We start from the raw sequence: 56,299 nt of genomic DNA on the forward strand, positions 1-56,299 counted from the left end.
AGCGACGGGCGAGCACCGCCTGGGTGCGTCGCTCTTCCAACGGGGCGTCGTCGAGAAAGGCGTAGGGGCGCGCGCCGAGGATTTCCATGGCCAGTGGCGACGGCGCCGGCAGGTCACGTGTCAGCAGCTCGACTTCTCCGCTCTCCATGCGCCGCAGCAGCGCCAGCCAACCCTCGCTGTCCATGGCCTCGTGCAGGCAGTCGTCGAGGGTCTGGCGCACCAGCGGGTGGTCGGGAATCTCCCGTTCACCCACGATGTTCTCCAGGCAGGCCACCTGATCGGGGAACACCGTGGCCAGCAGGTCTTCGCTTTTCATCCGCTGCAGCTGCGGCGCCACCTTGCGCCCGCCGGCCATGCGCGGCAGGGCCAGCGCGGTAGTGGCGATCCAGCGCCAGCGCACGCCGAACAGCGGCGCGTCGAGCAGCGCCTGGATCAGCACCTGTTCGGCACTGGCCGAATGCAGGTAGCGCCAGACCTCATCCAGCGCGAAGCTGTGACTGGTCGACAGCGAGAGGATGATCGCGTCCTCGGTGGCTGCCGCCTGCAGCTCGAAGTTGAAGGTGCGGCAGAAGCGCTTGCGCAGCGCCAGGCCCCAGGCACGGTTGATGCGGCTGCCATAGGGCGAGTGGATCACCAGCTGGGTGCCGCCGGACTCATCGAAGAAGCGTTCCATGATCAGCCGCCGCTGGGTCGGCAACGCGCCCAGCGCCGAACGCGCTCGGGACAGGTATTCGACGATCTGCTGCGCGGCTTCGCGTGGGATGCCCGGGGTATCGGCGAGCCAATCGATCACCGGCTGCAGGCGTTCGGCCGCTTGCGACTCGGCGCTGGCCAGGCGCTGGTCGATTTCCCCGCGCAGGCGGGCGACCGCGAAGGACAGCTCGTCGCTGCGCCCTGGCGCTTCGCCGAGCCAGAACGGGATGCTTGGCGGCATGCCCTGGGCGTCCTCCACGCGCACCCGCCCCGCCTCGATCTTGAGAATGCGGTAGGAGGTGTTGCCGAGCTGGAACACGTCCCCGGCCAGGCTCTCCACGGCGAAATCCTCGTTCACCGTGCCGATGTTCAGCCCCTGCGGCTCCAGCAGCACGGCGTAGTCGGAGTTGTCGGCGATGGTGCCGCCGGAGGTCAGCGCGGTCAGCCGCCCGCCGCGGCGGCCGCGCAGGCTGCGGGTCGCCAGGTCGCGATGCAGATAGGCGCCGCGCGCGCCATGGCGAGTGGTATAGCCTTCGGCGAGCATCCTCAGCAGCGCCTGATAAGTGTCGTCATCCAGCACCGCATAGGGCATCGCCCGGCGCAGCAGCGCCAGCAGCGCGTCCTCCTGCCATTCACGGCTGGATACCTCGGCGACGATCTGCTGGGCCAGCACGTCCAGCGGCGCCGGGGGAATTCTCAGCGTGTCCAGTTCGCCGCGGCGCACGGCATCGAGCAGCGCGGCGCATTCGATCAGGTCATCACGCGAGCTGGGAAACAGGCGCCCCTTGGATACGCCCGCCACCTGGTGACCGGCGCGTCCTACTCGTTGAAGGAAGGCGGCGATCGAGCGCGGCGAGCCGAGCTGGCAGACCAGTTCCACGTCGCCGATATCGATGCCCAGCTCCAGCGAGGCGGTGGCCACCAGCACCCGCAGTTCGCCGCGTTTGAGCTTCTGCTCGGCCGTCAGCCGCTGCTCGCGCGCCAGGCTGCCGTGGTGCGCCGCCACCACCGCGCCGCCCAGCCGTTCGGCCAGATGGCGGGTGGTGCGCTCGGCCATGCGGCGCGTGTTGACGAACACCAGGGTGGTCCGATGCTCGCCGGCCAGCGTGGCCAGGCGGTCGTAGACCAGCGCCCAGGCATCGTTGCTCATTACCGCTTCCAGCGGCACCGGCGGGACTTCCAGCGCCAGGTCGCGGGCGCGGCCATGGCCGATATCGACGATCTCGCAAGAACGCTCGGTTCCGACCAGAAAGCGCGCAACCGCGTCTATGGGCTTCTGTGTGGCGGACAACCCGACGCGCACCAGCGGCCGTTCGCAGAGCGCCTCCAGCCGCTCCAGCGACAACGCCAGGTGGCTGCCGCGCTTGTTGCCGGCGATGGCGTGGATCTCGTCGACGATCACGCTGCGCACATCGCGCAGCATCTGCCGCCCGGACTCGGAGCCGAGCAGCACGTAGAGCGATTCCGGCGTGGTGACCAGGATGTGCGGCACCCGCTTGCGCATCGCGTTGCGCTCGGCCTGCGGCGTGTCGCCGGTGCGCACAGCGGTGCGAATGTCCACCGGCGGCAGGCCGAGCCGTTGCAGCTCGGCGCCGATGCCGGCCAGCGGTTGCTCGAGGTTGATATGGATATCGTTGGACAGCGCCTTGAGCGGCGACACGTAGAGCACCTGGGTGCCGTCGACCAGCCCGCCCTCGGTCAGGCCCTGCTGCACCAGCGCGTCGATGGCAGCGAGAAAGGCGGTCAGCGTCTTGCCCGAACCGGTCGGCGCGGCGACCAGGGTCGAGCGACCGGCGCGTACCAACGGCCAGGCTGCTGCCTGAGCCGGTGTCGGGGCGGGAAAGCTGCGGGAAAACCAGCCCGCCACGGCGGGATGGAAGCGGCACAGCGGATCGGGGGCAGGCATGCTCATGCGGATGAATATGGTGCCGCGCCGGCCATTGCACAAGCGACAGCCGGTCGGCTGTGGGGAAACGGCACCGGCATATGGCGGTCAACTCCAGACAACGGCAACGCAACGGAGACGATCATGACTACAACGCCCCTGAGCCTGGACAACGCGATGCAATTGGCCTCGGAAGCCTTTCTGCCCTGTGGCTGCGTGACCAGCGCCAACCCCGAAGACGACAGCTTTGGTTTCACCGTGATGAACGGCAGCGGCGAAGAACTCGCCCGGGTGGCGCAGGTGCGCGACTACGCCGACCCGCTGCGCATGGCCCAGGTCATCGAGCAGACCCGCCAGGAGCTGATCGACAAGGGCTGCACCCTGGAGCCCTGGACGATGCCCTTCATCACCGACGCCAGCGCCATTCCGGAAACCACTCCGAACTACTGAGGAGGCGGCATGAGCGATCCCGTTCTGTTGATCACCGGCGCCTCTTCCGGGATCGGTGCGGCCACCGCGCGCCAGGCCGCCAAGGCCGGCTATCGCCTGGCACTGGCCGCACGTTCGGTGGACAAGCTGCAGCGGCTGGTTGATGAAATCGGTCCGCAGCGCGCCATCGCCATCCGCTGCGACGTCACCGACTACGCCGAACAGCAGGCAATGGTGCAGCAGGTGCTGGAGCGCTTCGGCCAGCTCGATGCGGTCTACGCCAACGCCGGCATACCAGGCAGCGAAGGCGGCTTCAGCGCGGCCGACCCGGCGGTATGGAAGGAGATGCTGCTGACCAACGTCTACGGCGTCGGGCTGACGCTGCGCTGCACGCTAGCCGCGCTGAAGGCCAGCCGCGGCCATCTGCTGCTCACCGGCTCGGCGGCAGGGCGCTTCGTCATTCCCGGTTCGATGTACAGCGCCAGCAAATGGGCGGTGACCGGCATGGGCCTGAGCGTGCGCGAGGAGCTGCGCGGCAGCGGTGTACGGGTCACGCTGATCGAGCCGGGCATGGTCGATACGCCGCTGTTCGACGAGCCGCCGGCTTACGCCCTGCAACCGGAGGACATCGGCCGTGCGGTGGTCTATGCCCTGTCGCAACCGGCCCATGTGGACGTCAACGAAATCCTGATCCGCCCGACACCACCCCTGCAGGACGGTCCATAGGCACGGCGTTCATCGCGGGTCGCTGCGTTGCTGCTGTTGCTGCAGGCGGCCCGACTCGTGAATCTCCGCCGGTCCGGTCGTATCGCCATGCCGGTGTTCACCCGCGCCACGCACCCGCTGCAACTGGATGACCTCGCCCTGCTCCCAGGCATTGGCGGCAGGATGGACCGAGGGTTGTGGAATCGATTGGCGGTTGCGGCGGGTCTCCCGGGTATCCACGCCAATACGCCGATCGCGCGCCTTTTCCAGCGCCGGATCGAGCTGGCCGTCGGCGGTAAAGCCCATCATCAGCGCCGGAATACCGTAGGGCAGCTCCTTGTCGCGATCGGTGTGCCAGGTATGCCAGGTCTTGCCGTAGGTGCTGACCACCTGCTCCATCAGCTGCCGCTCCGCCACCTCAGGCAGGCCGGGCGCAACCAGGGTGCCGGACTTCACCTCGTAGTCGTGGCTGTGCCAGAGCTTCTTTTCCTCTTCCGGCAGCGTTTCGAACAGGCGCGCGCTGATGATGTATTCCACGCCCATCAGCTTGGCGTCGCGGCCGTTGCCGTCATAGATCAGCGCCTGCATCACCTCCTCGTTGAGGCGGGTGACATAGTGATGCGCCTCCATCTGTCCGTTCATGTCGCCGTTGTAGAAATGGAAGCCGTTGAGATAGGCGCTGACCGCGTTCAGCGGCGCCTGGCCCTGCAGCAAACGGGCGCCGGCCTCCAGCGCACGGGTCTCGGTACTTTTCGGCGCGCCCGCCGCCTCGGTGTAGGGTGCGGTGTCGTGCTGCCCGCAGGCCCCCAGAACGGCCGCGCTACAAAGGACCAGTGACTTTCGCATCGTTCGATCTCCTGCTTTGCTCATACGGGGAGTGACCACGTGCATTGCGCATTTCTTCACCACGGCCTACCCGTCCGGCAGAAACTTTTGCCCTTTGCCCCGTGTCGCTATGGGAGGCCGTTTCGGTCGCGCAAGAACCTAGGGGGACAGCCATGGGCAACCTGGCACAACAGCCGCATCCGGCATTGGCCGAACTCGATCAGTTGCTGCAGCGCTATCGACAGGTGCGCGCGACCAGCGAGGCGATCTGCGCGCCTCTGCAGATCGAGGATTACGTGATCCAGAGCACGCCGGAGGTCAGCCCGCCGAAATGGCACCTGGCGCATGTCACCTGGTTCTTCGAGACATTCGTACTGTTGCCCTACCTGCCGAGCTATCGATGCCAGAACAAGGCCTACGACTTTCTGTTCAATTCCTACTACCAGACCCACGGCGTGCCGTTCCCCAGGGCTCGACGCGGCATGCTTTCCCGCCCCGGGGTGAAGGAGGTCTATCGCTACCGCGAGCAGGTGGACCAGGCAATCGGCGAGCTGCTAGCCAACCCGCCTCGCGAGCAGGCCGCCGAGATCGTCCGGCGGGTCGGGCTGGGCTTGCAGCACGAGCAACAACATCAGGAACTGCTGCTGATGGACATCAAGCACATCCTGGCGCAGAACCCGCTGCATCCGGTCTATCGCGACGACCTGGCCAGCCCGTTGCCGAGCCGCCCGGCACGCCCCCGCTGGTATGACTATGCCGGTGGGGTGCAGCACATCGGCCATGCCGGCAGTGATTTCGCCTTCGATTGCGAAACGCCGCGGCATCGCCAGTTCGTCGAGGATTTCCAGCTTGCCGAGCGCCTGGTAACCAATGGCGAGTACCTGTCGTTCATCGCTGACGGCGGCTACGCCCGGCCGGAGCTGTGGCTTTCCGACGGCTGGGACCTGATCCAGCAGGCCGGCTGGAACGCACCGCTGTACTGGCTGCGAGAAGACGAAGCCTGGCATGAAATGACCTTGGGCGGGCTGCGCACGCTGGACCTGGAAGCACCGGTCTGCCACGTCAGCTACTACGAGGCTGATGCCTATGCACGCTGGGCCGGCGCACGCCTGCCGAGCGAGGCCGAGTGGGAGATGGCGGCGGCCGACCAGCCGCTACGTGGCAACTTTCTCGAGAGCGACTACCTGCAACCGGTCGCCGCGCCCACCGGCCACGACGGCCCGCTGCAGCTGTTCGGCGATGTCTGGGAATGGACAGCCAGCGCCTACCTGCCCTACCCCGGCTTCCGCCCGCTGGAAGGCAGCCTCGGTGAATACAACGGCAAATTCATGTCCGGCCAGATGGTGCTGCGCGGAGGCTGTTGCGCCACGCCGGAATCCCACGTGCGGGTCACCTACCGCAACTTCTTCCAGCCGGCGATGCGCTGGCAGTTCGCCGGGCTGCGCCTGGCACGAGGACTCTGAGCATGGCCCTGGCGATTCATTTTCACGATCAGCTGCAGCAGCCGCATGAGGCCTCGCTGCGCGACGAGACCCTGGCCGGATTCGCCGCCACACCGAAGTGGGCGTCACCGAAGTTCTTCTATGATCGGCGCGGGTCCGAGCTGTTCGAGCAGATATGCCGGCAGCCGGAGTACTACATCACCCGCACCGAGGAACAGATCCTTGCCGAGGCGGCCAACGACATCCTCGACATCGCCGGCCCTCACAGCGACCTGATCGAGCTGGGCAGCGGCGCCAGCCGCAAGGTCCGCCTGCTGCTGGAGGCGCTGCACCCGACCAGCTACCTGGGCATCGACATCTCCGAAGACTTCCTGCTCAGCAGCACCCAACGGCTGGCGGCGGACTATCCCTGGCTGGAAGTGCATGCCGCCTGTACCGACTTTTCCCATGAACTGAACCTGCCGGACGACTTCTCCAGCGAGCACCCGCTGGTGTTCTTCCCCGGCTCGAGCATCGGCAACTTCACCCCCGCCGAGGCCAGGGCCTTCCTGCAGCGTTTGCACGACGTGCTGCCGGCCGGCGGCGGGCTGCTGATCGGCGTCGACCTGGTCAAGGAGCGCGCCGTGCTCGAGGCCGCCTACAACGACCGCGCCCACGTAACCGCCGCCTTCAACCTCAACCTGCTGCAGCGCATCCGCAACGAGCTGGACAGCGACATCGACCCGTCGCGTTTCGTCCATCGAGCATTTTTCAACGAGAACGAATCGCGCATCGAGATGCATCTGATCAGCCCCGAGGCCCAGGACGTGACCATCGAAGGCCGGCGCTTTCATTTCGACGCCGGGGAAAGCCTGCACACGGAAAACTCCTACAAGTACACGCTGGAATCCTTCGTCGCGCTGGCGGACACAGCCGGTTTCGACTGCCGTGGCCAGTGGACCGATCGGCGCGAACTGTTCAGCGTGAACTACCTGCAACGACGCTGAACCATGACTGCATACCGCTCGAACGTCATCGCCCTGGGCCTACTGGGCGCCTTGCTGACACAAGCCGCTACAGCCGATCAGGACATGCGTATCACCCAGCTGCAGCGATGCGGTGACCTGTTCTCCAAGCAGACGTTGAGCTGGTGCCTTCGAACCCGCGGACTTCCGGAAAGCGAGGTGGAGCTTAAGCTCGACGGTCGCCCGCTGCGTGCCGAGCAGATCCGCCGCGACGGCGAGCGCATGCGCCTGACCCTCGCGCCTGACGAGCTACGCAGCGGCCCGCTGTGGCTGGAGCACGGCGGCCGGCGCAGCAATCCGGTCTGGCTGTCGGCCGGACGTAGCCAGGTGGTCGCCGCCAGGGCGGATGAGGTGACGCGCAACATGGACGGGCTGACCACCTATGTCGATCTGGTCAGCCTGATCATCGAGGAAGACCATGAAGGCCTGGCGAAGGCACAGCAGCTGGCCGAGAAGTATGGGGCGAAGCTGGTCGGCGCCATCCCCCCGCTCAATACCTATCAGCTGCGCCTGCCGGTGGACAACCTGATCGAGCGCGATGCCATGGTGTTGCGCCTGGGCAGCGAGGAAGGCGTGGATGCGGTGGTGATCGAGGAATCCGCTGCGGAAAACGAGGAGCAGGAACAGCCGAAGCAGCCGCGTCAACAGAACCGCGAATGGGCCGCCAACCGCTTCCTCGATGCGGTCGACTACTACCGCGAACGCATCCCGGACGGCCAGCGCGCCGCCGAGCGCAAGCCGGTGCGCATCGGCATCATCGAGCGTGCGGTGGACTTCGACGCGCCGCACTTCGCCGAATACCTGCAGCCCTGCGATCCGCAGCAGCAGCGCACCTGCCTCTATGCCCGCGACGCCGACAAGCCGGACAACCATGGCAGCAGCGTGACCGGCATTCTCGCCGCGCACGCCAGCGACGCCCGCGACCAAGGCTTTCTCGCCTCGCTGGACGGCACCGGACCGGGCTTCGAAGTGATCGTCGAGCGCAACTCGGATGCCGGCATCACCGCCAATGTCGCAGCCTCGGTGAATCTGGTCGAAGATGGCGCACGGATTCTCAACTGGAGCTGGGGTATCCATCGCATCGGCACGGTGGACGTGGAAGGCGAGCCGGTGGATTCGCTGCTGCGCTCGGGCATCGCCATGAGCGGCTACGAGGAGTTGCTGGAAGAGTTCTTCCTCTGGCTGCGCCGCGAGCATCCCGACGTGCTGGTGATCAATTCCGCCGGCAACGGCTCCGCTCACTCGAGCCGCGACGACTACCGCCTGCCCTCCTCCTTCATCACTGAGCAGCTGCTGGTGGTCGGTGGCCACGAGCGCAACGCCAAGAAGGAGGTTTCGGTGGAGCACCCGGACTACGTGCGCAAGCGCAAGTCGTCGAATGTCGACATGCGTGTGGACATCACCGCCGCCGCCTGCACCCGCGCCGCCAGCCTCGATCCCGAGCAGCGCGGCGACGTGCACTGCGGCACGTCCTACGCCACGCCACTGGTGGCCGGCGCGGTGGCGGCCATGCTGTCGGTCAATCCGGAACTCACCCCCGATCAGGTGCGTGAACTGCTGCGCCGCAGCGCCATGACCATCGGCCGCGATTCGGACTTCGAGCCGGCCGAGGCGGACGACCTGACCGCGCCGATCCTGCCGTCCGAGCGCGGTTATCGGCTGGATGACAACGACGTCGGCCGCTCGGCACGACTGGACATGCGCAAGGCGCTGGAACTGACGGTGAAGAGCCTGGAGAACCCGCGCTAGGTCGCCTCACTCCATGTCGCCGCACAGCTCGGCGGCGCGCAGCAAAGCGGCAGTCAGCGCATGGCGTTCCCACTGCGGCAGTGCGGCGAACCGCGCGCGGAATTCCGGCGGCAGCAAGGCTGGCGCGTCCTCCAGCAGTTCCCGGCCGCTGTCGCTGAGCAGCAGCCACTGGCGGCGGCGATCCTGATCGTCACGCTGACGCTGCAACAGCCCGCGTTCCTCGAGCCGATCCAGCTGACCGGACAGCGTCGCGGCGGTCAAGCTCACGCGCCGGCTCAGGGCGCTGGCGGTCATCTGTCCTTCGCCGGCCAGCACTTGCAGGATCATCAGCTGCACGGGGCTCAAGCCGCCGAAACGGGCGAGCCGCTTGGCATGCACCTCGGCGTCCTGCTGCAGTCGGCGCATGGCCTGGAACAGCGGCATCTCGAAGACCTGAAGCCCAGCAAGATTATTTTCATTTGAAACGGTTTCTTCAGCCATGAATACGCTTTCATGTGGCTTATTAACTTTGACATCAAAGCATTATTTTGCTTTGGTGTAAAAAGATGACTGACCCGATCGAGCCCGAACCAGCGCCGCTGCGCTGGTCCGAAAAGCTGAACTTCGAGGATGACGGGTCAGTCACACTCCCCAACGGCAAAACCGGTAAGGACTTTATGTGTGGCATAGCTGGAGAACTTCGTTTCGATAACCTCCCGGCCGACCTGGCCGCGGTTGAACGCATCACCCAACACCTGACTGCGCGCGGCCCCGACGCGTGCGGTTTTCACAGCCAAGGGCCGCTGGCGCTTGGCCATCGACGCCTGAAGATCATGGATCTGTGCGAGGCCTCCGGCCAGCCGATGATCGACTCGGCCCTCGGCCTGTCGATGGTCTTCAACGGCGCCATCTACAACTACCCCGAATTGCGTGCCGAGCTGGAAAATCTCGGCTATCGCTTCTTCTCCGAAGGCGACACCGAGGTATTGCTCAAAGGCTTCCATGCCTGGGGCGAGGCGTTGCTGCCGCGTCTGAACGGCATGTTCGCCTTCGCCATCTGGGAGCGCGACCGCCAGCAACTGTTCATTGCCCGCGACCGCCTCGGCGTCAAGCCGCTGTACCTGTCGCGCACCGACCAGCGCCTGCGCTTCGCCTCTTCGCTGCCGGCGCTGCTCAAGGGCGGCGATATCGCCGGCGTGCTGAATCCGGTGGCACTGAACCACTACATGAGCTTCCACGCGGTGGTGCCGGCGCCGGGCACGCTGATTGCCGGCATCGAGAAGTTGCCGCCGGCCAGCTGGATGCGTATCGACGCCGACGGCACGACCACTACCGAACGCTGGTGGAACCTGCGCTTCGGCGCCCATGAGGAAGAACGCGACTACAGCTTCGAGGATTGGAAAAGCCTGACCCTGGACACCATGCGCGAGGCGGTGGCGATCCGTCAGCGCGCTGCAGTGGACGTCGGCGTGCTGCTTTCCGGCGGCGTCGATTCCAGCCTGCTGGTGGGCCTGCTGCGAGAGGCCGGTGTCGACGACAACCTGCTGACCTTCTCCATCGGCTTCGAAGACGCCGGCGGCGAGCGCGGCGACGAGTTCAAGTACTCGGACCTCATCGCCAAGCACTACAACACCCGCCATCATCAGTTGCGCATCCAGGAAAAGGAAATCCTCGAGCAGCTGCCGGCCGCCTTCCAGGCGATGAGCGAGCCAATGGTCAGCCACGACTGCATCGCCTTCTACCTGCTCTCGCGGGAAGTGGCCAAGCACTGCAAGGTGGTGCAGAGCGGTCAGGGCGCCGACGAACTGTTCGCCGGCTACCACTGGTATCCGCAGGTGGATGGCGCCGAGGACCCGGTGGCGGCCTACCTCGCCGCGTTCCGCGACCGCAGCTACGCGGAATATGCCGAAACCATGCAGCAGCAGTGGGTCAAGGGCGATTTCTCCGGCGAGTTCGTCCGTCAGCATTTCGCCCAGCCGGGAGCCGAGGCTGCGGTGGACAAGGCGCTGCGCATCGACAGCACGGTGATGCTGGTCGACGACCCGGTCAAACGCGTCGACAACATGACCATGGCCTGGGGCCTGGAGGCGCGCACGCCGTTCCTCGACTATCGCGTGGCCGAGCTGTCGGCACGCATCCCGGCGAAATTCAAATTGCCGGAAGGCGGCAAGTACGTGCTCAAGGAAGCCGCACGCCAGGTGATCCCCGCCGCGGTGATCGACCGACCCAAGGGTTATTTCCCGGTGCCGGGCCTCAAGCACCTGCAGGGCGCCACGTTGAACTGGGTGCGCGAAATGCTGCTCGACCCCAGCCAGGAACGCGGGCTGTACAACCCGCAGATGCTGGAAAAGCTGCTCGCCGATCCGGATGGCCAGCTCACCCCGCTGCGCGGTTCAAAACTCTGGCAGCTGGCGGCGGTCAACCTATGGTTGAGCGAGCAAGGCCTTTAGGGGCCGCCGATGAGTTCGCCTTGTCGCGAAAGCCCCGATAACCCGCTCACGAACGGCTGCGGTTGGCTTGCATCAAGGGGCGGACACTTCGCCCCGCGACCCGCTGCTTCGTGACCTAGCATCAAGGAACGTACCATGCAGAAGTCCCAAGCCTACGGTCAGCGTCTGTTGCGCGGGCAGGCACCGACCTACCAGCGCTTGCAGGCACGCTTCGCGGAGGACGGGCACGAGGAGCCCTGCGGCCCGGTAACCCTGCACTGCGGCTGGGGCCGCATCCTGGTCGGCCACACTTATTCCGATCCGGCGCAGCTGGCGGCCGAACTGCTCAACGAGCAGGCCGGCGAGCGTGACATCGCGCTGTATGTCGCTGCGCCGCATCAGGTGCTGTCCTACGCACCACAACAGCTGTTCCTCGACCCCTCGGACACGCTGCGCATCTGGTTCAGCGACTATCGCCCCTCGCAGCAGCCCTTCCGGGGCTTCTGCGTACGCCGCGCGCAGAGCGACGCGGACTGGCACGCGATCAATGGCCTGTACCAGTCGCGCGGCATGATGCCGGTCGACCCGGAGCGCTGCACGCCTCGCGAAAAGGGCGGCCCGGTGTACTGGCTGGCCGAGGACGAAACCTCCGGACAGATCATCGGCAGCGTGATGGGCATCGATCACCACCGCGCCTTCAATGATCCGGAGAACGGCTCGAGCCTCTGGTGCCTGGCAGTCTCACCCAGTTGCCCGCGGCCCGGCGTCGGCGAGGCGCTGGTGCGCCATCTGATCGAGCACTACATGGGCCGTGGCCTGGCTTATCTGGATCTGTCCGTGCTGCACGACAATCAGCAGGCCAAGGCGCTCTACGCCAAGCTCGGCTTTCGTGATCTGCAGACATTCACCGTCAAGCGCAAGAACAGCTTCAACCAGCCGCTGTTCCTCGGTCCGGGGCCGGAGGCCAAGCTCAACCCGTACGCCAAGATCATCGTCGACGAAGCTCGCCGGCGTGGCATCGAGATCGAGATCAACGATGCCGAAGCCGGGCTGTTTACCCTGACCCAGGGCGGCCGGCGGGTGCGCTGCCGCGAGTCGCTTTCCGACCTGACCTCGGCGGTGAGCATGACCCTCTGCCAGGACAAGCGCCTGACTCACCGAACCCTCTCCCACGCAGGCATCCGCCTCCCGGCGCAGCAGCTGGCGGGCACACCGGCAGATAACGCGGCTTTTCTTGCCGAGCACGGCAGCGTGGTGGTCAAGCCGGTGGACGGCGAGCAGGGCATGGGCGTAGCGGTGGACCTGCGCGACGCCGTCGAGATGGAGGAAGCCATCCAGCGCGCGCGGCAGTTCGACAGCCGCGTACTGCTGGAAAGTTTCCACCCGGGACTGGACCTGCGCATCGTGGTCATCGGCTACGAGGTGGTCGCTGCGGCGATCCGCCGGCCAGCGGAAGTCATAGGAGACGGTCGCACCAGCATCGGCGCGCTGATCGAGAAGCAGAGCCGGCGACGCCAGGCCGCCACCGGCGGCGAGAGCCATATTCCGCTGGATGAGGAAACCCAGCGCTGCCTGCGTGACGCAGGTTTCGAATTCGACAGCGTGCTGCCCGCCGGCCAGCGCCTGTCCGTGCGCCGTACCGCCAACCTGCATACCGGCGGCACGCTGGAGGATGTCACCGCTCAGCTGCATCCGGAGCTGAGTGATGCCGCGGTGCGCGCCGCCCGTGCGCTGGACATCCCGGTGGTCGGCCTGGACCTGCTGGTGCCGGCGCCGGACCAGCCGGAGTACGTCTTCATCGAAGCCAACGAGCGCGTCGGCCTGGCCAATCACGAGCCACAGCCGACCGCCGAGCGCTTCATCGACCTGCTCTTTCCGCTCAGCGTCGCCGGCTGAGCGACCCCGCCCGGCCTCGCGCCGGGCAGGCAGTCGATCCAGGGCGCCCTGGTGCCCTTCGATTTTTCCCCATTCATCTCATTGGCTGGCTGCGAGCCGCCGCCCAACGGGAGGTTTCCATGACCGCAAAACTACCCGAACCCGACCTCAACTACCTGCAACGGGTACTGCTGGAAATGCTCGCCATTCCCAGCCCCACCGGTTTCACCGACACCATTGTGCGCTATGTCGCCGAGCGCCTGACCGAACTGGGCATCCCCTTCGAGCTGACCCGCCGCGGCACCATCCGCGCCACGCTCAAGGGTCGCCGCTACAGCCCGGACCGCGCAGTCGCCGCGCACCTCGACACCATCGGCGCGATCGTCCGCGAGGTTCACGACTCCGGCCGCCTCGGCCTGGCCCCCGTCGGCTGCTGGTCGAGCCGCTTCGCCGAAGGCAGCCGCGTCAGCGTTTTCACCGATACCGGGGTGATCCGCGGCAGCGTGTTGCCGCTGCTGGCCTCCGGGCATGCCTTCAACACTGCAGTGGACGAAGCGCCGGTCAGCTGGGACCACGTCGAACTGCGCCTGGATGCCTATACCTACAGCCACGCCGAAACCTGCGCGCTGGGGGTCAACGTCGGCGACTTCGTCGCCTTCGATCCGATGCCGGAATTCACCGAAAGCGGCTATATCAGCGCTCGCCACCTCGACGACAAGGCTGGTGTCGCCGCCCTGCTGGCGTCCCTCAAGGCCATCGTCGAAAGCGGTCGCGAGCCGCCGATCGACGTGCATCCGCTGTTCACCATCACCGAAGAGACCGGCTCAGGTGCGGCCGGCGCCCTGCCCTGGGACGTCAGCGAGTTTGTCGGCATCGATATTGCTCCGGCGGCCAAGGGCCAGGCCTCCAGCGAGCATGCGGTGACCGTGGCCATGCAGGATTCCGGCGGCCCTTACGATTTCCATTTGTCGCGCCATCTGCTCAAGCTGGCCGGTGAACACGAGATCCCGGTGCGCCGCGATCTGTTTCGCTATTACCACAGTGATGCCCAGTCGGCGATCGAAGCGGGTCACGACATTCGCACCGCGCTCCTGGCCTTCGGCTGCGACGCCACCCACGGCTATGAGCGCACCCATATCGACAGTCTTGCGGCAATGAGCCGACTGCTCTGCAGCTACATGCTGAGCCCGCCGGTGTTCGCCAGCGACGCCCATCACACCCAGGACTCCCTCGAACGCTTCAGCCACCAACTGGAGCACGAAGCGCAGATGGAGAATGACACCCGCGTGCCGCCAGTCGATACCCTTGTCGGCCGTCATGCCAACGAGCGCGACAGCTGAGCCAAAGGCTTACGTGACGAGGCGCTTTCTTCCGGCAGCCAAGGCTTGCCGCTCGACGTTTAACTCGGCAAAGTTAGCCGGACAAGGACGTGCGGCACTCTGAGGCGCCATGTAGAGCCCAAGGAATCGGTACCGTCACATCGCTCTACTAATATGTGCTGCCCGCTTCCGGGCAGCACCCTGCCGGATCAGATCATGTTGCCGCGTTCATGCCTGGCTCTGCTGCTGTTTTGCCTGTCGCTTCAGGCGTGGGCGTTCGCGCCCGTGGTTCTCGATTCGCTCGACACGCGCCAGCCGCTGGGTAACGGGACCCTCTACCTGGAAGACCCGAACGGCGAGCTGCACGTCGAGGAGGTCTTGGCCCTGCCCGACGACCGCTTCCGCGAGGTCAAGGGCGGGCACGTCAATGAAGGCAAGAACACATCGACCTGGTGGCTGCAGGCGACGCTGGACAATCGCCTGGATCAGCCGCTGAGCGGTTTCATCGAGATCAACTACCCTCTGCTGGACCATATCGAGCTGTATCTGCAGTACCCCGACGGCAGCCTCAGCCAACAGCTCACCGGTGATCGCTACCCCTTCGTCGACCGACCGGTGAAGGTGCGCAACTTCTGGTTTCCGGTGGAGTTGCCGCCCGGCGACACCCGGCTGCTGCTGCGCATCAAGACCACCAGCACCCTCTACGTCCCGCTGTACTTTGGCACCTACAACTCCAGTGCTGCACAGCATGAAGAGCTGAGCGGCCTGAGCGGCGCGTTCTACGGCGTGCTGTTCGCGATGTTCTGCTACAACCTGTTCCTGTTCGCTTCGCTGCGCGAGCCGGCCTATTTCTGGTACCTGATCTACACGGTCAATGTCGGGCTGTTCGCCCTGTCGTTCGACGGTTTTCTGGTCAAGTGGCTGGCCGATGACGGTGGGCTGGTCGCACAGGGCATCTACGTGCTGATGTTCAGCCACTGCCTGATTGCCATCCAGTTCAGCCGGCACTTCCTGCATACCCGCGAGTTGTTCCCCGGGCTCGACCTGGTACTGCGCTGCACCTTGCTGGTGGCGCTCGGCAGCATGCTTTCCGGGTTGCTGCTGGACGTGCAGACCTGGAGCATTCTGGCCAGCATCACCGTGATCGTCACCTCGACCGGCCTGCTGCTCACCGGCGCTTTCGTCTGGCGCCGCGGCGTGCGTTACGGGGTGTACTACACCCTGGCCTGGGGCGTGCTCCTCGCTTCCTTCATCCTGGTAACCGCTGGTTCCCTGGGCTTCGAGCTGCTCGGCCTGTACGGCTCGGCGGTGGTCAAGGCCAGCGTCGCCTTCGAACTGATCACCCTGTCCATCGGCCTCGCCGACCGCATCAACCTGCTCAAGGAAGAAGGCTACCGTTCGCGCGAGGCCGCCGAGCGGGCCGCCAGCGAGAACGAGGCGAAAAGCCGCTTCCTGGCCAAGATGAGCCACGAAATTCGCACCCCGCTGAACGGCGTGCTCGGCATGCTCGAACTGCTGCGCGAGACGCCGCTGGACCGCAGCCAGCAGTTCTACTTGGACACCATCTCCAGCTCCGGCAACTCGCTGATGGCGGTGATCAACGACATCCTCGATTACGCCCGCATCGGCTCGGGCAAGCTGAGCCTCGAGGACATCGACTTCGATCTGGAAATACTGATTTCCGAAACCATCCGGCTGTTCACCGCACAGGCACTGGAAAAGCAGCTGAGCCTGCACGTCGGCCTCGAGCCTGGCGTGCCGCGGCGCATTCGCGGCGACCCGACACGCCTCAAGCAAATCCTCATGAACCTGCTGAGCAATGCGCTGAAGTTCACCGAGCACGGTCACGTGGTGCTGGAGGTTTCCTGCCGCCGGACGCAAGACGGTGAGCCTCGCCTGGTGTTCTGCGTCAGCGACAGCGGCATCGGCATGCGCCAGGAAGTGCTCGCACAGCTGTTCGAATCCTTTGCCCAGGGCGACTCCAGCACGACGCGCCGCTACGGTGGCAGCGGCCTCGGGCTGGCGATCAGCAAGGAGCTGGTGGAAATGATGAACGGCCATATCGAGGTACAGAGTACGCCGGGCCGCGGCAGTCGTTTCTGTTTCGAGATACCGCTGCATGCCGCCACGGATGGAGAAGATTCGCTGGCGCAGCTGCTCGCCGGCCGCCCCGCCCTGCTCGCGTCTCAGGATGCACAGGGCCTGGAAGCGCTGAGCCACCTGCTGCGCCGCTGGGGCATGCGCACCGAGCGATGCCAGACGCCGGAACGGCTCCCCGACTATCTCTGCGATTTCACCGCACCGCCGCTGCTGGTGCTGCTCGCGCCCTGGCCCGGTAGCCCCACCGAGTGGCTGGCGCGCTTGCGCCCGCATCTGGAGCCCAATCAGCGCGTGCTGATGCTCTATTCACCGATCCATGAGCCGCCGCCGCCCTCGCCTGGGATACGTCTCATCAGCCTGGCGTTGCCGCTGCAGAGCACGCCGCTACGCGAAGCGCTGCAGACGCTGTATGCGCAAGAGCCTCCGCTGACCGGTGAGCCTGCCTCTGCAGCCGTCGCACCTCGGCATGACGAACCGTGCATCCTCGTCGCCGAGGACAACCCGGTGAACCAGATGGTGGTGCGCGGGCTGCTCAAGAAGCGGGGCTACGCCGTGCAGCTGGCCGACAATGGTCGCCAGGCGGTCGATCTCTACCGCCGTGATCCCGCAGCGGTGCAGCTGATCCTGATGGACTGCGAGATGCCGGAGCTCGACGGCTTCGAGGCCAGTCGGCAGATACGCAAGTTCGAGGCGGACCGCCAGTTACCCGCGGTGCCGATCATCGCGGTAACTGCCCATGTACTGGCCGAACATCGCCAGCGAGGCCTCGAGGCCGGAATGGACGAGTTCATTGGCAAACCGCTGGAAAGCCAACAGCTGTATGCTTGCCTGGACAACTACCTACAGGACGTCGCGTTCTAGGCCGCATCCCTCGTGGCCAGCCCGATGCCGACGAAGACGACCCATGCTCATACCCCACGACCAGCTCGAATCGGACACCCTGACCCGCCTGATCGAGGACTTCGTCACCCGTGACGGCACCGACAACGGCGACGAAACCCCGCTGGACACCCGGGTCGCGCGGGTCCGCCGCGCGCTGGACAGGGGCGAAGCCGTGATCGTCTTCGACGCTGACAGTCAGCAATGCCAGCTCGCGCTCAAGCGCGACGTGCCGAAGGATTGGCTGGACTGACGCCTCAGCGCATCAGCCGAGCAACCCGCTTTCCCGCTCCCAGGCGCACCGCATGCGCATATCGCTGTGCTGCGGGCTGTGACTGCCCGTTTCGGTTTCCCAGCGAAAGGTGTGGGTACCATTGAGTTCGGTCTCCAGATGCACCACGGCGCTGGTCCAGTAGAGCTGCTTGAGCAGCGCCTCGAAACGCTGCACCCACAGCGCCCACTCGTACTCCACTGCGCGATAGCTGGCGCCGAAATGGATCACCTGGGTCTGGTACAAGCCCAGGTCCTCGTCACGGCAGAAGGAAAACATCTCGCGGCCGATGAACGGCCAGGCCTCACCCTGCGGCAACGCCTGCACGGCGGCGAGATTGTGCGCCCGGCGCTGGCGGCACTGCTCGAGGTCGGCGGACGGCCAATCGCGGATACAGCCATAAACGATGGATTCAGACTCCAAGCAGAACTCCGGCGCGCTAGGTTGGGACAGGGACGGCGAGCTTTCTAGCACAGCATGGCGAGCCGGTCATCCGCGGCACGGCAAGCGGTGACGCAGGCCACAGCAGGACCACTCAGCGCTCGACATGGCGCGGCCGCAGGCGCATCGCGAGCAGCGACATGCACGCCGCCATGCCGGTCAGCACCAGGAACGGCATGCGGTAGTCCCCGGCCAGATCGCGGCCGAGTCCGGCCAGCACCGGGGTCAGGCAGGCCAGGCAGTAGCCGGTGCAAAGCATCATCGCGGTGAGCCGACTGACGGCCAGCGGCGTACCGGCTTCGTACATCGGCGAGATCAGCGCCAGGGAAAAGGTGCCATTGAGTGCAACACCCAGCAGCATGCAGACCAGCAACGGCTGCCAGCCGGGTCGCAGCGCGATCAGCGCCAGGCACAGCGTCGCCAGCACACCGCAGGTCGCCATGATGCGATGACGGTTGCCCAGGCGCTGCGCCAGCCAGGGCATGGCGAAGGCGCTCGGCAGGCCGATGAGCATGAAGCCACTGAAGAATGCATTGCTTTGCAGCAGGCTGTAGCCCACCTCGTGATAACGCGCCACCAGCCAGGTGGCCAGCGCGTAGAACAGCCCGGCCTGCAGCGCGAAATAGATGCTCAGCAGCCAGGCCCGCGGCTCCTTCCAGGGTAGGCCGGCAGCGCTTTCACTGGCGGCTTCCGGCTGATTGGGCAGACGCAGCCAGATCAGCAGCGCCATCACTGCCGGCAGCGCCCAGATCGCCAGGCCAACCGTCCACCGCTCGCCCAGCACCTGGGCCGCAGGCGCCGTCAGCACCACGCCAAGGGTGCCGCCCACCGCCATGCTCAGCGAGTACCAGGCGGCGACCTTGCCCATGCGTTCGAGGAAGTAGCGTTTGATGAAGCCGGACAGCAGCGGACCGGCAACGGCAATGCCGGCACCGACCAGACCGGCAGTGACGATCAGCAACACGGCATTGTGGCCGAACAGACGCAGCACCAGCGCCGCGGCGATCAGGCCAAGACACAGGGCAATGCTGCGCTCCAGCCCGAAGCGCACCGCCAGCCGCGGTGCCAGCGGCGCCAGCAGGCCCATCAGCAATACTGGCAAGGCAGTGGTCAGGCTGATCAGGCCACGGGACAGGGCCAGCTCTTCGGCGATGCGTTCGATCAGCGGGGCGAAGGAGGTGATGCCAGGGCGCAGGTTGATCGCTGCCAGCACCAGGGCCAGCATCAACAGTCCGCGGGACGGAAAATTCACAAGCGTTCCACAGGGTTACGGCACAAAACCGGACAGGCAACCCTACTCCCGACCCACCCTGGAGGCAACCACAGCGGCCGCTGAAGACAGCGGCCGGGCGGTTTCAGACAGCCTTGCTCTTGGCCCGCTTCTTTTCAGCGAGCAGCGCCATCTCGTCATAGATCGCCTGCGGATTCTGCTGCTTGACCTTCCAGGCCATGCGCCCCTCCTCGTGCGGCAGGATCATGAACTCGCCCTTGGCGACCTGCTGGTGGATGTAGTCGGCGATGTCCGCCGCGGTGATCGGCGAGGATTCCAGCAGCTTGCCGATCTGCGCCTTGACGTTCGGCGTCGGCCCGCGGAAGGAGTCGAGCAGGTTGGTCTGGAAGAACGAAGGGCAGACCACATGCACGCCGACCTCGGCCTGGCGCAGCTCGACCAGCAGGCTTTCCGAGAGGGCCACCACGCCGGCCTTGGCCACGTTGTAGTTGCTCATGCCCGGCGCCTGCATCAGCGCCGCCATGGAGGCGATGTTGATGATCTTGCCCTTGCTCTTCTGCACCAGCGGAAGGAACGCCTTGCAGCCCTTGACCACGCCCATCAGGTTGATCGCGATCTGCCAGTCCCAGTCCTCCAGCGACAGCTCGTCGAAGAAGCCGCCGGAGGCCACCCCGGCGTTGTTGACCACGATATCGATGCCCCCGAGCTTCTCCTCGCAGGCCTGGGCGAAGGCGATCAGCTGGCTGTAGTCACGCACGTCACAGCGCATGGTGAAGCCATCGCCACCCGCCTCACGAACCATTTTCAGGGTTTCCGCCAAGCCAGCCTCATTGACGTCGGAAAGCGCCAGCTGCCAGCCATCACGAGCCCAGCGCAGGGCGATTTCCCGCCCGAGTCCAGAACCGGCGCCTGTGATCATCATGCGATTGTGCATCGTTCTACTGCCTTTTGTTGTTCGGGGAGTGGCAGCGAGTCTAGCGAATGCACGAGGGCGCACCGGCATCCATCAGATTGATGAATGCCCCTGGCAAACCCTTGGCTCATGGGGCTGACCGCGCGGTTCCAGGCAGGCACTATGGGCGCAGGATGGGGCTGTTGCAGCCCTCGAGTCTTCACCGAGAACGAAAAAGGGCAGCCCGAGGGCTGCCCTTTTCCTATTGGCGTTCGCCTTAGTGAGCGACGGCGCCGGTTGCGCCCAGACCAGTCTGCGAGCGGACGAACTGGGCGAAGAAGCGCTCGCGCTCCTCCCCTGCCCGCTTGGACTTATCGGTGACCGAGAAGAACCAGATGCCGACGAAGGCGGCGACCATGGAGAACAGCGCCGGGTACTTGTAGGGGAAGATCGCCTCGGCATAACCGAACACGTCGACCCATACGGTCGGGCTGATGATGGTCAGCACCAGCGCAGTGATCAGACCCAGCGCACCGCCGAACAGCGCCCCGCGGGTGCTCAGCCCCTTCCAGTACATGGAAAGAAACAACACCGGGAAGTTGCAGCTGGCGGCGATGGAGAACGCCAGGCCGACCATGAAGGCGATGTTCTGCTTCTCGAAGATGATGCCGAGCAGGATCGCCACCACGCCCAGGGTCAGGGTGGTCAGCTTGGTCACACGCATCTCGTCCTCTTCCCGCGCCTTGCCCTGCTTGATCACGCAGGCATAGAGGTCATGGGAAACCGCCGAGGCACCAGCCAGAGTCAGGCCGGCCACTACCGCGAGGATGGTGGCGAAGGCGACCGCGGAGATGAAGCCGAGGAACAGGTTGCCGCCCACCGCGCTGGCCAGGTGGATGGCGACCATGTTGGTGCCGCCGACGATGGCACCGGTCACGTCCTTGAAGTCCGGGTTGGTGCTGACCAGCAGGATCGCGCCGAAGCCGATGATGAAGGTCAGGATGTAGAAGTAGCCGATGAAGCCGGTGGCGTAGAACACGCTCTTGCGCGCTTCCTTGGCGTCGGACACGGTGAAGAAGCGCATCAGGATGTGCGGCAGGCCGGCGGTACCGAACATCAGCGCCAGGCCCAGGGAGATCGCCGAGATCGGGTCGGAGACCAGGCCGCCCGGGCTCATGATCTGCGCGCCCTTGTCGTGAATCTTCACCGCCTCGGCGAACAGGCTGCCAAAATCGAAGCCGACCGTCTTCATCACCATGATGGCCATGAAGCTGGCGCCCGACAGCAGCAGCACCGCCTTGATGATCTGTACCCAGGTGGTCGCCAGCATACCGCCGAACAGCACGTACATGACCATCAGCACACCGACCAGCACCACAGCCACGTAGTAATCCAGGCCGAACAGCAGCTGGATCAGCTTGCCGGCACCGACCATCTGCGCGATCAGGTAGAAGGCCACCACGATCAGCGAACCGAATGCCGAGAGCAGACGGATCTGCGTCTGGCCGAGGCGATAGGAGGCCACGTCGGAGAAGGTGAACTTGCCCAGGTTGCGCAGGCGTTCAGCCATCAGGAACAGGATGATCGGCCAACCGACGAGGAAGCCGATGGAGTAGATCAGGCCGTCGTAGCCACTGGTGTAGACCAGCGCGGAAATGCCGAGGAAGGATGCCGCCGACATGAAGTCGCCGGCAATCGCCAGACCATTCTGGAAGCCGGTGATGCTGCCGCCAGCGGTGTAGTAATCAGCGGTCGAGGTGTTGCGCTTGGCCGCCCACTTGGTGATGCCCATGGTGAACACGATGAACACCACGAACATGATGATGGCGGTGTAGTTGGTGGCCTGTTTCTGGACTTCGCCGGTGATGGCATCGGCGAGCAGCGCAGGCGAGACTGCCAACAGCAGGGCAGTCATCAGGAAACGCAGGATCATTATTTCTGTGCCTCGTTGAGGATTTCCTGGTTGATGCGATCGAACTCACCGTTGGCACGCTGCACATAGACACCGGTCAGGATGAACGCCATGAAGATCACTCCGACGCCCACCGGAATGCCCCAGGTGGTCACGGTATTGGCGGACAGCGGAATGCCGAGGATCTTCGGCTCGAAGGCGATCAACAGGATGAACGCCAGGTAGGCGCTGAGCATGACGGCCGACAGCAGCCAGGCGAAACGCCCGCGCTTGGCCACCAGCTCCTGGAAACGCGGATTGGCATAGATCTGCCGGTAAACATTTTCATTGTGCATTGGAATCTGTCTCCACGGTCGCTACCCCCCGGTGGGAGCAGGGGCGGCTACTTTAGGCGTGGGTCGGGCGAACGCCACCCGACTTTGGTCTGAATGCGGCTTGCGAAAAGCCCGACATAGAGCCCTCGAACCGCGCGAATAGGCGCCTGGCAACAATTCCAAACACAAATAGTGTGGCGCTATGTCGCACATGCAAAACGGTGATTTCAGTCATTGGATGATTTCACCCAGACTTTCTACATCACGAGAACGATTCTCGACTGCACAAGGAGACAGGCCATGCTCAAGACCGTGACGTTCACCCTGATGCACTTCTGCATCGCCTTTTCGGTGACCTACGCGCTGACCGGCAGCATCGCCATCGGCGGACTGGTCGCCGCCATCGAGCCGTTGTGCAATTCGGTAGGTTTCTACTTCCACGAGAAGGTCTGGCAGCGATTCGAACGCAGTAGACGCAGCGCAGCGATTCCTAAGCATGCCTGGCTGCATCATCAGGCGTGATGACCGCGGCAGACGAGCCACTTAGCCCGGCGGTTCGCCAGCGACCGTCGGTCGTCGACATTTTCCATTCCCGCACAAGGGATCGAATTCCCCGCGCTGCTGCCATAGTGATGTTGGCTTGCTCTGCGCTGCCAATGCAGTTCTGATGGGACAGGCGGCACGATGCATCGGTTGCCGCCTCGCTACAGGCCGCGATGGCCTGGCTACGGAGATACACCATGCAGCTGTTGTTGTGCCTGACCACCCTGCTCGCTCTGATCGTTACGCCGCTGCATGCGGCCGATCTCAGCGTCGAAGAGTACGGCTACCCCCTGGGCAACCCTTTCGAGGCGACCATCGCCGGCACGCCGAGCGCATTGCGCGCAGAGGTTCCCAGTGACGACGCCATCGACCAGGCCGACTACAGTCTGCGCCTGCGGCCGGAACGGGAGTTCACCCTGCCGGACAACTTCTGGCCGGTCAAACAGCTGCGTTATCGCCTGGCGCGCCAGGGCGGGCCAGCGCCGCTGATCTTCATCATCTCCGGTACCGGTGCGCATTACACGGCAGGCAAGACCGAGGCCCTCAAGCGGCTGTTCTATGGCGCCGGCTACCACGTGGTGCAGCTGTCTTCACCGACCAGTTACGACTTCATGTCCGCGGCCTCGCGCTACGCCACACCGGGCATCAGTACCGACGATGCCAAGGACCTCTACCGGGTCATGCAGGCCATTCGCGCCAGGCACCACAAGCTGCCGGTCACCGAATTCCACCTCACCGGCTACAGCCTCGGCGCACTGAACGCGGCGTTCGTCAGCCAACTGGACGAAACCCGCCGCAGCTTCAACTTCAAGCGCGTACTGCTGCTCAACCCGCCGGTGAACCTCTACACCTCGGTCGGCAACCTGGACAAATTGGTGCAGACCCGCGTCGAAGGCATCGACGACCACACCACCTTCTATGAGGTGGTGCTGGAAAAGCTCACCCGCTACTACCGGCAGCGCGGCTACATCGACCTCGACGAGGCGATGCTCTACGACTTCCAGCAGTCGGCGCTGAAGCTCAGCGACGAGCAGATGGCCATGCTGATCGGCTCGGTGTTCCGTTTTTCCGCGGCCGACATCAATTTCACCTCGGACCTGATCAACCGTCGCGGGCTGATCGTGCCGCAGGACTATCCGATCAACGAGGGCACGCGTCTGGAGCCATTCTTCAAGCGCGCCCTGCTCTGCGATTTCGACTGCTACATCACCGAGCAGCTGATTCCCATGTGGCGGGCGCAGTACGACGGCGGCAGCCTGCCGCAGCTGATCCAGCAGGTCAGCCTTTACGCCCTTGAGGATTATCTGCGCCAGAGCCCGAAGATCGCGGTCATGCACAATGCAGACGACCTGATCCTCGGTGCCGGTGATATCGGCTTCCTGCGCCGCACCTTCGGCGACCGTCTGACGCTGTACCCGCGCGGCGGCCACTGCGGCAATCTCACCTACCGCGTCAACGCCCAACACATGCTGGAGTTCTTCCGTGGCTAAAGGAATGCTGTTGCCGCTGCTGCTGCTCAGTGGTCTGGCCTTCGCCGACACACCGGCGGTCGACGAGGATGGTTTCACCCATCCGTTACGCAACCTGGAGTTCAATCCGGGGCTGGACCAACGTGAGTTCGAGCGCGCTACCTTTCAGGCGCTGGACGTCTACGACCCGTTCGAATCGGTCAACCGGCGCATCTACCACTTCAACTACCGGCTCGATCAATGGGTGATGCTGCCGGTGGTGCGAGGCTATCGCTATGTCACGCCGCAACCGGTGCGCACCGGCGTGAGCAACTTCTTCGCCAACCTCGGGGAGATTCCGACGCTGTTCAACAGCGTCGCGCAGCTCAAGGGACAGCGTGCGGCGAATGCCACCGCCCGCTTTCTGTTCAACAGCATTCTGGGCGTCGGCGGACTCTGGGACCCGGCCACGCGCATGGGTCTGGTGCGCCAGAGCGAGGACTTCGGCCAGACACTCGGGTATTGGGGCGTTCCCCAGGGGCCCTACCTGATCATTCCGGCTCTCGGCCCCTCCAACCTGCGCGATGCCACCGGCCGCGTCACCGATTTCGCCGTCGAGCGACAGGTCGATTTCCTCCAGTACGCCGAGACCACCGGTGGCGAGTTGAGCCTGACCGCGTTGCGCGCCATCAACGCCCGCCACGTCACCAGCTTCCGTTACGGCCAGCTCAACTCGCCGTTCGAGTACGAGAAGGTGCGCTATGTGTATAGCCGTGCGCGGGATCTGATGGTGGAGGAATGATCCAACTAATTGATTGGTTATAGCGATAATGCGCAACCGTTAATCGAAGCCGTACGTTTACGCTGGAGACATTCCAGACCGAGAGGCATTCGATATGTCCCAGCGTGAAATCCTTTCCATCACCACCGGCCGCCCGACTTCCGATGGCGCCGGCGTCAGTCTCACGCGCGTATTTGGCGGCGCCGCGCCGGAACGCTTCGATCCGTTCCTGATGCTCGACGAGTTCGGCTCCAACGATCCCGACGAGTACATCGCCGGCTTTCCGCCACATCCGCACCGCGGCTTCGAAACCATCACCTATATGCTCGAGGGGCGCATGCGTCACGAGGATCACATGGGCAATGTCGGGCGGCTGGAAAGTGGCGGCGTGCAGTGGATGACCGCAGCGCGCGGTGTAATCCACAGCGAAATGCCGGAGCAGGAGCAAGGCCTCATGCGCGGCTTCCAGCTGTGGCTGAACCTGCCCGCCCACGCCAAGCTCGGCGAGCCGGGCTACCGTGATTTCGCACCGGCGGAAATTCCACAGCTGACGCTGCCAGGTGGCGTACAGGCGAAAGTCATCGCCGGCACGCTGAAGGGCGACGGCATCGAGCAGCCGGGCGTCGTGCAGCGTCCGGATACCGAGCCGCAGCTTTTTGATCTGCATCTGCCGGCCGGTAGCGGTCTCAGCCCGCAGGTGCCGGAAGGCCATCGGCTGCTGCTTTACGTCTACGAGGGTGCGCTGCGCGTTGGCGAACAAACGTTGGCCAAGGGTCAGCTGGCGCGCCTGTCCGAGCATGGCGAGCTGCGGTTGCACAGCGGGTCGGACACGCGAGTGCTGCTCTTGGCCGGACGCCCCCTGGGCGAACCCATCGTGCAGTACGGCCCTTTCGTGATGAACAGCCGCGAGGAGATCGAGCAGGCGCTGCGAGATTTCCGCGATGGAAGTTTGGCGTGACCGATATGGTGGGCCAAGGCCCGCCCCGCCGAGTCCCGCCATTGAAGCACCGCCGGTGAGGCGAAACGCCAACTACGCCGCCTTGCGCTTCTTTTTCTTGTACAGCCCCGGCTCGCCGTCCGGCCGGGTCTTGAAGCGCCGGTGCGCCCAGAGATACTGCTCAGGCAGGGCGCTGACGGCCTCCTCGACCCACTGATTGATGCGCAGACAATCGGCCTCCTCGCTCTCGCCAGGGAAATCCTCCAGCGGTGGATGGATCACCAGCCGATAACCCGAACCATCCGCCAGGCGCTCCTGCGTGAACGGTACGACCTTGGCCCTGCCCAGCCGAGCGAACTTGGTGGTGGCGGTCACCGTGGCGGCCTGGATACCGAACAGCGGTACGAACAGACTCTGCTTGCGGCCATAGTCCTGATCCGGCGCGTACCAGATGGCGCGGCCGGCACGCAGCACCTTGAGCATGGCCCGCACGTCTTCCCGCTCGATGGCGGTGGCGTCGCGGTTGTGCCGCTCGCGTCCGCGGCGCTGTACATAGTCGAACAGCGGATTCTTGTGCTCGCGGTACATGCCATCGATGGTGTGGCGCTGACCGAGCAATGCGGCACCGATCTCCAGCGTGGTGAAATGCAGCGCCATCAGGATCACCCCCTGCCCGGCCGCCTGGGCCTGCTGCAGATGCTCCAGTCCCTCGATCTTTGCCAGCCGCTGCAGGCGCGCCTGCGGCCACCACCAGCTCATCGCCATCTCGAAGAAAGCAATGCCGGTGGACGCGAAGTTCTCGCGCAACAGACGTTCACGCTGCGCCTGGCTGAGTTCGGGAAAGCACAGTTCCAGGTTGCGTCGCGCGATGTAGCGCCGGGAACCGGCGAATCGGAACATCAACGCGCCGAGCCCACGGCCCAGTTGCAGCAAGAGCGGATACGGCAACTGCACCAGCAGCCAGAGCAGTCCAAGCCCCAGCCACAGCGGCCAGAAGCGCGGATGCAGGAAGTACGCACGAAACTGAGGACGGTCCATGAATAGCTCGACAACCGATGAAGCGACGCATTCTAGCGGCAAACGCCGAGCTTGACCGAGCCTCGGCGCACCAGTGATCGCCCCGGACACACGCGGCGGGTTGCAGGCAGCGGCACACCTCGTTATAAGTCCTCGCCATTTACCGCAGCAGGCAGACCATGAGCCAAGCCGACCTCCCCGACCAGTCCCCAGCCTTCCAGCTCAAGGGCAGCATGCTCGCCATCACCGTGCTGGAGCTGGCCAGCAACGACATCGAACGTCTCGACGAACAGCTCGCGGCCAAGGTCGAGCAGGCCCCGGACTTCTTCAACAATACGCCGCTGGTCCTGGCGCTGGACAAATTGCCCGAGGCGGCGCGGGAAATCGACATCAAGGCATTGGTCGCACTCTGCCGCAAGCATCGGTTGCGCACCCTGGCCCTGCGCGCCAGCGAGCCGGCGCATATCGAAGCAGCGGCGGCACTGGATCTACCGGTGCTGCCGCCTTCGGGGGCTCGCGAGCGCCAGGTCGACCTGGCATCGAAGGCACCGGCCAAGCCAGCCGAACCGGTCTACCGCCCGACCCGCGTGGTCACCACGCCCATCCGCGGCGGCCAGCAGATCTACGCACAGGGCGGCGACCTCATTGTGCTGGCGCCGGTAAGCCCGGGTGCGGAACTTCTCGCCGATGGCAACATCCATGTCTACGGTCCGCTTCGCGGTCGCGCCCTGGCTGGCATCAAGGGCGATACTTCGGCGCGGATCTTCTGCCAGCAGCTCGCAGCGGAAATGGTCTCCATCGCCGGCCAATACAAGGTCGCCGAGGACCTGCGACGCGATCCTCTCTGGGCTGAAGCGGTACGCATCAGCCTCTCCGGCGACGTGTTGAACATCACCCGCCTTTAACGGATACTGCCGCGAATTTTCAAGGACCAAACGGGCAATCCTGACGCCAAAACCGGGCGGAAGGTCCCGATTTTTCAATTTTTAGGGTGAATCACCTTGGCCAAGATCATCGTAGTCACTTCCGGCAAAGGTGGCGTTGGTAAAACCACCACCAGCGCCGCCATCGGTACCGGCCTCGCTCTGCGCGGCCATAAGACTGTCATCGTCGATTTCGATGTCGGTCTGCGGAACCTCGACTTGATCATGGGCTGCGAACGCCGGGTGGTTTACGACTTCGTCAACGTCATCAATGGCGATGCCACCCTGACCCAGTCCCTGATCAAGGACAAGCGTCTGGAGAACCTCTACGTGCTGGCTGCCAGCCAGACGCGCGACAAGGACGCCCTGACCCAGGAAGGCGTCGGCAAGGTGATCGACGAGCTGGGCAAGAACTTCGAATACGTCATCTGCGACTCCCCGGCGGGCATCGAGAAAGGTGCGCATCTGGCCATGTACTTCGCCGACGAAGCCATCGTCGTGACCAACCCGGAAGTCTCCTCGGTACGCGACTCCGACCGCATGCTCGGCCTGTTGGCCAGCAAGTCGCGTCGCGCCGAAAACGGCGAAGAGCCGATCAAGGAACACCTGCTGCTGACCCGCTACAACCCTGAGCGCGTCACCAAGGGCGAAATGCTCGGCGTCGAAGACGTCGAGGAAATTCTCTCCATCCGCCTGCTGGGCGTGATCCCCGAGTCGCAGGCTGTGCTCAAGGCGTCCAACCAGGGCATCCCGGTGATCCTCGATGACCAGAGCGACGCCGGTCAGGCCTACAGCGACGCGGTGGACCGCCTGCTGGGCAAGGAAGTGGCGCACCGTTTCCTCGACGTCAAGAAGCCTGGCTTCCTGCAACGACTTTTCGGAGGCCGCGAATGAACCTCTTCGACTTCTTCCGTGAACGCAAGAAGAAGGAAACCCCGGCCGCCATCGCCAAGGAACGCCTGCAGATCATCGTCGCCCACGAACGTGGCCAGCGCACCGAGCCGGACTACCTGCCGGCGCTGCAGAAGGAGCTGGTCGAAGTGATCCGCAAGTACGTCAACATCGACAGCGATCAGGTTCAGGTCGCCCTCGAGGATCAGGGCAGCTGCTCGATTCTTGAACTCAATATCACCCTGCCGGACCGCTGAGAACCTTTACACGATCTGCTGCGCGTCGGCCCTGCTGCGTTAAAAACAGGCTCGGAATGCTCATTTACTTCAGTAAACTCCGCTTCCTCGCCTGTTTGATTCGCTGACGCTCACCATTCGGGCCAGCCTTTGGCTGTTACTCCCGTTGGTCGTTGCGCCTTGCAGGACTCTAGCTCGCTAGACCGTGAAACGGTTCTGAGCACGGCAGCAGAAGCGGCGGCCCACGGGTCGCCGTCTTCGTTTGTGGGAAGAACAATGCCTCTTAGCAACATCCAGATCATTTACCAGGACGCCGCCCTGCTGGTGATCAACAAGCCGACCCTGCTGCTCTCCGTGCCAGGGCGGGCCGAAGACAATCGTGACTGTCTGGTGACCCGCCTGCAGGAGAACGGCTACCCCGAAGCCCGCATCGTGCACCGCCTGGACTGGGAGACCTCCGGGCTCATCGTGCTCGCCCGCGACGCCGATACGCACCGCGAGCTGTCCCGTCAGTTTCATGACCGCGAAACGGAAAAGGCCTATACCGCGCTGTGCTGGGGCCAGCCGGAGCAGGACAGTGGCAGCATCGACCTGCCGCTGCGTTACGACCCGCCAACCAAGCCACGACATGTGGTCGATCACGAACTGGGCAAGCATGCGCTGACCTTCTGGCGCGTACTCGAACGCTGCGGCGACTACAGCCGCGTCGAACTGACCCCCATCACCGGGCGCTCTCACCAGCTGCGGGTGCACATGCTGTCGATCGGTCACCCATTGCTCGGCGACCGGCTTTACGCGCATGAACAGGCGCTGCATGCGCATGAGCGGCTGTGCCTGCACGCCAGTATGCTTACCCTGACTCATCCGCAGACCGGCGAGCGCCTGCGCTTCGAGTGCCCGGCGCCGTTCTAGAAGCGATCCACTACACCTGCGAGCCAGACACTGCGCTTATTACCGGCAGGTGAATGCGATAGACTTCGTGACCTTGCAGTCCGGAGTCCGAAATGCGCAAAGCTCTCAACCAAGGCCTGATCGAGTACCTGCAGGCATCGCCCACCCCGTTCCATGCCACCCAGAATCTCGCCCAGGCACTGCAGGCGGCCGGCTACCGTGCGCTGGATGAGCGCGAGGTCTGGCACACCGAACCTGGTGGGCGCTACTACGTCACCCGTAACGATTCGGCCATCGTGGCGTTTCAGCTGGGCAGCAAATCGCTGGTCGAGCACGGCCTGCGTCTGGTCGGAGCCCACACCGACAGCCCCTGTCTGCGTGTGAAGCCACAGCCGGAACTGCAGCGCCAGGGTTTCTGGCAAGTAGGAGTCGAAGTCTACGGCGGCGCCCTGCTGGCCCCCTGGTTCGACCGCGATCTGTCCCTGGCCGGCCGTGTCACCTATAGCCGTGATGGCCGCATCGAGAGCCAGCTGATCGATTTCAAGCTACCGATCGCGACGATTCCGAACCTGGCGATTCACCTCAATCGGGAAGCCAATCAGGGCTGGGCCATCAACGCGCAAAACGAACTACCGCCGATTCTGGCCCAGATCGCCAGCCAGGAAAGCCCCGACTTCCGCGCACTGCTCGCCGATCAGCTCGGCCGTGAGCACGGCCTGGTCGCCGACGTGGTGCTGGACTTCGAACTGAGCTTCTACGACACCCAGAGCGCCGCGGTCATCGGCCTGCATGGGGATTTCATCGCGGGGGCACGGCTGGACAACCTGCTGTCGTGCTTTGCCGGCTTGCAGGCCCTGCTTGCGGCCGAGCGCGAACATACCTGCGTGCTGGTCTGCACCGACCACGAGGAAGTCGGCTCCACTTCCATGTGCGGCGCGGACGGTCCGTTCCTGGGGCAGGTACTGCGTCGCCTGCTACCGGACGAGGACGGTTTCCAGCGTGCGGTCAGCCATTCGCTGCTGATCTCCGCGGACAATGCCCACGCGGTTCACCCGAACTATGCGGACAAGCACGACGGCAATCACGGGCCGAAGCTCAACGCTGGTCCGGTGATCAAGGTGAACAACAACCAGCGCTACGCCACCAGCAGCGAAACTGCCGGCTTCTTCCGGCATCTCTGTCTGGAAAACGAAGTGCCGGTGCAGAGTTTCGTCACCCGCAGCGACATGGGTTGTGGCTCCACGATCGGCCCGATCACGGCCAGCCAGCTGGGTGTGCGTACCGTCGACATTGGCCTGCCGACCTTCGCCATGCACTCGATCCGCGAGCTCGCGGGAAGCCAGGACCTGGCGCATCTGGTCAAGGTGCTCACCGCCTTCTACGCCAGCAACCAGCTGCCTTGAGCCGCACCGGGCAGGTCTGCAGCATCTGCAACCTGCCCGGCCGATCTACGCAAAGCAAATACCGGCTCGTCCATATCAGGATGATGCGGATCAGGAAAGCGAGCTATCGATCACCAGAGCGACCTTGCCGGATACGGTATTGCTGGCCAGCGTTTCGAATGCAGCGTCGACATCACCAATGGCAAAGGTCCGCTCCAGACGCGGCGAAAGCTTGCCCTGGGTGAACAGCGGCCAGACCTTCTCTTCCATTTCCGCCAGCAGCCCGGCCTTATAGTCGGCGTCGCGGCTGCGCAGGGTCGAGCCGATCAACTGGATGCGCTTGGCCAGCAAGCCAGCCAGGTCCATCTCGGCCTTGCGCCCGCCCATCAAGCCGATCATCACCCAGCGCCCATCCATCGCCAGCAGCTGCATGTTCAATGCGGCGTACTTGGCACCGACCGGATCGAGGATCATGTCGAACGGACCGAAATCGCGCAGCGCTTCGAGCGAGTCACCTCGTAGCACACCGCCCTGCGCACCGAGCGATTCGCAGTAGGCCAGCCGCTCGGCCGAACCGACACTGACCCAGCAGGGATTGCCAAACGCCTTGCACAGCTGGATCGCCGCCGAGCCGACACCACTTGCGCCAGCGTGAAGCAGTACCTTGTCGCCGGCCAGCAATGCGCCAAGGCGATAGAGATTGAGCCAGGCCGTGGCATATACCTCCGGGATCGCGGCCGCCTCATGCAGCGACATGCCCTCGGGGGCCGGCAGCGCATGGCGGGAATCGACCACCACCTCCTCGGCCATGCCGCCGCCAGCCAGTAGGGTGCACACGCGATCCCCCACCTTCCAGCGGCTGCGCCCATTGACCTCGGCGACAACCCCTGCGCATTCCAGCCCCAGGATGTCGGTGACACCTGCCGGCGGCGGATAGTGGCCAGCGCGTTGCAACAGGTCCGCGCGGTTCAGCCCGGCGGCGGCCACACGGATACGGATTTCGCCATCGCCACACGCCGGAGCCGGTCGCTCGGCCCACTCCAGATGCCCCTCGATACCTTGCAATGCCTTCATGCTGCCTCCATAGTGGTTCCCATCTATGCCCACCCAACTGATCGCTCGCTGGCCTTCTTTGACCACCTCAACCATCGGGCTTGTGCTTTCCACCGCCGGACGGAAAACCGAACCGGCGCCTACTTTAGATGGCCTAATATGCGTTATTCCCTAGCCTTACGTCGCCCCCAAGCCATGAAACGTACGCTGACCTGCACCGTTCTCGCCGTTCTGTTCGGCCTTCACGCTTCCCTGGCGATGGCCAAAGCCGTCACCACGCCAGAGAACTGGGACTACCTGCAACCAGATCGTGACCAGGTCATCGCCAGCCTGAACGTCGTCGAACTGCTCAAGCGTCATCACTACAACAAGCCGCCGCTGAACGACGCGCGTTCGGCAAAGATCTTCGACAGCTACATCCAGATGCTCGATCCCTCGCGCAGCTATTTCCTGGCATCCGACCTCGAAGAGTTCGGCAAGTGGCGCAACCAGTTCGATGACTTCCTCAAGGGCGGCAATCTCGAGCCCGGTTTCATCATCTACACCCGTCATCTCGAGCGCTTGCAGAACCGCTTGAACTACGCCCTGAGCCTGCTCGACAAGGGCGTTGACAGCTTCGACTTCAGCATCGACGAGGAGCTGCTGGTCGACCGTGAGAAGGCTGCATGGGCCAAGGACACCGCAGAGCTGGATGACCTGTGGCGCAAGCGGGTAAAGGATGAGGTATTACGTCTGAAGATCGCCGGCAAGGAGCCGAAAGCCATCGAGGAACTGCTGACCAAGCGCTACAAGAATCAGCTATCGCGCCTGAACCAGACCCGAGGCGAGGACGTTTTCCAGACCTACATCAACGCCTTCGCGCAGACCTACGATCCGCACACCCAATACCTGTCGCCGGACAGCGCGGAGAATTTCGACATCAACATGAGCCTGTCGCTCGAAGGCATCGGCGCGGTGCTGCAGAGTGACAACGAGCACGTGAAGATCGTACGCCTGGTGCCGGCTGGCCCGGCGGAGAAGAGCAAGCAGCTGGCGCCCGCGGACAAGATCGTCGGCGTCGGCCAGGCCAACGATGAGATGGTCGACGTGATCGGCTGGCGCCTGGACGAGGTGGTCAAGCTCATCCGCGGCCCGAAGGGTTCCGTCGTGCGCCTGGAAGTCATCCCGGCGAGCAACGCGCCGAATGACCAGAGCAGCAAGGTCGTCGCCATCACCCGCGAAGCGGTGAAGCTCGAGGAGCAGGCAGCGAAGAAGTCAGTGCTGAACTTGGAACACCAGGGGCAGAACTTCAAGCTCGGCGTAATCGAAATCCCGGCGTTCTACCTCGACTTCAAGGCACTGCGCGCCGGGGACCAGAACTACAAGAGCACCACGCGTGACGTCAAAAAGCTGCTCTCCGAGCTGGAAGCAGAGAAAGTCGACGGCGTGGTCATCGACCTGCGCAACAACGGCGGCGGCTCACTGCAAGAGGCTACCGAGCTCACCGGCCTGTTCATCGACCAGGGTCCGACGGTGTTGGTGCGCAACAGCGACGGGCGTGTCGACGTGCTGGCCGACGAGCAGACCGGCGCATTCTACAAAGGGCCGTTGGCCGTGCTGGTGAATCGCCTGTCGGCATCTGCATCCGAGATCTTTGCCGGTGCCATGCAGGACTATCACCGCGCACTGATTCTCGGCGGTCAGACGTTCGGCAAGGGCACCGTGCAAACCATCCAGCCGCTGAACCATGGCGAACTGAAGCTCACCCTGGCCAAGTTCTACCGCGTATCCGGGCAGAGCACCCAGCATCAGGGCGTGATCCCGGACATCGCCTATCCAGCCGATGTCGACACCAAGGAAATCGGAGAAAGTGCACTGCCGGAAGCGCTGCCATGGGACAGCATTCGTGCGGCGATCAACCCGGAAATGAATCCGTTCAAGCCGTTCCTCGCCGAGCTCAAGGCGCGCCATGAAGCACGTACCGGAGAGAATCCGGACTTCGTCTTTACCCGCGACCGCCTTGCATTAGCGCAAGAGCTGATGCACGAAACCACTGTCAGCCTCAACGAGGAAAAGCGTCGCGCGCAGCAGGCGGATATCGAAAAGCGTCAGCTGGCCTTGGAAAATGCGCTGCGTCTGGCCAAGGGCGAAGAGCCGCTAGCCAAGCTTGAAAGCGAAGACGAAAACACAGCGCCCCATGACGACATGGACAAACCCAAGCCCGAGGACGACGCCTACCTTTCCGAAAGCGGGCGCATCCTGCTCGACTATCTCGGCCTGAGTTCGGCCATGGCCAAGCACTGACCAACAGCCTGGATGTCATCAAACTGACATGGCGCAAGCGTGAAATGAAAGGGCCACCATCGTGGCCCTTCTTTTTTCCATCCAGAGAACGCCATGACAGTCACCGAGCAGTTGAGCACGCTGGGACATATCCTTGCTCACGGGGACATCACCACCCTTTTTCAGCCGATCGTTTCGCTCTCGGAGCGGCGCATTCTTGGTTATGAGGCGCTTAGCCGCGGCCCTTCCAACGGTCCGCTGCACTCGCCTATCAACCTGCTCGCCACTGCCCGCCATGCCGGGCGGCTGAATGAGCTGGAAATGACCTGCCGGGAAACGGCCTGCCGACGCTACAGCCAGGGAGCGCTGCGCGGCAAACTCTTCCTCAACGCTTCACCAGAAACTTTGCTCGAAGCCAGTCACAAGCCTGGACGTACGCTCGAACTGCTACAGACTTACGGCATCCCGGCGGACAAGGTGGTCATCGAGCTGACCGAACAGGCCCCCGCCGATGATCTCGAATTGCTGGACAAGGCGCTTCATCACTATCGCTCGATGGGCTTCAGCATTGCCCTGGACGACCTTGGCGCAGGCTACTCCAGCTTGCGGCTGTGGTCTCAGCTGCGCCCCGACTACGTGAAGATCGATCGTTATTTCATCGACGGCATCCACCTCGACCCGGTGAAACGAGAGTTCGTCGAATCGATACTGAAGATCGCCCGCGCCGCGCGCGCTCAGGTCATCGCCGAGGGCATCGAGCTTCGTGAGGAGCTGGCCGTGCTGGCCAACATGGGTATCGACCTGGTGCAGGGCTATCTGCTCGGCCGACCGCAGGAGCTGCCGGCCCAGGACATCGAAGAAGTCCTGCCCTCGGCGGACGCGCAACACACGGGCTTCAGCGACGAGACCTGCGACCTGTCCGCCCTGCTTATGCGTCAGCCTGCCATGTCAGCGGAGCGGCCGGTGGCCGAATTGCTCGAGGCCTTTCGCCTCCAGCCCAGTCTGAATTCCATCGCCGTGCTGGATGAAGAAGCCCGGCCGGTAGGTATCGTGCATCGCAATCTCATCTCGGATGCTCTGCTCAAACCATTCGCGACCGAGCTGCTTGCCCGCAAGCCGGTCAGCCGCCTGATGAGTACCGATTTCCTTGCCGTGGAACTTGGACAGTCCTTGCAACAAGTCAGCCGGCTGCTCACCAGCCGAGCCCGCCAGCGCATCGAGGAAGACTTCGTCATCACCCAGGCCGGGCGTTACCACGGCCTGGGCCGAGTGATTGACGTGCTGAGGCTGATAACCGAACTGAAGATCCGACAGGCAAGGCATGCCAATCCACTGACGCTGCTGCCCGGCAACGTTCCGATCCAGCAATCGCTGACACGACTGCTGCTGCAACGTCGGCCAGCGCTGGTCTGCTATGTGGATATCGACAACTTCAAGCCGTTCAACGACCTTTACGGGTACGCGAAGGGCGACGAGGTACTTCTTTGCCTGGCTCAATGCCTGAATGAGCGGATCGACCGCCGGCTGGACTTCGTTGGCCACATTGGTGGTGACGATTTCATGCTGGTGCTCGGCGGCGACGACTGGGAGCACCGCATCGAGCAGCTACAGCGGGACTTTCAGTGCCGCAGCGGGGCTTACTACAAACGTGAGCATGTGGCAGAGGGCTTCTTTACTGCCACCAGTCGCGATGGCCAGGAGCAGCGCTATGCCCTGCCAACCCTGTCGATCGGCGTCGTCAAGGTAAGGCCCGAATGTACCGACCATCTGGATGCCGGCAGGCTTGCAGCGCTGGCATCGGAGGCCAAGCGCCACGCGAAGAAGATCAGTGGGCCGAGCTATCACCTCATCGACACGGCGGTATTGGCAGGCAGTCATAGCCCCAGCTCTGCGGCCCTGGTCTTATAGCGATCAGCTTCCATCGGGTCGGCAGTTAAGCCATGCCCCCCGGCCCGGTAGAGCTGTTCGAGTCTTACCGCAGCCAGCGGATGCCCTGCCTCGGCCGCCTGCTTCCACCAGCGCGCAGCCTCGCTGCCATCAGGGCCATGAGACGCGTCTTCGCTCAGGCTGATGACCCCCATCTGGTAGGCGGCCTTTACGTCACCGGCCTTTGCGGCCAGGCGTAACAAGCGTACCCCTTCCTGCTTGGCACCGAACCCTCGTCCACGAAAATAGAGGATATGCCCATAGAAGCTCTGCGCTCCCACGTCACCCAGCGACGCCATACGGGCGAACTGCCCTTCCATCCAGCGCCAGAGTTTGGGCTGCTGTACGGCTTTGCGCGAGACCATCAGTTTGCGAGCCGTGAAGTAGCCAAGCCTTGCGCGTAGCTTCCACAACAGCATCAGGGAACCTCCGGATAGTCGAATTCAAACACCCGGGCCACTTCGCCTGCATGCCAGGAGGCGGCGGCAGAGCCATCGGCGGGTCCGTTAAAGCGTCCTAGCCGTGCGGCACATTCGAAAAAGCCGGTTCGCGGAAGGCGGCTCGCCCCCTGGCTGATGACCAGTGCGCTGCGCAACGGACGCTCCGAGCGCGCATCGAGCGCAGCCAGATACTCCAGCGCGGCGGTTAGCGTCTGCATCGCTGGAGTCGGCAACTGGAGCCGTTCGACCAGGGCGCGATAGGTCACCAGATGACGCTGGTGACGTGCATCATCCAGTTCGTCGAGCAATGCCTGCCAGTGCTGCCGGCTGATGGATACGGTGGCACTCTGGCTCAAGCGTCATCCTCCCAGCCAGCGATTTCCAACGCCCTGGCCAGCGCTCGCCGAATCGCTCCACCCGGCTCACGCTCGCCAGCTTCAATCAGATCCAGATAGGCCGGGCTGATACCGACCGCTCGGGCCAGAAGCTCTACGCTCATGCCCTTGGCCTCTCGCAGTGTGGTCAGCCGGCTGAGAGAGGGCGCCTGTTCGGGACCGGAGGTTTGACCGGAATCAGCCGGCGCGCGTGCACCGACTGCCCTCAGAAGCGCCTGATATTCGTCCCAAGGCAGTACGGCATACTCCGGCGAGCCGTCGCGCATGATGACCTGAACATTCATCCGTTTTCCCCAGGCTTGTGCAATCAGAGGCGGAATCTTAACAGCCTGCGGAGCTGGTTGAAGCTACCCTGCCGGTGCGCTAGGCGGTGAATCGGGATCAATGCCGCAATTGCATGGTCGCGACCGACCAGCGGGCCGCTTGCAGACAGCGACCTTAGCGGACCGCATGATCTGCTCGGGACTCATCCAGGCTCGGCAGGCGGTCCATCTCTGCCTGATGCGCGGGCGTCTGCGCCTGTTTCCAGCTACGGAACGCATCCAGTTCGGTTGACCACTTGCGCATGATCCAGCCCAGTACCGCCAGGTCGTCTATGAAGCCGAGGCCCGGCAGCCAGTCGGGAATGGCATCAATAGGTGTAATGAAATAGAGCAGCCCTGCCACCACAGCTACCAGCGCCTGCGGACTGACGGCTCGGTATTCGCCGCGCCACCACGCCACGCAGAGCGCCTGAAACAGCTTCAGGTCTTCACGAAGCCCCTTCACCAGACCCCGCCGCGATGATTTGCGGGCCACGGCGAGTAAAAGCGCAGGTATTTTGCCCGCTCTGATCAAGCGTTGCGCGAGCGGGAAGTAACGCATCAGATTCCAGGGAGCTTTCATATGCTTCGCCTCCAACCTGCGTCATCCCTGACGTTCAGGACGTTATCCACCGAACCTGTGGATAACCTTGTGAACAGTTTATGGATGACTGCCGCAAAAGCCCTATCTACGGGGGCATCAGACAGATCGGTGTTTTTTTACCCAACGAGCCAAAGCATTGAAAATCAATGACTTAGGACGAAGCGAAGGGCAGCTGGGAATAAGAGGCAGCGCACCTTGAGCAGCCTATTACGAATGTGCATAACCGCCAGTTGTCAATGGCTGCATACACACTTTGACTGATGGCTGAGTAGAGCGTTCGGCCTTAAGAGTGTCGGCCGCACGGCAGGGAAACGGAAGGCCAACCTGGATAGCCGGCCCTCCGATGTCTCGCTTATTGAAGGCTGAGCTGGCTGCGGATCTTTTCCAGAGTTGCAGAGCCGATGCCGTTCACTTCAAGCAGCTCGTCGACCGAACTGAACGGTCCATGTTCATCGCGATAGGCGACGATGGCCCGCGCCTTGGTGGCGCCGATACCTTTGAGTTCACGGTCCAGCGTCTCCGCATCGGCGCTGTTCAGATTCACGGACGCCTGAACGGCGACGGCCTGCTCCTGCTCTACGGGGGACGATTGGGTTGCGGCATAACTGCAAGAAGTGGCGCTGGAGAGGGCGGCGAAGGCAGCCGCAGCAAGAAAAGCTTTGCGCATGTTCATATCCCTATGAAATTGAAGTGGCTATGCGGGACTTCCTGCTCCGCGCCAACCAATCTAGCCACCCCGCCGACGATGTCAAAACCAAGCCGCGTTTATGCGAACCTCGTCAAAACTATTCAGCGCATGGCGTTGAACAGATTCAGGCCGCTGATTTTCACGTAGCTCTGCTGCGCAGCCTCGAGAATCACTGTCTGGAACGACAAACGCGAAAGCGCCTCGGCATAGTCCAACTCACGCAGCTCGGCCTGAACGGACTTGTTCACCAGGGTGACGTCCTCGTTGTCGGTCTGAGTCGTCTCGATGACGTTCAGGCGAGCACCGATGTTGCCGCGAGCCGCATCGACGCTGATCATGCCGTGGTCGAGATTGGTCAGGGCTACGGCGACTGCATCACGGACCCCACCACTGCTTGTAGTAGGCTCTTCCAGAGCAGAGCGAAGATTGGCGATGGTATCGAGAATGCCTTGCTTGTTCTGTATAGGACCGCGAGTAATATTGCCACTCGCGTCCACACTCTCGATCGTACCCGGGACGACCGCCACTCTTTCCCCCCCAACCGGCATCCCGTCCAAGTGAACAGTAACGCCACGAAACACTAGCTTGTCACTCTTTTTGGGGTCGCTATCCATCGCCATGCCATTCTCGAGCACCGTGTCGGTATCCGGCGCTACCGCCCTAGGTAACTGATAGATGACGAATTTACCGTCAGCCTGGAATTCGAGCTCGATGCCCTCTGGCGGAAACGGTTCGGCTCCGGCGAACGCCACCTCATCGCTGACCAGTGGAGCCGAGACGGAGAGCGTACTTGTTCCTGTCGCACCGATTACAGGACCAACGGACAAACGCCCAGCATTGGTGACATTTGCGAATATCGACTTGCCGTTGTCGCTAATCGGGATATTGAGCGAACTGGCAATTTGCAGTTTCCGCTGTCCCTCGTCACCCTGGTAGCTATAGCTGCCGTCCCCTGCGCGCACGAACGGCTGCGTCTTGCCCTGAAAACCGGAGAATAGGTACTCGCCGCGCGCATTGCGGGTGTTCATCAGGGACAGCAACTCGTCTTCACGCTCGGTCAATTCGGCTGCAATAGACTTGCGGTCTTCAGCGCTCAGACCTCCATTGCCCGCCTGCACGGCGAGCTCCCGCACGCGCTGCAGCACTGTGTTCACCGAATTGAGCGTGACCTCCTCCTGGGTGAGGCTGTTCTTAGCCGCCGTCAGATTGGCGTTGTACTGACCCAGCACATTCTGCTGCTGCTCCAGTTGCAGCAGACGCACGGACGCGACCGGATCATCCGCTGGCGTGAGAATGCGGTTGCCAGTGCTGATCTGCTCCTGGGTGCGGGTCGCGTTGGCGTAATTGCGCTGCAGACCGGCGACGCCGTTATTGAACGCTTGCAGGGTGGAAATGCGCATGGGCGGGCCTATTACCTGAAGGAGCTGATCAATGTATCGAACAAGGAACGGGCAACTTGAATGATCTGGGCCGAGGCGTTGTAGTACTGCTCGAACTTGATCAGATTCGCCGCCTCTTCATCCAGGTTCACCGCCGACAGCGAGTCACGGTTGTCGGTCGCCTGCTTGAGGATCGAGCCCGTCGCTTCACTGTCCATTCGCGCCTGGGCCGTCAGCGTACCGACTCGCTCGACCAGTTCGCCGTAACCGTCGGTGAAGCTGAACCCCGAGCCATTCACAGCAGCGTCGATGCCAACAGTCTGCTTTGTCTGCAGATCGACCAGCTTCAATGCATTGCGGTTATCCGAGACGCCACTCTGGTTGTAGTTGAGCGTGAAGGTATCGTTGGTTGAGGGTCTGCCGCTGACAGTGAGTTCGAAACTGTACTGCTGCTGGTTCGGCGCGGTTCCAGTGGTCAGCGTCAGGTTCAGCGTATTGGTCTGTCCCGCCGTGATGGTGGCAGGCGAAAGCGTAAGCCCGGCAGGCGCTGGAGTGGGAAGAGTCAATCCAGTGCCGTCATAGGTCAGCGTCAAGCCTTCGAAGGCAGCCGACAGCGCAGCCGGATCGATCGGCGATGGTGCAGACAGCAGATTCGGCTGCCCAATCACACCCGTCCCGCTATTCTGCAGTGTGCTTTGCGCACGTACCGGCGCCGCGAACGCCAGTTGATCGGCCTGGTCCAGCGTTGCCCGGATGTCGGACGCACCCCGGCGGGTTGGCTGGAGACTGAACTTGTCGCCAGCCGCCGGCGCCGGACTGCCGAGCACAATCTGGAAGCCCTGGCTCTTGTTGTCCTTGTCAGTGATCGACAACGTGCCAGGCGGTACGCTGTCCGTAACGGTCATCAGCTGGTTGTCGCTCAGGCGCCTTACCTTGTAGCTGCTACCGTCGTATTCCATCAGATAGTCACTGGTGGTCAGCAAGCTGGTATCGGTGATGTTCATTACCGGCTGTGCGTTGCTGTTACCGGCATAGGCGTTAACCCGAAGCTTGCCTAGCGCTTCGGTGTTGTAGTTGCCGAACAATGCCGTACCGACCTGCCCCTTCAGATCGAGCCCCTGCCCGAGCTGCGTGTTGACCTGATCGCTAACCGCCAGCGCCAGACGGCCCAGCGAGTTCATGGTCGAATCCAGCACCTCCTCGCGATAGCGAATCAGGCCGCCCAGCTCGCCACCGGTGATCTGTGAGGTGATGCCCTGTCGGGATCCGCCGCTCACGAACTGGACCTCATGACGGTTGGGGTCGCCCTGTCCCGGGACCACCTCGAGCCGCGCCGCCGCACTGCCAACCACCAGTGGCTGACCACTGCCGATGAAGATGTTGAAGCTACTGTCGTCCTGCGGCACCACCGTCACGCCGATATAACCGGACAACTGGCGAACCGCTTCATCGCGCGCGTCGAGCAGGTCGTTCGGCTGCTTGCCGTTGGCTGCAGCAACCGCAATCGCCTCGTTGAGACTTCCGATGCTGCCAGCCAGACGATTGACCTGATCGGTGACCGCGGCCATCTGCTTGTTGGTGAAATTGTTCTGCTCGGAGAGCCGGTCGTAGACCGTATTGAATCGCCGCGCCAAACCTTCGGCCTCGGCCAGCACCAACTGGCGCGCCGGAATATTTGCCGGGTCCTCGGCCGCGGTCTGCAGCGCCGAAAAGAAGCTCTGCAACGACGGGGTAATACCGGTGGTGGTGCCGGCGAGCAGTGAGTCGAGCTGGTCGATCTGGCTCTTGTATGCCTCGACGTCGCGGTTCAGCGATGTGCTGCTGCGCAGTTGGCTGGTCAGGAACTCGCTGTAGGAGCGCCGCACGTCGACCAGCGATGTGCCCGAACCGATGTAACCGGCACCACTGAACTGCGGCGAACGGATCGCCTGGGACGCGTCCTGACGGCTGTAGCCAGGCGTGTTGACGTTGGTGATGTTGTGGCCGGTGATGGACAGCTGGGTCTTGCTGGCAGCCAGGCCGGACAGGCCAATACTCAATAGGTCAGCCATGATTTAGCCTCTGGTCCGCATGGCGGGCACCGAATTCGCATCGGCGACGGTTTGATAGGTCTGCATCTTGCGCGCGATCTGACTGATCTTGCGTGCGTACTGGGGGTCGGTGGCGTAGCCGGCCTTTTGCAGCTCCTTGACGAAGCGCTCCGAATCGCCGGTATTGCTCGCCACTTGAATGGCGGTGCGATAACGATCGTTGTTTTCCAGCAGGCTGACGAAATCATCGAAGCTCTGCTCGAACGAATCGTAGGCACGGAAGCCTGCCTTCTCGCGGGTCGCCTTGCCGTTGACGTATTCGGTGGTCGTTACGGTGGCGGAGGCACCTTTCCAGCCGGTTGCCTTGATACCGAACAGGTTGTGGCTGTTGCTGCCATCGGCCTGGCGGATCATGGATTTGCCCCAGCCGGTTTCCAGCGCGGCTTGCGCGACCAGGAATCGCGGCTCGATACCCAGGCGCTCGGCAGCCTTCTCGGCCATCGGCAGCATGGTGGTAATGAACTCTTCGGAAGAACTGAAGCGCGTCTGGCTCGGCGAACTGGGCGCGCTCTTCTCAACGCCATTGACCGTCAACGGCCGGTCTTTCGGCGGAACGAACGCCGTGGCGGGCTTCCAGTCGACATTGACCAGCGGCTGCGCGCCTTCGCCGGTTGTCGTCGGGGCGGCCGCCGATACGTTGGCCAGCTGACGATCGCTCGCCTTGCCCGGCAGCGCCAGCCGACGCTGATTGAGCAGGCGCGAATCATCCCGGCCGGTTTCGACCGCGGCAGCCGCTGCCGGCTTGCTCGGCCAGGCCGTGCCTTCGGTCCGGGCCACCTGGGCAAACGGGTTGTTGCGCGTCACCGTCTCGGTCTGCTTGCTCAACTGGCGCACCAGCACGTCCGCCAGCCCGATGCCGCCGCCCTCCTTCGAGAGGCTGACCGACAGCTGCTGGTCGTACATGTCCTGGTATTGCTTGGTCGCCTGGCTGTTCAGCGGGTTGTCCTTGGCCAGCACTTCGGTAGCCGAGCGCATCGACTTGAGCATCTCGTTGAGGAACAACGACTCGAATTCCTGCGCAACCTTGCGCACGTTCTCCTCACCATCGCGGTCCTTGCCGACCTTGAGCTGGCTGAGGCGATTGAGATCGTTGTAACTGCCGCTGTCGAGGGCGCGCGCCCCGCTGCCGAGTCGGTTTTCCATGTCGCTTTCCTTAGATCACGATCAGATCGGCTTGCAGCGCGCCAGCCTGCTTCAGGGCTTCCAGAATGGCCATCAGGTCGCTGGGCGCAGCACCCACCTGATTCACCGCCCGGACGATCTCATCCAGCGTGGTGCCCGGGCCGAACTTGAACATCGGTTTGGCTTCTTCTTCGGCTTTCACCTTCGAGTTGGGTACCACCACGGTCTGCCCATCGGAGAACGGCTCGGGCTGGCTTACCTGCGGGTCTTCGGTAATGGTGACCGTCAGGCTGCCGTGGGTAACCGCGGCCGGCTGGACCCGCACGTTCTGGCCGATAACGATGGTACCTGTACGCGAGTTGATGATGACCTTGGCCACCGCCTGGCCGACCTCGACCTCAAGATTCTCCAGAATCGACAGGTAATCTACCCGCTGACTCGGATCCAGCGGCGCAGTCACGCTGATCGAGCCGCCATCCAAGGCCTGAGCCACGCCCGGGCCGAGCAGGTCATTGATCTGGTCGACAATGTTCTTGGCCGTGGTGAAATCCGGACGGTTGAGGTTCAGCGTCAGCGTGTTGCCCTGATTGAAGCCGCTCGGCACGGGTCGCTCGACCGTCGCGCCCCCCGGGATACGGCCCGCTGACGGCGAGTTGACGGTGATCCGCGAGCCGTCGGCACCACCGGCATCGAAGCCGCCCACCACCAGGTTGCCCTGGGCGATGGCATAGACGTTGCCATCGATCCCCTTGAGTGGCGCCATCAGCAGGCTGCCGCCGCGCAGGCTCTTGGCGTTGCCGATCGACGAGACGGTGATGTCGATGGTCTGGCCCGGCTTGGCGAACGGCGGCAGCTCGGCATGAATCGACACCGCGGCGACGTTCTTCAGCTGGATATTGCCGCCGGCCGGCACCTTGATGCCGAACTGCGCCAGCATGTTGTTGAAGGTCTGCACCGTAAATGGCGTCTGGGTTGTCTGGTCACCGCTGCCGTTCAGGCCGACGACCAGGCCGTAGCCGATCAGCTGGTTGCTGCGCACGCCATGAATGGTCGCGACATCCTTCAGCCGTTCGGCATGAGCTGACGCACCGATGGCGAGCAAGGCGAGAAAGACGATGGCTTTTCTAATCATCTTCATGCCCCTCAGAACGGCCAAAGCGGGCTAACGAAGAAACGGCTCAGCCATCCCGGCTGGCTCGCATCAGCAAAAGCACCGGTGCCCGAGTAAGTGATGCGTGCATCAGCCACGCGCGTCGAGGAAACAGTGTTATCGGTAGAGATATCATCCGAACGCACAAGGCCGGCGATACGTACCAGCTCGTCGCCGGTGTTGAGGGTCAGCCACTTCTCGCCGCGTACGGCCAGAATGCCATTGGGCAGTACTTCGGAGACGGTCACAGTGATCGAACCGGACAGGCTGTTGCTCTGTCCAGCCTGGCCGGCGCCATTGGTCGAGCTGGAACCGCCAAACTGCGTATCCAACGAAAGCGGACCGCCGTCACGGAGGAGCCCCGCAGCAGGGTTATTCACACTCACCGCATTGCCCAGGAGCGATGTAAGGCCCATTTCCACATTACTGTCCTTGGAAATCTTCGAGCTGGCATTTTTGCTCGCCTGGGTACGCTCATTGAGGGTGATCGTGATGATGTCCCCTACGCGAAATGCCTTGCGGTCGTCGTAGAGATTGGTCTCGAAGCCCGCCTGGTAGATCGCACCATTGTTCTGTGCTGCCGGCAGTGGCGTACGCGGCAACACCGGCGCGTAGTACGGATCGTTCGGTTTTGGCGCAGGAGCGACACATCCGGCCAGCGCCAGGGCGGAGGATAGCGAGACAACAATCAGCAAACGGCTCATAAACACCTCAAGCCATGACAGGCCATCGAAACTACAGCGGGAAGCGCTGGTGCCTACCCGCAAACAACGGCAAACCCGCGATCAGAGCTGCTGCGTGACGAACGACAGCATCTGGTCAGCGGTGGAAATGACCTTGGAATTCATCTCGTAGGCACGTTGCGTGGTGATCATGTTCACCAGCTCCTCGACTACGCTGACGTTGGAATTCTCCAAAGTGTTCTGCAGCACCGTGCCCAGGCCGTTGAGACCCGGCGTGCTGACCTGCGGCGCGCCGCTCGCAGCAGTCTCCAGGAACAGGTTGCTGCCCATGGCCTGCAGACCCGCCGGGTTGATGAAATCGGCGGTCTGGATGTTGCCGATGATCTGCGGCTGCGGATTACCCACGGTGGTCACCGACACGGTACCGTCTTCACCCACGGTGAAAGTCTGGGTTTCCGGCGGAACAACGATGGCGGGCTCCAGCGCATAGCCATTGGAGGTCACCAACTGGCCGTCCGAACTCAGATGGAAACTACCGTCGCGGGTGTAGGAAACAGTGCCATCGGGTAGCAATACCTGAAAGAAACCACGTCCATTGATGGCCATGTCCAGCGGTTGCTCGGTGGTCTGCAGGCTGCCGGTGGTAAAAATCTTCTGCGTGCCGGTCACTCGCACACCGGTACCCAGCTGCAGGCCGGACGGCAACTCGCTGTCCTGACTGGACTGGCCACCGGGCTGGCGGCGAATCTGATAGAGCAGGTCCTGAAACTCGGCACGGTCCTTCTTGAAGCCGGTGGTGGACACGTTGGCGAGGTTGTTGGAAATGGTCGTCAGGTTCATGTCCTGAGCGGACAGACCGGTCTTGCTGACCCAAAGTGCTGGAAGCATGAGCTTTCTCCTCGTGCGCCGCTGGCGCCACGCTATTAGCTGAGTTGCAGTACGCGCGCCATGGCAGCCGCATCATCTTCGGCGGTGCGCATCATCTTTACGTGCAGTTCGAACTGGCGAGACAAGGCCAGAATGGACGTCATCTCGGCTACCGCGTTGACGTTGCTGGTTTCCAGGAATCCAGATACCACCCGAACGTTGGCATCGGCCTCGACGGGCTGGCCGTCCTTCAGCCGAATCAGACCATCGGTGCCCTTCTCCAGCTGCTCCGGATCGGGATTGACCAGCTTTATCCGGTCCACCGTGACCACGATGTTCGGGTTCTCCCCCAGGGCGCGGATGCTGATGGTGCCGTCCTGGCCAACGTCGACCTTTTCCTCTGGAGGAATTGCGATCGGCCCGCCATTGCCAAGTACAGGCAAACCATCGGCCGTACGCAGCATGCCCAGTACGTCAATATTCAGGCTACCGGTCCTGACATATGCTTCGCTGCCATCCGGAGCCTGGACGGCAATCCAGCCCTCGCCTTCGACAGCGAGATCCAGATCGCGCCCGGTCTCTTGGAGCGTCCCCGACGTGAAATCGGTGCCTGGGCGCTCCGACATTGCATAAACCCGCGCTGGATGGCTGTCACCAAAAACCTGCATCGAGCGCGCCTGCTCAAAATCCCGGCGAAACCCGGTTGTGGAAATATTCGCCAGATTGTTGGCATGAGCCTGCTGGGCCCGCGCATTCTGGCTGGCACCGGTCATGGCCACGTAGAGCATCTTGTCCATCGGCTTCTCCGAGACGCGAGTTTGACACTAGCGATTCTGTTGTGAACGAAAATGCAAGGCGCATGCCACCCCTACAAACTGACCATAACCTGCTGATCACAAAGAAAGTTTTACAAACGAAAAAGGCCCTCACGGGCCTTTTTCGTTATTAGCGGCGGAATACTGCCGTCAGCGGCAATTATTCGTTGCCGCTGTCATCAGCGCAGATTGATGATGGTTTGCGTCACCGCGCTTTCGGTTTCGATAGTCTTGGCGTTGGCCTGATAGTTGCGCTGAGCCACGATCAGGTTGACCAGCTGATCAGACAACTCGACGTTCGAGTCTTCCAGCGCACCGGCCTGTAGCGCACCCAGCGTACCCGAGCCAGGCGTGCCGACCACCGGCTCGCCGGATTCGAACGACTGCACCCACTGCGTCTTGCCGACCGGAGTCAAGCCTTGGACGTTGGCGAAGTTGGCCAGAATGATCTGCCCTTGCACCTTTGACTGACCATTGGTGTAACGCGCAAAGATCACACCGGTATCGTCGATTTCCAGGCCGGCCAGTTCACCGGTGGTATAGCCATCCTGCGCGACATTGTTGACGGCAAAAGCACTGGCGTACTGCGACGACTTGGAAAAGTCGAGGACGATTCCATCTGGGTTGGCGAGCGCGCCGTTAGCCGCCCAGGTAGCAGGCGTCGCACCGTTCGATATGGCCGGTATCCAGCCTCCGGATGGCGGATTGCCTGTGGCCGAGTTCAGCGTCACCTTCAGGTCCGGCGATACGCTGAAGAGCGTGGAGCCACCGTTGTCGACCGACGTCAACGCACCGGACGAATCGAAGGCAAGACCCATGACGTAGGGCTGCGGTGGCTCTTGGGCAGGATCGGCGGGATTACGCCCATCGATGAGGACCTTCATGTCCCAGGTATTCGCACTCGTCTTGACGAAGTACTGTGTCATGACGTGCGCATTGCCTTGGGAGTCGTAGATATTCAGCGAGGTGGAGCTGTTATAGGTGGTTGGGTCGGTGGGATTGAACGTCGCGCCGGCGGCGGCCAGCGCCAGATTCGCATCGCCGGTGTTCGCCAGCTCGGCGTCGTAGGTAGCCTGCCAGGTCGCTGGCGATTTCTGCGTCGAATTCAGGTTGAACGCCGTATCGATCTGACTGGTGGCCTTTGGCGCCTGATTGGTCGTCTGCACCTGCAGATTACCCACGACGCCATTCTGCAGATTGCCGTTACCGTCGACCGGGAAGCCCTGCAGCTTGTAGCCAAAATTGTCGACCAGAAAACCCTCGCGGTCGGTACCGAAGTAACCGGCGCGGGTGTAGCTCACCGCACCGTTGTTGCTGACCTGGAAAAAGCCGTTGCCGTTGATTGCCAGGTCGAGTGCATTCTGGGTGTAGTTGATGTTGCCCTGGTTGAATTGCTGCGAGATGTTGGACATCAGCACACCGCTGCCCTGCGGGTTCTTGCCGGTGCCCAACACTGAAGCCGCGTAGACGTCGGAGAACTCCGCACGCGACTGCTTGAAGCCCACGGTACCGGCGTTGGCGATGTTGTTACCGGTGACGTTGAGATCCTTGCTCGCAGCACGAAGACCGCTAAGACCGATATTGAAGGACATGGAATCGCTCCTTTGCCGAGGTGCCGGCGGTTATTGTCCGATGATCTGGACCTGGGAGAGGCCGATGCTGCCGATACCGGCAAGGTTGAGCATCAGCTCCCCGCCGTTCTGCCCAAGCGTCACGCTGTCGACGTTCGCCGGCAGCAAGGTGTAAAGCCCTTTGGTTTCGCCTTGATAGGTAGCCTGCGCCTCGAAGCGATAGGTACCGGGCGGCAAGACATTGCCGCTGGAGTCCTTGCCATCCCACATGAAGGACACGTTGCCGGCTTCCTGCTGCCCCATGTTCACGCGCCCGACCGAAGCACCGGTGCTGTCATAGATGTTCACGAAAACGTTGCTGCTGGAGGTCGGCAACACCAGGCTGGCCTTGAAGGTCTCGCTGGTATCGACCACAGCCTTGTCACTCGGCACAATGACTTTTCGGCCTACCAGCGACGAGGCCTGCAGCGCCTGAGATGACTGATAGCCAGACAGGATTGTCTGCATGCTCGAGTTGAGCTTCTCGACGCCTTCCACGGTGCTGAACTGCGCTAGCTGACCAATGAATTCGCCGTTTTCCTGAGGCTCCAGAGGGTTCTGGTTGTTCATCTGGGCGACCAACAACTCAAGGAACTCGTTCTTGCCAAGCTCGTTGCCTTTGGCTTCGCGGTTTTCACCAAACTGGTACTGATCCAGTATCGAGCCGGTACCACCGACGCCGTTCGTAGTGCTCATAGTGCGCTCTCGTAACTATCACTGACCCAGCGTCAGCACTTTCTGCAACATGGTCTTGGCCGTGTTCATCAGTTCGGCGTTGGTCTGGAAGGCGCGACTGGCCGAAATCATATCGGCCATCTCTTCCACCACATTGACGTTCGGGTAATAGACATACCCGCTTTCGTCGGCGGCTGGATGATTGGGCTCGTAGCGGGCCTGCAACTCGCTCTGGTCCTCGACCACGCCCAGCACTTGAACGCCAACCCCGGCCTGGTCCTGGCCGGCGAATAGCGACTGGTCGGGCTGGCCGTTGGCCTGCTGCAAGACGGTGGCGAATACTGGATGGCGTGCCCGGTAAGTCTGATCGACGCTTGACGAAACGGTCTCGGCGTTGGCGATGTTGCTGGAAATTGTGTTCAGGCGAGTGCTCTGTGCACTCATCCCGCTACCGGCAATGTTGAAAACGCTGCTAAGAGACATGAAGCACTCCTTTATTCGCCGCGCAGGGCATTCATCAGCCCTTTGAATTTGCTATTGAGCAGGGTGAAGCTTGCCTGGAAATCCACGGCATTCTTCGCATAGTTGGATTGCTCGATCTGCAGATCGACGGTGTTCTGGTCGAGCGAGGGATGTGCCGGCGTACGAAAGCGCAACGAGGCATCGGCGATCTCCACCCCTTCGGCGGCGATGTGCTTTTCGCTGGTTCGGGTAACGCCGAAGCTGCCCTGGCTACGCGCCGCCTGTTCGGCAAGCACGCTACCGAAGTCGAGATCACGGGCTTTGTAATTGGGGGTATCGGCGTTAGCGATATTGTTGGCCAGCACCTCGGCACGCTGCGAGCGAAAGCCCAACGCCTTCTCGTGAATGCCCAATGCCTTGTCGAAACTGATGCTCATTGATCTGCCCTCTGTCGGGTACAGTCTGCTTGCGCACACAGCAGCAAGTGTCGTGCCAGACGCATCAAGAGCTTGATTTACAAGGATATAAGCGAGGAAGCCGAGCCTTCGGCGTCAAAAGCGGCAAGGGCTTACCGCCTTTTTGCCGCGTTTGGAGCAGAGACGCGACAGTTTTCTGCCGCTCTCTGGAACGATCACTTGGCCTTGTAGATGATGCCCGGACTGCACTGCACCATCTGGTACAGCTCCGGAAGACCATTGAGGGCCTCGGATGCACCGAGGAAGAGATAGCCTCCAGGGCGTAACGTGGCATGAATACGCTTGAGGATGTCCTTCTTCACATCCGCGGAGAAGTAGATCAAGACATTACGACAAAAAACGATGTCGAACTTACCCAGAGCCGCATAGTTGTCGAGCAGGTTCTGGACGCGAAACTCGACGCGCGAGCGGATCGCAGGCTTCACCGCCCAACGACCCGGCGCCTTGACATCGAAATATCGCTGCAGACGTTCGCTCGACAGGCCGCGGGCAATTGCAAGACTGTCGTATTCGGCAGCCTTGCAGGCAGCAAGCATGGCACCGGATAGTTCGGTCGCAACGATCTGCACCCCCGTTTTTGGCTGGCTCGGGTTGCCGCGCTCATACTCGTCGATGGCCATGGACAGCGAATAGGGCTCCTGCCCCGAGGAGCATGCGGCGGACCAGATTCGCAGCCGCTGCCCGGACGCGCCTTTCAACATTTCGGGCAAAACCCGTGACTTGAGCACTTCGAACGGATAGGTATCGCGGAACCATAGCGTTTCGTTGGTCGTCATCGCATCGACCACCAGCTCGCGCAGCCCGCTGCGCGGCTGCGCCTGAATCTTCCTGACCAGGTCACCAAGCGTCTTGATGCCCTGCTGCTCCATCAGCTTGTTCAGGCGACTGGACACCAAATACTGCTTGTTGCTGCCCAGCAGGATGCCGCACGTCTTTTCAAGGAATACCCGGAACTGCTCGAAATCCAGATCGACTGACACCAATAAAGCCTCACCATCATGTAGAGGACCGAGCCTCAGTTTGCATCCGCCTGCCTGATCCGATCAGCCACCCGGGCTGCAAGATCGTCAGGCTGGAACTTGGCGAGAAAATCATCCGCGCCCGCCCGCTTCACCATGTTCTGGTTGAACACACCGGAAAGCGAAGTATGCAGCAGTATATGCATACCATGCATGCGCGGATCGTGCCGCACCTCGGTAGTCAGGGTATAGCCATCCATTTCCGGCATTTCAATATCGGAAATCATCATCAGGAATTCTTCAGCTGGGTTCTTGCCCTCATCCGCCATCCGCTTCAGGTAGTTGAGGGCCTCGCGCCCGTCGTTCAACTTGATGACTTCGACCCCAAGGTTCTCCAGGCATCGCGTGATCTGCTTGCGCGCCACCGACGAGTCATCGACGATCAAAACGCGGCAGGAGAGCGCCTTGTTCCGGGTATCCTCGTCCACGACATCAGGCGAAATCTCCTCGGAGGTCGGCGCCACCTCGGCCAGCACCTTTTCCACGTCGATGATTTCGACCAGTTTGTTGTCGATGTGCGTAACGGCAGTCAGATAGTGGTTTCGCCCCGCGCCCTTGGGTGGAGGCAAGATGGCCTCCCAGTTCAGGTTGACGATTCGCTCGACCGAACGCACCAGAAACCCGAGCGTGCGGTTGTTGTACTCGGTAATCACCGCAAAGGAATTTTGCACGTCCATCAGCGCGGATTTGCCGGTAGCGAGAGACAGATCGAGTATCGGCAAGGTACTGCCGCGAATGCTCGCCACGCCGCGCACCACCCGTCCACACTTGGGCATGATGGTCAACCGAGGACACTGCAGCACCTCTCGGACCTTGAACACGTTGATCCCATACAACTGCTCGCCCTCAAGGCGAAACAGCAGCAACTCAAGGCGATTCTGACCCACCAACTGGGTACGCTGGTTAACCGAATCCAATACACCGGCCATGCCAGTCTTCCTCTCTGCGTGCAGATTATCGGGGCTGGCGACCTTAAGGTGACGGCACGCCCCTTGCTTCGGTTGGGATATGAACGTCCATATGACCATTTTCCGGCGCGATAGCCAGAGACTGCGAAAAAGCGCAGCGGTGCTCGTTGCGCTGTGCGCGATCGGGCAGCTTGCCCATGCGTCAACCATGTCACATTCCAAACAGCTTATCGACGTGACTGAACAGTTTCTTGAGGGTTCAGTGGTCGACTATTTAAGCCGCACTGACATCCAGGCGCGCCATGAGGTCAAGGTAAGCCGACTCGATCCACGCCTGCGACTAAACCAGTGCGATCAGCCACTGACAGCAAGCCTGACCAGTACGAGCGCCCCCATCGGCCGCGTCACCGTACGGGTAAGCTGCCAGGGCAGCAGCCCATGGTCGGTTTTCGTCCCGGCACAGGTGAGACTGTATCGGCATGTCATCGTGGCCAGCAAATCACTGCTGCGGGATACGGTACTGAGCGAAAGCGACGTCAGCATCGCGGAGCGAGACGTCTCGAACCTTAGCCAGGGCTATCTGACCCGGTTCGATGAAGTGCTGGGCACCAAGCTAACTCGGCCGGTGCAGCCCGACCAGGTGATCGCACCCAACCAGATTGAGCTGGCGAAGGCCGTGCGCAAGGGCGATCATGTCGTCATCACGGCGAGATCCGGCACGATCAGCGTGCGCATGCCCGGTGAAGCCATGGCTGACGGTGTTCCGGGCAAACAGATTCCGGTAAAGAACCGCCGTTCCGGCCGCACGGTAAAGGCTCGGGTAGTCGCACCCGGTCAGGTCGAAGTTGCGATGTAGATGAGGCCGCAGCAGGTAGCTTTTCCGTGTGCCCCAAAGAAAAAAACGCTAAAGTTCTGTCCATTGTTGCCGAACACATGGCAAGCGTCCTGATTCCTTCGAGGTTTGCATCATGGTCATCGACTTCAATCGACCCAACAGTCCACTGAATGCCCCTACCGGGCGTAACAGTGTGCAAAGCAACGAGCGCGCGGCCGCTCCGCAACAGGAGACGACCGGCGAGGCAAGCAAAACCGCTGGCACCAACACTGCCGGTGATACCGTGCAACTGAGCCCCGAAGCTCAGCGCCTGCAGCAAGCGGCCGACAAATTGAACGATCAGCCTGCGGTCGATCAGGAGCGTGTGGCCAAACTCAGGCAAGCGATTGCCGATGGCTCCTACCAGGTCGACAGTGCACGCGTGGCAGCCAAGCTCCTGGCGTTCGAAACGCAACGCTAAGTCGGGCCCATTTTTCATACGAATCCGCCCCGAGTTCCGACATGCATGACGCTGCAGTGCTTGAGCAACTGACCGACGATATCGGCATAGCCCGCCAACTCCTTGAGCTTATTGATCAGGAATTTGCAGCCCTGGGTGATCGCAATCTGGTCGAACTGGAAGCCACACTGAGTAAGAAGCAGCCCCTGCTCGCCTTGCTTGGCCAGCACAGTGCTCAACGCAGCCAATGGCTTGTCGACCAGCGACTGAGCCCCGACAGAGCAGGCCTGGAAATCGCGGCGAGTCGGATCGAGCAAGGCGAAGCCCTGATCGAAAAGGCCAAGCTTCTCGAAACCGAACTCGAACGCTGTCGCTCTGCGAACGAGCGTAACGGCCGCCTGATACGAGCCAATCAGAGCACGCTGGGTGAAATGCTGAAGATCCTGCAAGGCAAGGACGACACTCCCAGCCTCTACGACAATCGCGGAAGCGCAGCGAAAAACAAGCAGCAGCGGCCACTGAGCCAGGCCTGAACGAACAAGAGCAACAAGTAAGGACGCAACACGATGGTGAGCACAACGCACCGAAGAGCACAGGACCGTGTCTAGCCTATTTCTGGACGAAGACGGCCCACAACCTCCCAAGCTGCTGACCGCGCCACTGGAGATTTATGCCAACCTGCGTCCGCTTCTCGATAACAACATCGCGCTGACCCTTCGGTTCCATGAGCGCAATCAGCGCTATCAGAGCTTTCTGGTGCAGATGAACCGGGAAACCGGATGGATCGCACTGGATGAGCTGATCCCCAATGACGGCGAGCGCCTACTGCTTCAGGGCGAGCCGATCAACATCGAAGGCTTCTACGAAGGCGCCAGAATCTCCTGGACGAGCGACCGAGAGGTTCATCTAGGCGAAATTGACGGTGCTCGCTGCTACTGGATCCCAACCCCGGCAGAACTGACCTACCACCAGCGGCGCAATGCATATCGCGCACAGCTCAACGAAACCGCGGTGGCCGCGCAGCTTGGCGGCGCTTCGGTGCGCACGGCGCTGGAAGGGCGACTACTCGATATTTCAGCCACAGGGTGCAAGCTCAGCATCAAGGGCAACCACCAGGGCAACCTACAGACTGGCCAGGTATACGAACTGGCAGCCAAGCTGCCCATCGGAGCGATCCAGAGCGATGTCGAGCTTCGCCATCTCGTAATCGATGAGAAGCGGGACATATCGTTGTGCGGCTTTCGCTTTCATCGCCTCAGCGGGCAGACACAGCGCCAGATAGAACGTCTCGTCTACCAACTGCAGCGCGACGCTCGCCGCGATAACGCCGCTACCCCATTCGGCTAACGCCGCCCTTCATATGGCAGGAGCTCGCTGCCCTCACACCCTACCGGCGAACAGGGCGCTATGGCGTCCCAGGCGAGGTTCGAACTCACAACCTTCCCCTTAGGAGGGGGATGCTCTATCCAATTGAGCTACTGGGACCGGATCACGCGGGCGGCATCTTAGCGACACCAGGGCCTTTTGTCATGCCCCACGCAGTGCGTGCCCATACTCGACAAACCATCGGCACCAGCTCCAGGGAACCGTGCATTGCATTTTGCATGGACCTCAACTGCGCCCCGTGCAAAGCGCAATCCAGACCAGCATAGCAACACACTTAACTTATTGATTTTTAAAGACTTTTTTATCATTAAACTTTGGCATGACAGCTGCAAAGAGTAAGGCACACTCAACGTGACGCGAAGGATAACGCTCATGATCAAGCCGGCCTTTCTTCTTGGTGCAGGATTCGCATTCGCAGCTCTGACCGCCTTGCAACTCCCACCAGCCGAGCTTCCACAGGTGACCTACGAGCCGACATCTCGGCTGTCTCTGCAGTACTCCGGCACCATCCCCAGCGCACAGGCAACGACGCTCAGCGCCACGGAAACAGCCATCCCTGCGCAACCGCAACGCTGGGTCTTCTAGTGATTGGTAAAAGCCAGCTAGGTTCCGCAAAAAAGAGAAGGGGTCTTTCATGTCTAAATCCGCACTGACTTGCCTGGTGCTAACGATTGCCTGTGCCTGCGGCGTATACCTGTTTCCAGAAAGCACGGCTATCTCGAGCACGACGCTGAAAGCCGGCCTAGGCGTCTTCGGTGTGCTCTTTCTCATCACCGCGATCATCGGCCGCAGAGTCAAATTCGACCCGGTATTACGCTAACCGCAGCACCGATGAGGCACTGCATCACAGTAAAGGCACTTTGACAGCACAAGGTCTTTACTAATCCCCGGTTCGTCGTACAATTGGCGCCATGAAGCCGTCTCCATAATTTTTACCGGCAGACGGAACAGCAAGGTACTGGTGGTTGTCAGACCGGTGACTACCCCGGCAATACGCCAGCACGCCCACCTGACTAACCGGTTAATTATGCGCCCTATGAAACAGGCAGTTTATTCCAGCCGCACGGCTGACAAATTCGTCGTACGACTTCCCGACGGTATGCGCGAACGCATCGCTGAAGTGGCGCGCAATCATCATCGCAGCATGAATTCCGAGATAATCGCGAGGCTAGAGCAGAGCCTGCTACAGGAAGGTGCGCTCGATGAAGACCTCAGCATGCGCCTGGACAGTCCAGAGCTATCGCTGCATGAGCGGGAGCTCCTACAGCGATTCAGGCAGCTCGCTCACCG

General features: G+C 62.5%; 56 protein-coding genes and 1 tRNA gene (2 of these 57 running past the window's edge). 28 read left to right on the forward strand and 29 right to left on the reverse strand.

Annotated features, from left to right (window positions below):
• Positions 1–2,605, reverse strand: the 5' portion of a protein-coding gene (locus tag ACX1DW_RS09770) for a DEAD/DEAH box helicase (protein WP_458993299.1). It extends 1,715 nt beyond the left edge of the window; the window shows 2,605 of its 4,320 coding nt (coding positions 1–2,605); its start codon is at positions 2,603–2,605; the stop codon falls past the left edge of the window.
• Positions 2,606–2,722: 117 nt separating this feature from the next.
• Between ACX1DW_RS09770 and ACX1DW_RS09775 the strand changes: the two genes are divergently transcribed.
• Both ACX1DW_RS09775 and ACX1DW_RS09780 read left to right on the forward strand, forming a co-directional pair.
• Positions 2,723–3,028, forward strand: coding sequence for a hypothetical protein (locus tag ACX1DW_RS09775; protein WP_013982271.1), 306 nt, complete (start codon positions 2,723–2,725; stop codon positions 3,026–3,028).
• 9 nt (positions 3,029–3,037) lie between these two features.
• Entirely contained in the window at positions 3,038–3,733 is a 696-nt protein-coding gene (locus ACX1DW_RS09780; RefSeq protein ID WP_458993300.1) for an SDR family oxidoreductase, read from the forward strand.
• Between the two features lie 9 nt (positions 3,734–3,742).
• On the opposite strand, the gene ACX1DW_RS09785 is transcribed toward ACX1DW_RS09780, so the two are convergent.
• Positions 3,743–4,558 (reverse strand): OBAP family protein, encoded by an 816-nt coding sequence (locus ACX1DW_RS09785; RefSeq protein ID WP_200594939.1) that lies wholly within the window; start codon positions 4,556–4,558, stop codon positions 3,743–3,745.
• 152 nt (positions 4,559–4,710) lie between these two features.
• Between ACX1DW_RS09785 and egtB the strand changes: the two genes are divergently transcribed.
• From egtB to ACX1DW_RS09800, 3 genes are read left to right on the forward strand one after another with little or no spacing between them, the layout of a single operon-like run.
• On the forward strand, positions 4,711–6,000 hold the full coding sequence (gene egtB, locus ACX1DW_RS09790) for an ergothioneine biosynthesis protein EgtB (RefSeq protein WP_200594937.1): 1,290 nt from the start codon (positions 4,711–4,713) through the stop codon (positions 5,998–6,000).
• Between the two features lie 2 nt (positions 6,001–6,002).
• A complete protein-coding gene (gene egtD / locus ACX1DW_RS09795; protein ID WP_063541395.1) occupies positions 6,003–6,965 on the forward strand; it encodes an L-histidine N(alpha)-methyltransferase in 963 nt (320 codons plus the stop codon).
• 3 nt (positions 6,966–6,968) lie between these two features.
• Entirely contained in the window at positions 6,969–8,732 is a 1,764-nt protein-coding gene (locus tag ACX1DW_RS09800; protein ID WP_458993301.1) for a S8/S53 family peptidase, read from the forward strand.
• A 6-nt stretch (positions 8,733–8,738) separates the two neighbouring features.
• Here the strand turns inward: ACX1DW_RS09800 and ACX1DW_RS09805 are convergent, their stop codons facing one another.
• Entirely contained in the window at positions 8,739–9,212 is a 474-nt protein-coding gene (locus ACX1DW_RS09805) for a MarR family winged helix-turn-helix transcriptional regulator (RefSeq protein ID WP_125868454.1), read from the reverse strand.
• 176 nt (positions 9,213–9,388) lie between these two features.
• Here ACX1DW_RS09805 and ACX1DW_RS09810 point away from each other — a divergent pair, with 176 nt between their 5' ends.
• The 5 genes from ACX1DW_RS09810 to ACX1DW_RS09830 all read left to right on the forward strand — a co-directional run bounded on the left by ACX1DW_RS09810 (position 9,389) and on the right by ACX1DW_RS09830 (position 17,566).
• Entirely contained in the window at positions 9,389–11,161 is a 1,773-nt protein-coding gene (locus tag ACX1DW_RS09810) for an N-acetylglutaminylglutamine amidotransferase (protein ID WP_458993400.1), read from the forward strand.
• Between the two features lie 135 nt (positions 11,162–11,296).
• A complete protein-coding gene (ngg, locus tag ACX1DW_RS09815; RefSeq protein ID WP_458993302.1) occupies positions 11,297–13,036 on the forward strand; it encodes an N-acetylglutaminylglutamine synthetase in 1,740 nt (579 codons plus the stop codon).
• 119 nt (positions 13,037–13,155) lie between these two features.
• On the forward strand, positions 13,156–14,355 hold the full coding sequence (locus ACX1DW_RS09820; RefSeq protein WP_133455971.1) for an osmoprotectant NAGGN system M42 family peptidase: 1,200 nt from the start codon (positions 13,156–13,158) through the stop codon (positions 14,353–14,355).
• A 195-nt stretch (positions 14,356–14,550) separates the two neighbouring features.
• The gene (locus tag ACX1DW_RS09825; protein ID WP_152481030.1) at positions 14,551–17,295 is read left to right on the forward strand and encodes a hybrid sensor histidine kinase/response regulator; all 2,745 of its coding nucleotides are present in this window, start codon (positions 14,551–14,553) and stop codon (positions 17,293–17,295) included.
• A 43-nt stretch (positions 17,296–17,338) separates the two neighbouring features.
• A complete protein-coding gene (locus ACX1DW_RS09830) occupies positions 17,339–17,566 on the forward strand; it encodes a YheU family protein (RefSeq protein WP_458993303.1) in 228 nt (75 codons plus the stop codon).
• 12 nt (positions 17,567–17,578) lie between these two features.
• On the opposite strand, the gene ACX1DW_RS09835 is transcribed toward ACX1DW_RS09830, so the two are convergent.
• The 5 genes from ACX1DW_RS09835 to ACX1DW_RS09855 form a co-directional block, all read right to left on the reverse strand.
• The gene (locus ACX1DW_RS09835) at positions 17,579–18,007 is read right to left on the reverse strand and encodes a hypothetical protein (RefSeq protein ID WP_011912607.1); all 429 of its coding nucleotides are present in this window, start codon (positions 18,005–18,007) and stop codon (positions 17,579–17,581) included.
• Positions 18,008–18,119: 112 nt separating this feature from the next.
• Positions 18,120–19,250: an MFS transporter gene (locus tag ACX1DW_RS09840; RefSeq protein WP_458993401.1), complete on the reverse strand. Its 1,131-nt coding sequence runs from the start codon at positions 19,248–19,250 to the stop codon at positions 18,120–18,122.
• Positions 19,251–19,380: 130 nt separating this feature from the next.
• A complete protein-coding gene (locus tag ACX1DW_RS09845; RefSeq protein ID WP_133455973.1) occupies positions 19,381–20,190 on the reverse strand; it encodes an SDR family oxidoreductase in 810 nt (269 codons plus the stop codon).
• A gap of 235 nt (positions 20,191–20,425) precedes the next feature.
• The gene (locus ACX1DW_RS09850; protein WP_063541384.1) at positions 20,426–22,081 is read right to left on the reverse strand and encodes a cation acetate symporter; all 1,656 of its coding nucleotides are present in this window, start codon (positions 22,079–22,081) and stop codon (positions 20,426–20,428) included.
• Positions 22,081–22,395, reverse strand: a complete 315-nt coding sequence (locus tag ACX1DW_RS09855) for a DUF485 domain-containing protein (protein WP_023445032.1) — start codon at positions 22,393–22,395, stop codon at positions 22,081–22,083. The genes ACX1DW_RS09850 and ACX1DW_RS09855 overlap by 1 nt, the downstream gene beginning before the upstream one ends.
• 279 nt (positions 22,396–22,674) lie before the next feature.
• Here ACX1DW_RS09855 and ACX1DW_RS09860 point away from each other — a divergent pair, with 279 nt between their 5' ends.
• From ACX1DW_RS09860 to ACX1DW_RS09875, 4 genes are all read left to right on the forward strand, one after another.
• Complete coding sequence (locus ACX1DW_RS09860; RefSeq protein ID WP_013982257.1) at positions 22,675–22,896, forward strand: DUF2061 domain-containing protein; 222 nt, start codon at positions 22,675–22,677, stop codon at positions 22,894–22,896.
• Between the two features lie 218 nt (positions 22,897–23,114).
• Positions 23,115–24,407 carry an alpha/beta fold hydrolase gene (locus tag ACX1DW_RS09865; RefSeq protein WP_200599882.1) on the forward strand — a complete coding sequence of 431 codons (1,293 nt, stop codon included), beginning with the start codon at positions 23,115–23,117 and terminating at the stop codon, positions 24,405–24,407.
• A gap of 4 nt (positions 24,408–24,411) precedes the next feature.
• The gene (locus ACX1DW_RS09870) at positions 24,412–25,167 is read left to right on the forward strand and encodes an MlaA family lipoprotein (RefSeq protein ID WP_013982255.1); all 756 of its coding nucleotides are present in this window, start codon (positions 24,412–24,414) and stop codon (positions 25,165–25,167) included.
• Positions 25,168–25,261: 94 nt separating this feature from the next.
• Positions 25,262–26,104: a pirin family protein gene (locus tag ACX1DW_RS09875; RefSeq protein WP_102840788.1), complete on the forward strand. Its 843-nt coding sequence runs from the start codon at positions 25,262–25,264 to the stop codon at positions 26,102–26,104.
• Positions 26,105–26,176: 72 nt separating this feature from the next.
• On the opposite strand, the gene ACX1DW_RS09880 is transcribed toward ACX1DW_RS09875, so the two are convergent.
• Complete coding sequence (locus tag ACX1DW_RS09880; RefSeq protein WP_102840787.1) at positions 26,177–27,121, reverse strand: lipid A biosynthesis lauroyl acyltransferase; 945 nt, start codon at positions 27,119–27,121, stop codon at positions 26,177–26,179.
• Between the two features lie 158 nt (positions 27,122–27,279).
• Here ACX1DW_RS09880 and minC point away from each other — a divergent pair, with 158 nt between their 5' ends.
• From minC to ACX1DW_RS09905, 5 genes are all read left to right on the forward strand, one after another.
• Positions 27,280–28,005: a septum site-determining protein MinC gene (minC, locus tag ACX1DW_RS09885; RefSeq protein ID WP_152481025.1), complete on the forward strand. Its 726-nt coding sequence runs from the start codon at positions 27,280–27,282 to the stop codon at positions 28,003–28,005.
• Positions 28,006–28,101: 96 nt separating this feature from the next.
• On the forward strand, positions 28,102–28,917 hold the full coding sequence (gene minD / locus ACX1DW_RS09890; protein ID WP_013982251.1) for a septum site-determining protein MinD: 816 nt from the start codon (positions 28,102–28,104) through the stop codon (positions 28,915–28,917).
• Positions 28,914–29,171, forward strand: coding sequence for a cell division topological specificity factor MinE (minE, locus tag ACX1DW_RS09895; RefSeq protein ID WP_003301267.1), 258 nt, complete (start codon positions 28,914–28,916; stop codon positions 29,169–29,171). Before minD ends, minE begins: the two co-directional genes overlap by 4 nt.
• A gap of 255 nt (positions 29,172–29,426) precedes the next feature.
• A complete protein-coding gene (locus ACX1DW_RS09900) occupies positions 29,427–30,062 on the forward strand; it encodes an RluA family pseudouridine synthase (RefSeq protein ID WP_152481024.1) in 636 nt (211 codons plus the stop codon).
• A 92-nt stretch (positions 30,063–30,154) separates the two neighbouring features.
• The gene (locus ACX1DW_RS09905; protein ID WP_458993304.1) at positions 30,155–31,444 is read left to right on the forward strand and encodes a M18 family aminopeptidase; all 1,290 of its coding nucleotides are present in this window, start codon (positions 30,155–30,157) and stop codon (positions 31,442–31,444) included.
• A 90-nt stretch (positions 31,445–31,534) separates the two neighbouring features.
• Here ACX1DW_RS09905 and ACX1DW_RS09910 read toward each other — a convergent pair whose 3' ends face one another.
• Positions 31,535–32,497: an NAD(P)H-quinone oxidoreductase gene (locus ACX1DW_RS09910; protein WP_458993305.1), complete on the reverse strand. Its 963-nt coding sequence runs from the start codon at positions 32,495–32,497 to the stop codon at positions 31,535–31,537.
• A 174-nt stretch (positions 32,498–32,671) separates the two neighbouring features.
• Here ACX1DW_RS09910 and ACX1DW_RS09915 point away from each other — a divergent pair, with 174 nt between their 5' ends.
• Entirely contained in the window at positions 32,672–34,759 is a 2,088-nt protein-coding gene (locus ACX1DW_RS09915; RefSeq protein WP_458993306.1) for a carboxy terminal-processing peptidase, read from the forward strand.
• Positions 34,760–34,852: 93 nt separating this feature from the next.
• On the forward strand, positions 34,853–36,646 hold the full coding sequence (locus tag ACX1DW_RS09920; RefSeq protein ID WP_458993307.1) for an EAL domain-containing protein: 1,794 nt from the start codon (positions 34,853–34,855) through the stop codon (positions 36,644–36,646).
• On the opposite strand, the gene ACX1DW_RS09925 is transcribed toward ACX1DW_RS09920, so the two are convergent.
• The 18 genes from ACX1DW_RS09925 to ACX1DW_RS10010 all read right to left on the reverse strand — a co-directional run bounded on the left by ACX1DW_RS09925 (position 36,613) and on the right by ACX1DW_RS10010 (position 52,370).
• Complete coding sequence (locus ACX1DW_RS09925) at positions 36,613–37,080, reverse strand: tetratricopeptide repeat protein (RefSeq protein ID WP_458993402.1); 468 nt, start codon at positions 37,078–37,080, stop codon at positions 36,613–36,615. The two genes, ACX1DW_RS09920 and ACX1DW_RS09925, sit on opposite strands and share 34 nt — an antisense overlap.
• A 2-nt stretch (positions 37,081–37,082) precedes the next feature.
• Positions 37,083–37,460, reverse strand: a complete 378-nt coding sequence (locus ACX1DW_RS09930) for a hypothetical protein (protein WP_133455982.1) — start codon at positions 37,458–37,460, stop codon at positions 37,083–37,085.
• Positions 37,457–37,783, reverse strand: coding sequence for a helix-turn-helix domain-containing protein (locus tag ACX1DW_RS09935; protein WP_102840779.1), 327 nt, complete (start codon positions 37,781–37,783; stop codon positions 37,457–37,459). Before ACX1DW_RS09935 ends, ACX1DW_RS09930 begins: the two co-directional genes overlap by 4 nt.
• Positions 37,784–37,937: 154 nt before the next feature.
• Positions 37,938–38,384: a YkvA family protein gene (locus tag ACX1DW_RS09940; protein WP_063541370.1), complete on the reverse strand. Its 447-nt coding sequence runs from the start codon at positions 38,382–38,384 to the stop codon at positions 37,938–37,940.
• Between the two features lie 373 nt (positions 38,385–38,757).
• Positions 38,758–39,072, reverse strand: a complete 315-nt coding sequence (locus ACX1DW_RS09945; RefSeq protein WP_458993308.1) for a ComEA family DNA-binding protein — start codon at positions 39,070–39,072, stop codon at positions 38,758–38,760.
• A 122-nt stretch (positions 39,073–39,194) separates the two neighbouring features.
• The gene (gene flgL, locus ACX1DW_RS09950; RefSeq protein WP_133455984.1) at positions 39,195–40,493 is read right to left on the reverse strand and encodes a flagellar hook-associated protein FlgL; all 1,299 of its coding nucleotides are present in this window, start codon (positions 40,491–40,493) and stop codon (positions 39,195–39,197) included.
• 11 nt (positions 40,494–40,504) lie between these two features.
• Positions 40,505–42,523 (reverse strand): flagellar hook-associated protein FlgK, encoded by a 2,019-nt coding sequence (gene flgK, locus ACX1DW_RS09955; protein ID WP_458993309.1) that lies wholly within the window; start codon positions 42,521–42,523, stop codon positions 40,505–40,507.
• A 3-nt stretch (positions 42,524–42,526) separates the two neighbouring features.
• On the reverse strand, positions 42,527–43,705 hold the full coding sequence (gene flgJ / locus ACX1DW_RS09960) for a flagellar assembly peptidoglycan hydrolase FlgJ (protein ID WP_458993310.1): 1,179 nt from the start codon (positions 43,703–43,705) through the stop codon (positions 42,527–42,529).
• A 10-nt stretch (positions 43,706–43,715) separates the two neighbouring features.
• Positions 43,716–44,816, reverse strand: a complete 1,101-nt coding sequence (locus ACX1DW_RS09965; protein WP_152481019.1) for a flagellar basal body P-ring protein FlgI — start codon at positions 44,814–44,816, stop codon at positions 43,716–43,718.
• Positions 44,817–44,827: 11 nt separating this feature from the next.
• Positions 44,828–45,538, reverse strand: a complete 711-nt coding sequence (flgH, locus tag ACX1DW_RS09970) for a flagellar basal body L-ring protein FlgH (RefSeq protein WP_102840775.1) — start codon at positions 45,536–45,538, stop codon at positions 44,828–44,830.
• A gap of 81 nt (positions 45,539–45,619) precedes the next feature.
• A complete protein-coding gene (gene flgG / locus ACX1DW_RS09975; protein ID WP_013982233.1) occupies positions 45,620–46,405 on the reverse strand; it encodes a flagellar basal-body rod protein FlgG in 786 nt (261 codons plus the stop codon).
• A gap of 35 nt (positions 46,406–46,440) precedes the next feature.
• Positions 46,441–47,181, reverse strand: coding sequence for a flagellar basal-body rod protein FlgF (flgF, locus tag ACX1DW_RS09980; RefSeq protein WP_270052880.1), 741 nt, complete (start codon positions 47,179–47,181; stop codon positions 46,441–46,443).
• A 197-nt stretch (positions 47,182–47,378) separates the two neighbouring features.
• Positions 47,379–48,791, reverse strand: a complete 1,413-nt coding sequence (gene flgE / locus ACX1DW_RS09985) for a flagellar hook protein FlgE (protein WP_110777730.1) — start codon at positions 48,789–48,791, stop codon at positions 47,379–47,381.
• A 30-nt stretch (positions 48,792–48,821) separates the two neighbouring features.
• Complete coding sequence (gene flgD, locus ACX1DW_RS09990; protein WP_063541364.1) at positions 48,822–49,505, reverse strand: flagellar hook assembly protein FlgD; 684 nt, start codon at positions 49,503–49,505, stop codon at positions 48,822–48,824.
• Positions 49,506–49,523: 18 nt separating this feature from the next.
• Entirely contained in the window at positions 49,524–49,967 is a 444-nt protein-coding gene (flgC, locus tag ACX1DW_RS09995; RefSeq protein WP_063541363.1) for a flagellar basal body rod protein FlgC, read from the reverse strand.
• An 11-nt stretch (positions 49,968–49,978) separates the two neighbouring features.
• The gene (gene flgB, locus ACX1DW_RS10000; RefSeq protein ID WP_102840772.1) at positions 49,979–50,383 is read right to left on the reverse strand and encodes a flagellar basal body rod protein FlgB; all 405 of its coding nucleotides are present in this window, start codon (positions 50,381–50,383) and stop codon (positions 49,979–49,981) included.
• Positions 50,384–50,577: 194 nt separating this feature from the next.
• Entirely contained in the window at positions 50,578–51,405 is an 828-nt protein-coding gene (gene cheR / locus ACX1DW_RS10005; protein WP_063541361.1) for a protein-glutamate O-methyltransferase CheR, read from the reverse strand.
• 32 nt (positions 51,406–51,437) lie between these two features.
• On the reverse strand, positions 51,438–52,370 hold the full coding sequence (locus ACX1DW_RS10010; RefSeq protein WP_133455990.1) for a chemotaxis protein CheV: 933 nt from the start codon (positions 52,368–52,370) through the stop codon (positions 51,438–51,440).
• 91 nt (positions 52,371–52,461) lie between these two features.
• Between ACX1DW_RS10010 and flgA the strand changes: the two genes are divergently transcribed.
• The 4 genes from flgA (at position 52,462) to ACX1DW_RS10030 (ending at position 54,970) form a co-directional block, all read left to right on the forward strand.
• Complete coding sequence (gene flgA, locus ACX1DW_RS10015) at positions 52,462–53,205, forward strand: flagellar basal body P-ring formation chaperone FlgA (protein ID WP_063541359.1); 744 nt, start codon at positions 52,462–52,464, stop codon at positions 53,203–53,205.
• Positions 53,206–53,317: 112 nt separating this feature from the next.
• A complete protein-coding gene (flgM, locus tag ACX1DW_RS10020) occupies positions 53,318–53,644 on the forward strand; it encodes a flagellar biosynthesis anti-sigma factor FlgM (protein WP_102840769.1) in 327 nt (108 codons plus the stop codon).
• Between the two features lie 41 nt (positions 53,645–53,685).
• On the forward strand, positions 53,686–54,156 hold the full coding sequence (locus ACX1DW_RS10025) for a flagella synthesis protein FlgN (RefSeq protein ID WP_102840768.1): 471 nt from the start codon (positions 53,686–53,688) through the stop codon (positions 54,154–54,156).
• A 67-nt stretch (positions 54,157–54,223) separates the two neighbouring features.
• A complete protein-coding gene (locus ACX1DW_RS10030) occupies positions 54,224–54,970 on the forward strand; it encodes a flagellar brake protein (RefSeq protein ID WP_458993311.1) in 747 nt (248 codons plus the stop codon).
• A gap of 61 nt (positions 54,971–55,031) precedes the next feature.
• Here the strand turns inward: ACX1DW_RS10030 and ACX1DW_RS10035 are convergent.
• Positions 55,032–55,108 (reverse strand) — tRNA-Arg (locus tag ACX1DW_RS10035).
• 273 nt (positions 55,109–55,381) lie between these two features.
• Between ACX1DW_RS10035 and ACX1DW_RS10040 the strand changes: the two genes are divergently transcribed.
• From ACX1DW_RS10040 to ACX1DW_RS10050, 3 genes are all read left to right on the forward strand, one after another.
• A complete protein-coding gene (locus ACX1DW_RS10040) occupies positions 55,382–55,594 on the forward strand; it encodes a hypothetical protein (RefSeq protein ID WP_102840766.1) in 213 nt (70 codons plus the stop codon).
• A 49-nt stretch (positions 55,595–55,643) separates the two neighbouring features.
• A complete protein-coding gene (locus ACX1DW_RS10045) occupies positions 55,644–55,829 on the forward strand; it encodes a PA3371 family protein (RefSeq protein ID WP_200599910.1) in 186 nt (61 codons plus the stop codon).
• 207 nt (positions 55,830–56,036) lie between these two features.
• Positions 56,037–56,299, forward strand: partial view of an Arc family DNA-binding protein gene (locus tag ACX1DW_RS10050; RefSeq protein WP_063541485.1) — the 5' portion only. It continues 64 nt past the right edge of the window; the window shows 263 of its 327 coding nt (coding positions 1–263); it begins with the start codon at positions 56,037–56,039; the stop codon falls past the right edge of the window.

Source organism: Stutzerimonas sp. KH-1, assembly GCF_054483855.1.

Excerpts from the sequence above, each read along its gene's own strand:
- ACX1DW_RS09775 (WP_013982271.1), top strand. The coding sequence starts at position 2,723 with ATGACTACAACGCCCCTGAGCCTGGACAACGCGATGCAATTGGCCTCG.
- ACX1DW_RS09780 (WP_458993300.1), top strand. The coding sequence starts at position 3,038 with ATGAGCGATCCCGTTCTGTTGATCACCGGCGCCTCTTCCGGGATCGGT.
- ACX1DW_RS09785 (WP_200594939.1), bottom strand. The coding sequence starts at position 4,558 with ATGCGAAAGTCACTGGTCCTTTGTAGCGCGGCCGTTCTGGGGGCCTGC.
- egtB (WP_200594937.1), top strand. The coding sequence starts at position 4,711 with ATGGGCAACCTGGCACAACAGCCGCATCCGGCATTGGCCGAACTCGAT.
- egtD (WP_063541395.1), top strand. The coding sequence starts at position 6,003 with ATGGCCCTGGCGATTCATTTTCACGATCAGCTGCAGCAGCCGCATGAG.
- ACX1DW_RS09800 (WP_458993301.1), top strand. The coding sequence starts at position 6,969 with ATGACTGCATACCGCTCGAACGTCATCGCCCTGGGCCTACTGGGCGCC.
- ACX1DW_RS09805 (WP_125868454.1), bottom strand. The coding sequence starts at position 9,212 with ATGGCTGAAGAAACCGTTTCAAATGAAAATAATCTTGCTGGGCTTCAG.
- ACX1DW_RS09810 (WP_458993400.1), top strand. The coding sequence starts at position 9,389 with ATGTGTGGCATAGCTGGAGAACTTCGTTTCGATAACCTCCCGGCCGAC.
- ngg (WP_458993302.1), top strand. The coding sequence starts at position 11,297 with ATGCAGAAGTCCCAAGCCTACGGTCAGCGTCTGTTGCGCGGGCAGGCA.
- ACX1DW_RS09820 (WP_133455971.1), top strand. The coding sequence starts at position 13,156 with ATGACCGCAAAACTACCCGAACCCGACCTCAACTACCTGCAACGGGTA.
- ACX1DW_RS09825 (WP_152481030.1), top strand. The coding sequence starts at position 14,551 with ATGTTGCCGCGTTCATGCCTGGCTCTGCTGCTGTTTTGCCTGTCGCTT.
- ACX1DW_RS09830 (WP_458993303.1), top strand. The coding sequence starts at position 17,339 with ATGCTCATACCCCACGACCAGCTCGAATCGGACACCCTGACCCGCCTG.
- ACX1DW_RS09840 (WP_458993401.1), bottom strand. The coding sequence starts at position 19,250 with ATGCTGGCCCTGGTGCTGGCAGCGATCAACCTGCGCCCTGGCATCACC.
- ACX1DW_RS09845 (WP_133455973.1), bottom strand. The coding sequence starts at position 20,190 with ATGCACAATCGCATGATGATCACAGGCGCCGGTTCTGGACTCGGGCGG.
- ACX1DW_RS09850 (WP_063541384.1), bottom strand. The coding sequence starts at position 22,081 with ATGATCCTGCGTTTCCTGATGACTGCCCTGCTGTTGGCAGTCTCGCCT.
- ACX1DW_RS09855 (WP_023445032.1), bottom strand. The coding sequence starts at position 22,395 with ATGCACAATGAAAATGTTTACCGGCAGATCTATGCCAATCCGCGTTTC.
- ACX1DW_RS09860 (WP_013982257.1), top strand. The coding sequence starts at position 22,675 with ATGCTCAAGACCGTGACGTTCACCCTGATGCACTTCTGCATCGCCTTT.
- ACX1DW_RS09865 (WP_200599882.1), top strand. The coding sequence starts at position 23,115 with ATGCAGCTGTTGTTGTGCCTGACCACCCTGCTCGCTCTGATCGTTACG.
- ACX1DW_RS09870 (WP_013982255.1), top strand. The coding sequence starts at position 24,412 with ATGCTGTTGCCGCTGCTGCTGCTCAGTGGTCTGGCCTTCGCCGACACA.
- ACX1DW_RS09875 (WP_102840788.1), top strand. The coding sequence starts at position 25,262 with ATGTCCCAGCGTGAAATCCTTTCCATCACCACCGGCCGCCCGACTTCC.
- ACX1DW_RS09880 (WP_102840787.1), bottom strand. The coding sequence starts at position 27,121 with ATGGACCGTCCTCAGTTTCGTGCGTACTTCCTGCATCCGCGCTTCTGG.
- minC (WP_152481025.1), top strand. The coding sequence starts at position 27,280 with ATGAGCCAAGCCGACCTCCCCGACCAGTCCCCAGCCTTCCAGCTCAAG.
- minE (WP_003301267.1), top strand. The coding sequence starts at position 28,914 with ATGAACCTCTTCGACTTCTTCCGTGAACGCAAGAAGAAGGAAACCCCG.
- ACX1DW_RS09900 (WP_152481024.1), top strand. The coding sequence starts at position 29,427 with ATGCCTCTTAGCAACATCCAGATCATTTACCAGGACGCCGCCCTGCTG.
- ACX1DW_RS09905 (WP_458993304.1), top strand. The coding sequence starts at position 30,155 with ATGCGCAAAGCTCTCAACCAAGGCCTGATCGAGTACCTGCAGGCATCG.
- ACX1DW_RS09910 (WP_458993305.1), bottom strand. The coding sequence starts at position 32,497 with ATGAAGGCATTGCAAGGTATCGAGGGGCATCTGGAGTGGGCCGAGCGA.
- ACX1DW_RS09915 (WP_458993306.1), top strand. The coding sequence starts at position 32,672 with ATGAAACGTACGCTGACCTGCACCGTTCTCGCCGTTCTGTTCGGCCTT.
- ACX1DW_RS09920 (WP_458993307.1), top strand. The coding sequence starts at position 34,853 with ATGACAGTCACCGAGCAGTTGAGCACGCTGGGACATATCCTTGCTCAC.
- ACX1DW_RS09935 (WP_102840779.1), bottom strand. The coding sequence starts at position 37,783 with ATGAATGTTCAGGTCATCATGCGCGACGGCTCGCCGGAGTATGCCGTA.
- ACX1DW_RS09940 (WP_063541370.1), bottom strand. The coding sequence starts at position 38,384 with ATGAAAGCTCCCTGGAATCTGATGCGTTACTTCCCGCTCGCGCAACGC.
- ACX1DW_RS09945 (WP_458993308.1), bottom strand. The coding sequence starts at position 39,072 with ATGCGCAAAGCTTTTCTTGCTGCGGCTGCCTTCGCCGCCCTCTCCAGC.
- flgL (WP_133455984.1), bottom strand. The coding sequence starts at position 40,493 with ATGCGCATTTCCACCCTGCAAGCGTTCAATAACGGCGTCGCCGGTCTG.
- flgK (WP_458993309.1), bottom strand. The coding sequence starts at position 42,523 with ATGGCTGACCTATTGAGTATTGGCCTGTCCGGCCTGGCTGCCAGCAAG.
- flgJ (WP_458993310.1), bottom strand. The coding sequence starts at position 43,705 with ATGGAAAACCGACTCGGCAGCGGGGCGCGCGCCCTCGACAGCGGCAGT.
- ACX1DW_RS09965 (WP_152481019.1), bottom strand. The coding sequence starts at position 44,816 with ATGATTAGAAAAGCCATCGTCTTTCTCGCCTTGCTCGCCATCGGTGCG.
- flgH (WP_102840775.1), bottom strand. The coding sequence starts at position 45,538 with ATGAGCCGTTTGCTGATTGTTGTCTCGCTATCCTCCGCCCTGGCGCTG.
- flgG (WP_013982233.1), bottom strand. The coding sequence starts at position 46,405 with ATGCTTCCAGCACTTTGGGTCAGCAAGACCGGTCTGTCCGCTCAGGAC.
- flgF (WP_270052880.1), bottom strand. The coding sequence starts at position 47,181 with ATGGACAAGATGCTCTACGTGGCCATGACCGGTGCCAGCCAGAATGCG.
- flgE (WP_110777730.1), bottom strand. The coding sequence starts at position 48,791 with ATGTCCTTCAATATCGGTCTTAGCGGTCTTCGTGCTGCGAGCAAGGAT.
- flgD (WP_063541364.1), bottom strand. The coding sequence starts at position 49,505 with ATGAGCACTACGAACGGCGTCGGTGGTACCGGCTCGATACTGGATCAG.
- flgC (WP_063541363.1), bottom strand. The coding sequence starts at position 49,967 with ATGTCTCTTAGCAGCGTTTTCAACATTGCCGGTAGCGGGATGAGTGCA.
- flgB (WP_102840772.1), bottom strand. The coding sequence starts at position 50,383 with ATGAGCATCAGTTTCGACAAGGCATTGGGCATTCACGAGAAGGCGTTG.
- ACX1DW_RS10010 (WP_133455990.1), bottom strand. The coding sequence starts at position 52,370 with ATGGCCGGTGTATTGGATTCGGTTAACCAGCGTACCCAGTTGGTGGGT.
- flgA (WP_063541359.1), top strand. The coding sequence starts at position 52,462 with ATGACCATTTTCCGGCGCGATAGCCAGAGACTGCGAAAAAGCGCAGCG.
- flgM (WP_102840769.1), top strand. The coding sequence starts at position 53,318 with ATGGTCATCGACTTCAATCGACCCAACAGTCCACTGAATGCCCCTACC.
- ACX1DW_RS10025 (WP_102840768.1), top strand. The coding sequence starts at position 53,686 with ATGCATGACGCTGCAGTGCTTGAGCAACTGACCGACGATATCGGCATA.
- ACX1DW_RS10040 (WP_102840766.1), top strand. The coding sequence starts at position 55,382 with ATGATCAAGCCGGCCTTTCTTCTTGGTGCAGGATTCGCATTCGCAGCT.
- ACX1DW_RS10045 (WP_200599910.1), top strand. The coding sequence starts at position 55,644 with ATGTCTAAATCCGCACTGACTTGCCTGGTGCTAACGATTGCCTGTGCC.